General features: G+C 58.4%; 52 protein-coding genes and 1 riboswitch (1 of these 53 only partly in view). Of the genes, 36 read left to right on the plus strand and 16 right to left on the minus strand.

All coding sequences use genetic code 11. The features are described from left to right. Positions 1 to 198: 198 nt before the first annotated feature. The gene (locus OKC27_RS15145) at positions 199 to 708 is read left to right on the plus strand and encodes a VC2046/SO_2500 family protein (RefSeq protein WP_042657154.1); all 510 of its coding nucleotides are present in this window, start codon (positions 199 to 201) and stop codon (positions 706 to 708) included. A 111-nt stretch (positions 709 to 819) separates the two neighbouring features. Here the strand turns inward: OKC27_RS15145 and hpf are convergent, their stop codons facing one another. Next, positions 820 to 1158: a ribosome hibernation-promoting factor, HPF/YfiA family gene (gene hpf / locus OKC27_RS15150; protein ID WP_005334257.1), complete on the minus strand. Its 339-nt coding sequence runs from the start codon at positions 1156 to 1158 to the stop codon at positions 820 to 822. A gap of 368 nt (positions 1159 to 1526) precedes the next feature. On the opposite strand from hpf, the gene OKC27_RS15155 reads away from it, so the two are divergent. The 3 genes from OKC27_RS15155 to OKC27_RS15165 all read left to right on the plus strand — a co-directional run bounded on the left by OKC27_RS15155 (position 1527) and on the right by OKC27_RS15165 (position 7208). Next, positions 1527 to 4031 carry a putative bifunctional diguanylate cyclase/phosphodiesterase gene (locus OKC27_RS15155; RefSeq protein ID WP_270806430.1) on the plus strand — a complete coding sequence of 835 codons (2505 nt, stop codon included), beginning with the start codon at positions 1527 to 1529 and terminating at the stop codon, positions 4029 to 4031. Between the two features lie 99 nt (positions 4032 to 4130). After that, positions 4131 to 6032: a transglycosylase SLT domain-containing protein gene (locus OKC27_RS15160; RefSeq protein WP_149153221.1), complete on the plus strand. Its 1902-nt coding sequence runs from the start codon at positions 4131 to 4133 to the stop codon at positions 6030 to 6032. 177 nt (positions 6033 to 6209) lie between these two features. Next, a complete protein-coding gene (locus OKC27_RS15165; protein ID WP_042057459.1) occupies positions 6210 to 7208 on the plus strand; it encodes a LacI family DNA-binding transcriptional regulator in 999 nt (332 codons plus the stop codon). A gap of 79 nt (positions 7209 to 7287) precedes the next feature. Here OKC27_RS15165 and OKC27_RS15170 read toward each other — a convergent pair whose 3' ends face one another. Continuing rightward, positions 7288 to 9240: a TonB-dependent receptor domain-containing protein gene (locus OKC27_RS15170; protein WP_182970753.1), complete on the minus strand. Its 1953-nt coding sequence runs from the start codon at positions 9238 to 9240 to the stop codon at positions 7288 to 7290. Between the two features lie 218 nt (positions 9241 to 9458). Between OKC27_RS15170 and OKC27_RS15175 the strand changes: the two genes are divergently transcribed. From OKC27_RS15175 to OKC27_RS22890, 6 genes are all read left to right on the plus strand, one after another. After that, a complete protein-coding gene (locus tag OKC27_RS15175; RefSeq protein ID WP_244842049.1) occupies positions 9459 to 10406 on the plus strand; it encodes a hypothetical protein in 948 nt (315 codons plus the stop codon). 301 nt (positions 10407 to 10707) lie between these two features. Next, positions 10708 to 11796: a pyruvate dehydrogenase (acetyl-transferring) E1 component subunit alpha gene (gene pdhA / locus OKC27_RS15180; protein WP_182970754.1), complete on the plus strand. Its 1089-nt coding sequence runs from the start codon at positions 10708 to 10710 to the stop codon at positions 11794 to 11796. Then, positions 11789 to 12775, plus strand: coding sequence for an alpha-ketoacid dehydrogenase subunit beta (locus tag OKC27_RS15185; RefSeq protein WP_182970755.1), 987 nt, complete (start codon positions 11789 to 11791; stop codon positions 12773 to 12775). Before pdhA ends, OKC27_RS15185 begins: the two co-directional genes overlap by 8 nt. Continuing rightward, positions 12772 to 13872 (plus strand): dihydrolipoamide acetyltransferase family protein, encoded by a 1101-nt coding sequence (locus OKC27_RS15190; RefSeq protein WP_139709148.1) that lies wholly within the window; start codon positions 12772 to 12774, stop codon positions 13870 to 13872. Before OKC27_RS15185 ends, OKC27_RS15190 begins: the two co-directional genes overlap by 4 nt. A 207-nt stretch (positions 13873 to 14079) precedes the next feature. Continuing rightward, entirely contained in the window at positions 14080 to 14289 is a 210-nt protein-coding gene (locus tag OKC27_RS15195; protein WP_075112094.1) for a cold-shock protein, read from the plus strand. Between the two features lie 90 nt (positions 14290 to 14379). Next, on the plus strand, positions 14380 to 14685 hold the full coding sequence (locus OKC27_RS22890) for a hypothetical protein (RefSeq protein ID WP_320657502.1): 306 nt from the start codon (positions 14380 to 14382) through the stop codon (positions 14683 to 14685). Here OKC27_RS22890 and OKC27_RS15200 read toward each other — a convergent pair. Continuing rightward, positions 14672 to 14920 carry a TIGR02647 family protein gene (locus OKC27_RS15200; protein ID WP_033136857.1) on the minus strand — a complete coding sequence of 83 codons (249 nt, stop codon included), beginning with the start codon at positions 14918 to 14920 and terminating at the stop codon, positions 14672 to 14674. The two genes, OKC27_RS22890 and OKC27_RS15200, sit on opposite strands and share 14 nt — an antisense overlap. Positions 14921 to 15165: 245 nt before the next feature. Here OKC27_RS15200 and OKC27_RS15205 point away from each other — a divergent pair, with 245 nt between their 5' ends. Both OKC27_RS15205 and OKC27_RS15210 read left to right on the plus strand, forming a co-directional pair. Continuing rightward, complete coding sequence (locus OKC27_RS15205; RefSeq protein WP_182939302.1) at positions 15166 to 15714, plus strand: hypothetical protein; 549 nt, start codon at positions 15166 to 15168, stop codon at positions 15712 to 15714. Between the two features lie 159 nt (positions 15715 to 15873). After that, positions 15874 to 16266 (plus strand): DUF2750 domain-containing protein, encoded by a 393-nt coding sequence (locus OKC27_RS15210; protein ID WP_182939303.1) that lies wholly within the window; start codon positions 15874 to 15876, stop codon positions 16264 to 16266. A gap of 117 nt (positions 16267 to 16383) precedes the next feature. Here the strand turns inward: OKC27_RS15210 and OKC27_RS15215 are convergent, their stop codons facing one another. From OKC27_RS15215 to OKC27_RS15235, 5 genes are all read right to left on the minus strand, one after another. Continuing rightward, positions 16384 to 18234, minus strand: coding sequence for an extracellular solute-binding protein (locus OKC27_RS15215; RefSeq protein WP_182939304.1), 1851 nt, complete (start codon positions 18232 to 18234; stop codon positions 16384 to 16386). 129 nt (positions 18235 to 18363) lie between these two features. Continuing rightward, complete coding sequence (locus tag OKC27_RS15220; RefSeq protein WP_182939305.1) at positions 18364 to 19257, minus strand: EamA family transporter; 894 nt, start codon at positions 19255 to 19257, stop codon at positions 18364 to 18366. A gap of 172 nt (positions 19258 to 19429) precedes the next feature. After that, positions 19430 to 20176 carry a DeoR/GlpR family DNA-binding transcription regulator gene (locus OKC27_RS15225; RefSeq protein WP_182939306.1) on the minus strand — a complete coding sequence of 249 codons (747 nt, stop codon included), beginning with the start codon at positions 20174 to 20176 and terminating at the stop codon, positions 19430 to 19432. Positions 20177 to 20269: 93 nt separating this feature from the next. Continuing rightward, positions 20270 to 22714, minus strand: coding sequence for a formate C-acetyltransferase/glycerol dehydratase family glycyl radical enzyme (locus OKC27_RS15230; RefSeq protein WP_182939307.1), 2445 nt, complete (start codon positions 22712 to 22714; stop codon positions 20270 to 20272). A gap of 4 nt (positions 22715 to 22718) precedes the next feature. Beyond that, positions 22719 to 23615 carry a glycyl-radical enzyme activating protein gene (locus OKC27_RS15235; protein ID WP_182939308.1) on the minus strand — a complete coding sequence of 299 codons (897 nt, stop codon included), beginning with the start codon at positions 23613 to 23615 and terminating at the stop codon, positions 22719 to 22721. 128 nt (positions 23616 to 23743) lie between these two features. On the opposite strand from OKC27_RS15235, the gene fsa reads away from it, so the two are divergent. Next, positions 23744 to 24397, plus strand: a complete 654-nt coding sequence (gene fsa, locus OKC27_RS15240) for a fructose-6-phosphate aldolase (protein WP_182939309.1) — start codon at positions 23744 to 23746, stop codon at positions 24395 to 24397. Between the two features lie 128 nt (positions 24398 to 24525). Continuing rightward, positions 24526 to 24705 (plus strand): hypothetical protein, encoded by a 180-nt coding sequence (locus tag OKC27_RS15245; protein WP_042657126.1) that lies wholly within the window; start codon positions 24526 to 24528, stop codon positions 24703 to 24705. A 17-nt stretch (positions 24706 to 24722) separates the two neighbouring features. Here OKC27_RS15245 and OKC27_RS15250 read toward each other — a convergent pair whose 3' ends face one another. Continuing rightward, positions 24723 to 25922, minus strand: coding sequence for an HD-GYP domain-containing protein (locus OKC27_RS15250; protein ID WP_182939310.1), 1200 nt, complete (start codon positions 25920 to 25922; stop codon positions 24723 to 24725). A 168-nt stretch (positions 25923 to 26090) separates the two neighbouring features. Here OKC27_RS15250 and rsuA point away from each other — a divergent pair, with 168 nt between their 5' ends. After that, the gene (rsuA, locus tag OKC27_RS15255; protein ID WP_075112075.1) at positions 26091 to 26783 is read left to right on the plus strand and encodes a 16S rRNA pseudouridine(516) synthase RsuA; all 693 of its coding nucleotides are present in this window, start codon (positions 26091 to 26093) and stop codon (positions 26781 to 26783) included. 19 nt (positions 26784 to 26802) lie between these two features. On the opposite strand, the gene OKC27_RS15260 is transcribed toward rsuA, so the two are convergent. Continuing rightward, positions 26803 to 27702: a DMT family transporter gene (locus tag OKC27_RS15260; protein WP_182939311.1), complete on the minus strand. Its 900-nt coding sequence runs from the start codon at positions 27700 to 27702 to the stop codon at positions 26803 to 26805. A 156-nt stretch (positions 27703 to 27858) separates the two neighbouring features. On the opposite strand from OKC27_RS15260, the gene OKC27_RS15265 reads away from it, so the two are divergent. Together OKC27_RS15265 and yfcE are read left to right on the plus strand one after the other, a co-directional pair. Continuing rightward, entirely contained in the window at positions 27859 to 29496 is a 1638-nt protein-coding gene (locus OKC27_RS15265) for a peptide ABC transporter substrate-binding protein (RefSeq protein ID WP_270806431.1), read from the plus strand. Between the two features lie 10 nt (positions 29497 to 29506). Beyond that, a complete protein-coding gene (gene yfcE / locus OKC27_RS15270; RefSeq protein ID WP_182939313.1) occupies positions 29507 to 30049 on the plus strand; it encodes a phosphodiesterase in 543 nt (180 codons plus the stop codon). A gap of 36 nt (positions 30050 to 30085) precedes the next feature. Here yfcE and OKC27_RS15275 read toward each other — a convergent pair whose 3' ends face one another. The 3 genes from OKC27_RS15275 to flgA all read right to left on the minus strand — a co-directional run bounded on the left by OKC27_RS15275 (position 30086) and on the right by flgA (position 31594). After that, positions 30086 to 30502, minus strand: a complete 417-nt coding sequence (locus OKC27_RS15275) for a flagella synthesis protein FlgN (protein WP_042657130.1) — start codon at positions 30500 to 30502, stop codon at positions 30086 to 30088. Then, on the minus strand, positions 30499 to 30819 hold the full coding sequence (gene flgM / locus OKC27_RS15280; protein ID WP_139734022.1) for a flagellar biosynthesis anti-sigma factor FlgM: 321 nt from the start codon (positions 30817 to 30819) through the stop codon (positions 30499 to 30501). Before flgM ends, OKC27_RS15275 begins: the two co-directional genes overlap by 4 nt. Positions 30820 to 30910: 91 nt before the next feature. Further along, positions 30911 to 31594: a flagellar basal body P-ring formation chaperone FlgA gene (flgA, locus tag OKC27_RS15285; RefSeq protein WP_139709299.1), complete on the minus strand. Its 684-nt coding sequence runs from the start codon at positions 31592 to 31594 to the stop codon at positions 30911 to 30913. A gap of 144 nt (positions 31595 to 31738) precedes the next feature. Here flgA and OKC27_RS15290 point away from each other — a divergent pair, with 144 nt between their 5' ends. From OKC27_RS15290 to mgtE, 14 genes are all read left to right on the plus strand, one after another. Beyond that, positions 31739 to 32650, plus strand: a complete 912-nt coding sequence (locus OKC27_RS15290; RefSeq protein WP_058053723.1) for a chemotaxis protein CheV — start codon at positions 31739 to 31741, stop codon at positions 32648 to 32650. A gap of 17 nt (positions 32651 to 32667) precedes the next feature. After that, positions 32668 to 33492, plus strand: coding sequence for a CheR family methyltransferase (locus tag OKC27_RS15295; protein WP_042657132.1), 825 nt, complete (start codon positions 32668 to 32670; stop codon positions 33490 to 33492). 284 nt (positions 33493 to 33776) lie between these two features. After that, on the plus strand, positions 33777 to 34175 hold the full coding sequence (flgB, locus tag OKC27_RS15300; RefSeq protein ID WP_005334169.1) for a flagellar basal body rod protein FlgB: 399 nt from the start codon (positions 33777 to 33779) through the stop codon (positions 34173 to 34175). Beyond that, the gene (flgC, locus tag OKC27_RS15305) at positions 34175 to 34594 is read left to right on the plus strand and encodes a flagellar basal body rod protein FlgC (protein WP_005350658.1); all 420 of its coding nucleotides are present in this window, start codon (positions 34175 to 34177) and stop codon (positions 34592 to 34594) included. Before flgB ends, flgC begins: the two co-directional genes overlap by 1 nt. A 15-nt stretch (positions 34595 to 34609) precedes the next feature. Next, on the plus strand, positions 34610 to 35350 hold the full coding sequence (locus tag OKC27_RS15310) for a flagellar hook assembly protein FlgD (RefSeq protein ID WP_058053724.1): 741 nt from the start codon (positions 34610 to 34612) through the stop codon (positions 35348 to 35350). A 10-nt stretch (positions 35351 to 35360) separates the two neighbouring features. Then, a complete protein-coding gene (gene flgE / locus OKC27_RS15315) occupies positions 35361 to 36716 on the plus strand; it encodes a flagellar hook protein FlgE (protein WP_182939314.1) in 1356 nt (451 codons plus the stop codon). Positions 36717 to 36860: 144 nt separating this feature from the next. Continuing rightward, positions 36861 to 37607, plus strand: coding sequence for a flagellar basal-body rod protein FlgF (gene flgF / locus OKC27_RS15320; protein WP_042012589.1), 747 nt, complete (start codon positions 36861 to 36863; stop codon positions 37605 to 37607). 14 nt (positions 37608 to 37621) lie between these two features. Beyond that, positions 37622 to 38410 carry a flagellar basal-body rod protein FlgG gene (flgG, locus tag OKC27_RS15325; RefSeq protein ID WP_042657135.1) on the plus strand — a complete coding sequence of 263 codons (789 nt, stop codon included), beginning with the start codon at positions 37622 to 37624 and terminating at the stop codon, positions 38408 to 38410. 14 nt (positions 38411 to 38424) lie between these two features. Then, entirely contained in the window at positions 38425 to 39096 is a 672-nt protein-coding gene (gene flgH / locus OKC27_RS15330; protein ID WP_270806434.1) for a flagellar basal body L-ring protein FlgH, read from the plus strand. A gap of 8 nt (positions 39097 to 39104) precedes the next feature. Next, on the plus strand, positions 39105 to 40202 hold the full coding sequence (locus OKC27_RS15335; RefSeq protein ID WP_111806608.1) for a flagellar basal body P-ring protein FlgI: 1098 nt from the start codon (positions 39105 to 39107) through the stop codon (positions 40200 to 40202). 43 nt (positions 40203 to 40245) lie between these two features. Continuing rightward, a complete protein-coding gene (flgJ, locus tag OKC27_RS15340; protein ID WP_182939315.1) occupies positions 40246 to 41319 on the plus strand; it encodes a flagellar assembly peptidoglycan hydrolase FlgJ in 1074 nt (357 codons plus the stop codon). A gap of 3 nt (positions 41320 to 41322) precedes the next feature. Continuing rightward, the gene (locus tag OKC27_RS15345; RefSeq protein WP_182939316.1) at positions 41323 to 43323 is read left to right on the plus strand and encodes a FlgK family flagellar hook-associated protein; all 2001 of its coding nucleotides are present in this window, start codon (positions 41323 to 41325) and stop codon (positions 43321 to 43323) included. Positions 43324 to 43327: 4 nt separating this feature from the next. Next, positions 43328 to 44536 carry a flagellar hook-associated protein FlgL gene (flgL, locus tag OKC27_RS15350; protein ID WP_182939317.1) on the plus strand — a complete coding sequence of 403 codons (1209 nt, stop codon included), beginning with the start codon at positions 43328 to 43330 and terminating at the stop codon, positions 44534 to 44536. A gap of 179 nt (positions 44537 to 44715) precedes the next feature. Then, positions 44716 to 44885: riboswitch (M-box (ykoK) riboswitch) on the plus strand. A gap of 122 nt (positions 44886 to 45007) precedes the next feature. After that, on the plus strand, positions 45008 to 46351 hold the full coding sequence (gene mgtE, locus OKC27_RS15355; RefSeq protein WP_058053728.1) for a magnesium transporter: 1344 nt from the start codon (positions 45008 to 45010) through the stop codon (positions 46349 to 46351). Positions 46352 to 46411: 60 nt separating this feature from the next. On the opposite strand, the gene ppx is transcribed toward mgtE, so the two are convergent. From ppx to OKC27_RS15370, 3 genes are all read right to left on the minus strand, one after another. Then, on the minus strand, positions 46412 to 47902 hold the full coding sequence (gene ppx / locus OKC27_RS15360) for an exopolyphosphatase (RefSeq protein ID WP_042057403.1): 1491 nt from the start codon (positions 47900 to 47902) through the stop codon (positions 46412 to 46414). After that, complete coding sequence (ppk1, locus tag OKC27_RS15365) at positions 47892 to 49961, minus strand: polyphosphate kinase 1 (protein WP_111806616.1); 2070 nt, start codon at positions 49959 to 49961, stop codon at positions 47892 to 47894. Before ppk1 ends, ppx begins: the two co-directional genes overlap by 11 nt. A gap of 74 nt (positions 49962 to 50035) precedes the next feature. After that, a complete protein-coding gene (locus OKC27_RS15370; RefSeq protein ID WP_033138700.1) occupies positions 50036 to 50551 on the minus strand; it encodes a glycine cleavage system protein R in 516 nt (171 codons plus the stop codon). 197 nt (positions 50552 to 50748) lie between these two features. Between OKC27_RS15370 and OKC27_RS15375 the strand changes: the two genes are divergently transcribed. The 5 genes from OKC27_RS15375 to OKC27_RS15395 all read left to right on the plus strand — a co-directional run. Next, a complete protein-coding gene (locus OKC27_RS15375; RefSeq protein ID WP_182939319.1) occupies positions 50749 to 51627 on the plus strand; it encodes a DUF2726 domain-containing protein in 879 nt (292 codons plus the stop codon). A 267-nt stretch (positions 51628 to 51894) separates the two neighbouring features. Continuing rightward, positions 51895 to 53316, plus strand: coding sequence for a sigma-54 dependent transcriptional regulator (locus OKC27_RS15380; protein WP_182939320.1), 1422 nt, complete (start codon positions 51895 to 51897; stop codon positions 53314 to 53316). Positions 53317 to 53422: 106 nt separating this feature from the next. Then, positions 53423 to 54457, plus strand: a complete 1035-nt coding sequence (locus OKC27_RS15385; protein WP_182939321.1) for a sensor histidine kinase — start codon at positions 53423 to 53425, stop codon at positions 54455 to 54457. 91 nt (positions 54458 to 54548) lie between these two features. Then, entirely contained in the window at positions 54549 to 55892 is a 1344-nt protein-coding gene (locus OKC27_RS15390) for a sigma-54-dependent transcriptional regulator (protein WP_270806433.1), read from the plus strand. A 141-nt stretch (positions 55893 to 56033) separates the two neighbouring features. Continuing rightward, positions 56034 to 56748, plus strand: partial view of a Nif3-like dinuclear metal center hexameric protein gene (locus OKC27_RS15395; RefSeq protein ID WP_058053734.1) — the 5' portion only. Its footprint extends 47 nt past the window's final position; 715 of the gene's 762 nt are visible here — the first part of the coding sequence; its start codon is at positions 56034 to 56036; its stop codon lies off the right edge, out of view.

A 56748-nucleotide genomic window follows, 5' to 3' on the forward strand; every position in this document is an offset into this window, starting at 1 on the left:
GAAGGATTCGAACCTTCGAAGGCAGAGCCGTCAGATTTACAGTCTGATCCCTTTGGCCGCTCGGGAACCCCTCCACAAGTGCGAGGCGCATACTAACAGATCTTCTGGTTTTGTGAACCCCCAAGCAGGATTTTTCCATTAAAAGAATTGGATTTGTGGCCGATAACCAGTGAAATCGCCATTTTCGAGAGTTATCTCATGCTGCCCAGTTCAATCCGTAATCACCTGCTCGTTGATGAGGGCCAGTTGGGGCAGCGCCTCAACCGTGACCTGCAGCATGGCGATCGGGCGGATTTCCGGTTGCATCTGGCCTTGCTCACCGACGCGGTGGAAGAGCAGCCCTGGTTTGATGCCAAACCGGCGGTCAGTTCCCAGAGCCGTGACTGGCGTCCGCACTTTGACTTGAGACCGGCAGAGGTGCTGGTGGCTGAAGGGGCTGGGAGTGACTGCAGTGCCATCAATGAGCGGTTGCAACAGGGGGGAAGCATGGTGGATGTGCGGCTCTGGCTGGCGCTGCAAACGCCGCCGCTGGCGGTCAAGCAACCGCTGCTGGATGAGGCTGTCTACGACAACCTGTCGCCGCTGGCGCGGGAGCGGTTGCAAGGAAAGCTGGCCGATATGCCACGCCAGGAGGATCCGTTGGTACTGTTGCCGATCCTCGACCGTTTGCAACAGGGGGTGGATACCCGGTTGCACTGGCTCAGTTGATGGCGCCTGCTCACTGGTGTAACGCGGTGCTTATCGGGCAAATCACAGGCAACAAAAAGGCGGGTAACCCCGCCTTTATGCTCGCTGAATTTTTAGCCTTGCGGCATGCTATCAAGCGTCGGCTTCATCCGGTTGCGGCTGCTCTTTGAGGGCGGCGTTGGCGCGACGGGCAATCGGCTTCTCGGTGTGACGATTGAGTTGGCGCTCCAGCTTTTGACCCAGTTCGTTGATGGCGGCGTAGAGATCCTCATGCTCTGCCTGGGCAAACAGTTTGCCGTTGGGGATGCCAGCACTGGCTTCGACAGTGAACATCAGACGCTCTTTGGAAACAATCACATGGGGTGTGATGAGAGGCACCTGAAGACGTTCGAGCTTTTCAAAACGGGATTCGATGCGCTCGCGGATAGCCGGGGTGATGTCGATGATTTTGCTGGTAATTTCGATTTTCATATTGGCCCCCTTCGGGTCGTCTTGCTTGTGTCTTCACCTTCAGATTACTCATTGGTAAAGATTGAAATGTGATCCATGTCACATAACCTTCCCTTGGCTATTCAGCAACTTATAAATTGTGATCTTTTCCGGTTTCGTGCCAAAAACAGCTTGAGCTCCATGAAACTGGCAGGCAGTATGACGGGAATAGGATCGTTTCTGTCCCTTCTTGGCAGCACTTCGTGTCGACCTCATGTCCGGTTTCCACTGCTTGATATCGCATGTTTGTACTCTTCCCTCGCAACCGCTGATCTGATGAGTGGATGCAGGGGGCGTTGCTGTGCCCGATGGGACATCAAACGTGGTTGGTTGTTGTGTTGGAGTGGTAAATGAAGCAGCAAGCCACGCAAGTTATGTGGTTTTTCGATCGGCAACATGATCAGTGGAGTCTCTCTGATCAGGGGGCCTACCAGCAGTGGCAAGGGGAGGGCAATCATCCCTGGGCCGCTCGCCTGTTACCGGAAGATGAGGCAGGCTTTGCCGACTTTCTCGTCCGGCTTCATGAATCACATCTGCCAGAGCAATTCATCGGTCATCTGAAAGATGATCAGGGTCAGCTTAACCATGTGCTCTGGAGCGGCCAATTTGTGCCCACCCAGCAGATCTGCTGTGGCTGGCTGGCCCCGCTCGATACCGCCAACAGCGCGGTCTCCTCCCTCAACCTCTCTTTGCCGTTGCTGCAAACCACTCTGCTCACCCAGTTGGCGCAGGCGCTCTCTGCCCGCACCGGGCTCGACTTCTTCAATACCCTGGTCAGCCAGCTGGCTCACATCCTCAAGGTGGATGCGGTCTGGGTGGGGGAGCTGTGCGGTGCCGACCGGGTCAGGGTGCTGGCCGCCGACGGGCTGGCGCAGAAGGATTACCCGCTGGCGGGCTCACCCTGTCAGGAGCTCTACAAGCAAGGTGCCATCTGTTTCGAGGTGATCGACGAGTCGCAGGAGTATCAACCCTGGCTGGCGGCCGGGCAGACTTACTATGGTCAGCCGCTGTTTGATGCCAGAGGTCAACTTCTGGGTCACCTGGCGCTGCTCTATTCGGCCCCGGCAGATACCCGCAACCTCACGTCGGTGCTCAATACCTTCTCGGTACGGATGGTGGCCGAGCTGGAGCGGCTGCAATCCGATGCCCAGATGCGCCTCTCTGCCGTTGCATTCGAGACCCACGAAGGGATCATCATCACGGATCCGGGGTTCAAGATCCTGCGGGTCAACAACGCCTTCAGCCAGATCACCGGCTTTGACAGCCAGTCGGTACTGGGCCTGCATCTGGAAGAGGATCTCTGGCCAAATCTGGGGGGATTGGGCTACGAGCTCAACACCCTCAGCCGCTGGCAGGGAGAGACCCAGCGTCGCCACGTCGATGGTCACACCTATCCCCAGTGGGAGATAGTGACGCCGGTGCAGGATGAGAAAGGGGTGATCAGCCACTTTGTCATCTGCTTCGAGGATATCTCAGAGCGCAAGGCGGCCGAGCGGCGCATTCAGGATCTCGCCTATTACGACGAGCTGACCGGATTGCCCAACCGCCGTCAGCTGCACGAAACCTTGGTGCAGACCTTCAACGAGTCGGTCCGCGACGGCCTGATTGGTGCGCTGCTCTTTATCGATCTCGATCACTTCAAGACCATCAACGACTCCCTCGGCCACGCCACCGGTGACTGGCTGCTCAAGGAGGTCGCCGCTCGCCTCAAACGGCTGGTGCGACAGGGGGATTGTCTGGCACGTCTCGGCGGTGACGAGTTTGTACTGTTGCTGCCGTCGCTCTCGGCTAGCCCGCCCCAGGCGGAGATGCAAGCCGATATCATTGCCGAGCGCCTCATCACCGAGATTGCCGCCCCTTATACCTATGTGGGACAGGTGTTGCACATCGGCGCCAGCGTCGGCATAACTTTGTTTCCGGATCGGGAGCAGGGGGTCGATGATCTGCTCAAGCAGGCAGATACCGCCATGTATCAGGCCAAGTCCGCTGGCCGCAAGACCCGTCGCTTCTTCGATGCCTCGATGCAGCAGCAGGCGGATCGCCGTCTGCTCATTCACAACGAACTGCGCAATGCCCTCAGCCAGCAAGAGCTGACCCTCTACTATCAGCCCCAGCATATGGTCGATGGCGGCGATATCATCGGTGTCGAGGCGCTCATTCGCTGGCAGCCGGCCGGTCGCTCGCTGGTCTCGCCGGCCGAATTTATCCCCATCGCCGAGGAGACGGACCTGATTGTCGATATCGGTAACTGGGTGCTGCACGAGGCGTGTGCCCAGTATGTGCTGTGGGAGGAGAACGGCATCCACATTCCGCAGATCTCGGTCAACGTCAGTGCCAAGCAGTTCCATGCCGCCGATTTTGTCGAGCGGATCCATGATGTGCTGGCGCAAACCGGCATGGATCCGGCCTGCCTCAATCTGGAGATCACCGAATCCGTGGTGCTGGGCCACGCCGAGGACACCATCAGCAAGATGACCGAGCTCAAGGAGCTCGGCATCAGCTTTGCCATCGACGATTTTGGCGCCGGTTACTCCTCCTTGAGCTATCTCAAGCGACTGCCTGCCGATGAGCTCAAGATCGACCGCTCCTTCATTCAGGACATCCCGAAAGATGGCGACAACATGGCCATCGTCGAGGCGGTGATCGCCATGTCGCGCCATATGGGGTTCAACGTCACGGCGGAAGGGGTGGAATCCCGTCAGCAACTGGAGTTTCTCAAGGCGCAGGGGTGCAGTTTCTATCAAGGCTATCTTGCCTCCAAGCCGCTGCCGGTGCCCTATCTGGAGAAATATGTACAGCGGCTGACCAGACCGGAGCCGCTACGCGAAATGCAGTTGAGCAGTGCAGAAAAATAGTCCCTGCTCCCCGCTGTAGCGCTGCCCGGCAACGGGTAGAATGAGAGGCAGTAGACCCACCGCCACCGGGCGGTGTATTGCCCTCAATGGAGATGTTCAGTGAAAGCTGTATGGGGAATTGTTTTGTCGGCGCTGTTTGTGCCGACTCTGATGGCGAAGACTGCCGACCAGACGCTCTACCGTCAGGCGTATGACGCCGTACGGGCCAATGATCAGGCCCGTTTCCAGCAAATTCGTGCCCGGTTGACCCATTATCCGCTGCTGCCCTATCTCGATTACTATCAGCTCGCCTTTCGTCCGGGGGCGGCCGATTACAACGATGTGACCCGCTTTATCCGCCAGCATGGGGATACCCCCCAGTCCAACCGGCTGGAGCGCAGCTATCTGACCTATCTGGCCCAGAGCCAGCAGTGGTCGCAGTTCCTGCGCTTCTATCCGGCCAAGCCGAGCTCCACCGATCTGCTCTGCATGCACTATCAGGCGCTCTATTACACCGGCAAGCCGAAAGAGGCGCTACAGGGGGCGGGCAAGATCTGGATGAGCGGTCAATCACGCCCCGATGCCTGCTCCCCGCTGTTCCTGCTGTGGCAGGCATCCGGTCAGCGTACCCAGGAGAAGATCTGGCAGCGGATGACGCTGGCGTTCGAGGCGGAAAACCCCAACCTGATCCGCCACCTTGGCGCGACCCTGGGTAGCGGCTTGCAGAGCTATGGCGATCAGATGGTGACCCTGTTCGAGCAACCCGCCAAGGCGATGAACCCGGCCTATTTCAGCAACAACCCCTATTCACGCAAGCTGCTCTCCCTCGGCTTGACTCGCTATGCCAATCAGGAGCCGGAGTCGGTGCTGCGCCAGCTGGCGCTGTTTCGCAGCCGTTTCGGCCTGACCCAGGCCGAGGTGAAACCGGTAGAGCGTGCCATTGCCCGTCGTCTGCTGCTTGATCGCGCCATTGCCCAGCGCAGCTGGGTCGACAGCACGGTGAAAAAGCTGGCGGATCCCGATATCACCGAGTTGCGTGCGCGACTGGCCATCTGGGAGCAAGATTGGCGTGGCCTCTCCGGCTGGGTGAAGATGATGCCGATGGCCCGTCAGAAAGAGGATCGCTGGCGCTACTGGATGGCGCGCTCCCTTGAGGTGCAAGGGCAGCAAAAACCGGCGCGAGATCTCTATCTGGAGACGGCCAATTTGCGCGGTTTCTACGGTTTTATGGCAGCCCAGCGCACTGGCGTGCCTTATCGCATCAAGAACCAGAGCGTCAAGCATGTGCCGGACTGGCGCACGGCCAGCCAGCGCTGGCCCTTCCTGTTACGGGTGCGCGAGCTGTTGTCGATGAACGAGATTGCGGCGGCCCGCTCGGAGTGGATCCACAACATGGATCGCAACCCGGTGGCCCAGCGTATCGAGTTTGGCCATATCGCCCTCAATCAGGGCTGGCACGAGCTGGCCATTCTCGCCAGCATTCGCGCCGAAGCATGGGATGCCCTCGATTTGCGCTTCCCGCTGCCGCTCAAACGCACCTTCTCCCAGATGGCGCAAGAGCGCACCATGAACACCAGTCTGCTCTATGCCATCTCCCGTCAGGAGAGTGCCCTCTATCCGCAGGCCCAGTCGCCGGTGGGCGCGCGCGGCCTGATGCAGCTGATGCCAGCCACCGCCAAAGAGACCGCAGGCAAGCTGGGGGTGCCTTATCGCAACGAGCAGCAACTGTTTGATCCTGCGATGAATATTCGCCTCGGTAGCGCCTATCTCAAGCGCTTGCTGGATGTCTATGATGGCAACCGGATCCTGGCGGCGGCCGCCTACAACGCCGGGCCGGGCCGGGTAAAACGCTGGCGTGATCAGAGTGACAACAAGCCGATGGATGTGTGGGTCGAGAGCATTCCGTACAAGGAGACCCGCAACTACGTACAGAATGTGTTGTCGTTCGATCTCATCTATCAGCACAAGTTGCAGCAGCCGCTGCGCTTCATGTCGGAGCGGGAGCTCAATCACGCCTATTGAGTAGAGGGCCGCCCGTCGGCCCCTGTTTTCAAATTTCCCTGCCGCCGGGTATCATCGGGTAAGGTTTTGTTACCAAAGGAAACATGCCCGGTGACCTGGCTCCGGGAATTACATCAGGCCGCAGGGTATACTCAGGCGTCGGCACCGACAGGTTCCCCCACAATAAAGGAATGGATAGTGGCAACGATTAAAGATGTTTCTCAGCTGGCAAATGTGTCTATCTCCACCGTGTCGCGCGTTATCAACAACACGGCACAGGTAGCACCGGAAAAGCGTGAGGCCGTATTGGCGGCCATGAAGGAACTGAATTTTCGACCCAACAGTTTTGCCCAGGCTCTGGTCAGCAAGCGTTCCAACTGCATTGGCGTGCTGGTCGGCGACCTCTGCGGTGGCCCCTTCTTTGCCCAGATGATGCGTGGCATCGAAACCATGGTCGATCAGGCCAACAAGTTCACCATCGTCATGTCTGGCAACCACGATATCGCTCGCGAGCGTCACGCCATTCAGGCGCTGCTGCAGCGCCAGTGCGATGCGCTGATCCTCCACAGCAAGGCGCTGCCGGACGAGGAGCTGAGCGAGCTGGCGGCAGGCTCTACCCCCATTGTCTTTATCAACCGTCAGGTACCCGGGGCCGAAGATCGCTGCGTCTGGCTGGACAATAAGGCCGGGATCACCACCGCGTGCCAGCACTTGCTGGATGCCGGCCATCGCAAAATCGCCTTTATCACCTCCGATGATGAAGAGTTTGTCGATGGCTTGCAGCGGATGGCGGGCTATACCCAGACCCTGGCCAGAGCCGGAATTCCTCTGGAACCCGCATTGATTGGCCGTGGCTTTGCCGACGAGAACGGCGGTTATGTGGCGATGTGCGAACTGATTGCGCGCGGAGTGGAGTTCACTGCCGTGCTCGGATTCAACGATGCCATGGTGGCGGGGGCTATCTCCTGCCTGCTGGAGCGTGGCTACAAGATCCCGCAGCAGGTGTCGGTGGTGGGGTTTGACGATATTCCCTACGCCCGCTACATCTATCCCAAGCTCACTACGGTACGTTACCCCATCGAAGAGATGGGCAGCCGCGCTGCCGAGCTGGCGCTGCGCCTGCTCGATCACAAACCGGTGGACGGCCTGGCGCTCAAGTTTGAAGCCCAGCTGGTGGAGCGTGAGTCAGTCGCCTGACGTGCGTCAAACAGCGAATAACAACGTGGCCCCATCGGGGCCACGTTTGTTTTTGCTTGTTGTCTGCTTGTCGGCCCGTTTAGAAGCGGGCTGAGCCGCTGACGTAGTAGCTGCGACCCGGTTCGACGTTCTGGAAGACGGTGTCTTTCTCTTGCAGGCGCACGTCGGTCAGGTTGTTGATCCCCAGTCGCAGGTCAAAGTTCTCGGTGACCTTGAAGCCGGTGCCGAGATCGAAGGTCTGATAGCTGGGCAGCTTGTGCAGTACGACAACCTTGTTGACGGTCTGCTCGGCAAACTGGGTGCCGGTGTAGGTGGTGCCGACAAAGGCATTGACCCGCTCGGTGGCCTGCCAGGTGATCTTGGCGTTGGCCTTGTGCTCAGGCCGCTCGGGCAGAGCCTGGCCCTGATCGCCTTCAGCCTTGAGGTAGGTGTAGTTGGCGCCGAGGTTGATATCGTCGGTCAGATCGAGCTTGCCGGTCAGTTCCAGCCCCTTGGTAGTGGCTTTCTCCAGGTTGTACCAGGTGCGGTCAGTGGAGTTCGGCAACGGCTTGAAGGTGAGCATGTCGTCGATGTCGGAGTAGAACAGGGTGGCGCTGGTCTCCCAGATCCCTTCTCCTGCGATGACTCCCAGCTCGTAGTTGGTGCTGGTTTCCGGCTTGACCTTGTCGCTGCCATAGATGCGGCAGCTGCCGCCGCAGCTCTCGATGCTGTAGCCGTTGGAGTACTGGTGCGGCGCCGGTGCCTTGAAGGCCTGGCTGACACCGCCTTTCACTGTCACTACATCGTTCATCTCATAGACCAGATAGCCGCGCGGGGTGAAGTGGCTGCCGTAGATCTCGTGGTGATCGTAACGACCGCCCAGAGTCAGGGCCAGGCTGTCGGTCAGGCCGATCTCGTCCTGAGCAAACAGTGCCTCCTGGGAGTGACTCTCCTTGCCGCCGATATCCTTGTAGCTCACCACATCCACCAGCTCCCGATCTAGATATTCACCCCCCAGGGTCAGGTAGTGGTTGGTCAGTGCCAGGTTGGTATAGCCCTTGAGGGTCAAGGTGTTCTCTTCCAGCTCCCGCTGCTGCGGGGCTGAGTAGCTGGTGTTGAAGTCGTCGATTTGGGAACTTTCGTAGTTGGCCATGACGGTGGTGTCACCCCAGCTCCAGTTCCCCTTGTGGGTCAGACCAAACAGGTTGCGATCGTTCTGCTGCTGGCGGCTGTGCACCTTGTTGCCTGTTTTGCGGAAGATATCGAGGGGCCGCTCATCCTGGTTGTAGAGGTAATCCAGCTCGAAGCGTTGCTGCTCATCCACCAGCCAGCTCAGGGTAGAGGCAAAGTTGCGGGTCTGCTTGGCTTCGATAAGGGGGATGCCGTCAGCAGCTTCGGTGGGGGTCCAGGCTTGACGGTCATACACCTCGCCGTTCATCCGGATCAGCAGGTTGTCGGTCAGCGGGCCGGTAAAGCCCAGGTTGGTTCTGTGCTGATCGCCGCCATCCTTGCCCTCGATGGCCTTGAAGTCAGCATCGGCTGCCCCTTGCCAGGTTTTGCCCGGCTGTTTGGTGATGATGTTGATGACACCCCCGATGGCATCAGAGCCGTAAAGTGCCGACATGGGGCCACGGATCACCTCGACCCGCTGGATCATGCCAAGGGGCACGGGAGTGTTGTCGAAGTTGCCGCCGCGCCACAGGGCATTGGAGGAGGAGAGGCGTTTGCCATCCACCAGCACCAGCGTGTATTTGCCCGACATGCCGCGAATGCCGATATCGCTGCGGCCATTGGTGTCAGCTTCTGCCTGAATGCCCACTTCGTGGCGCAGCAGGTCGGCAAGGTCATTGACCGGTGCGGTTGCGATCTGTTCTGCGGTGATGACAGAGATAGAGGCCGGTGCCGAGCGGGTATTGTGCGCCGTGGTGGTGACGGTGATCACCTCATCGGCTTGAGGGGCATTGCTGGCGGCGATCGCTTGCTGGGTCAGCAGGGTGACTATGGTGGTGGCCAGCAGGCTGGGAGCGATAAAACGAGAGGCTGAGAATTTCATTATTTACATCTTCCATAACATTCAAATGATAAGCATTATCATTATCTAGGCTATCTTGTTCCGTTCGCAACACATTTTTACTGACGAGCTGACGAGCTGACGGGGCGGGTGCGGTGCAATGGCAACCACCACCCGTGATCGATGGCAGAGACTATCAGGGGGGAATGGATCTGGCCGCGATGATTGATGTCATCAATAAACGCGAGAGGCGGGTTGTCATGGTGAGTGGTAGCGAGGAGATAAACCTGATGTCGGGGATAGCGCAGGAAAATGAAAACGTGGTCAGAGTGGTCGCCATGACTCTGATAGACGCCATCCGGGAGGCCTTGCTGGCGGGCAAGCTGGTGGGGCTGGGGGAGCCGCACTGGCACCCGGATTTTATCCGGCGCCAGCACGCCTGGCTCTGCGATCCGGCGCTCTGGGGAGTCATGACCGATCTGGTGCTGGAGTGCGGCAACCGCCGCCATCAGGGCTTGCTCGATGCCTGGCTGACGGGGGAGGAGAGCTGGCAGGGGGAGCCGCTGACGCTGGCGCGGCTCTATCCAGTCTGGCTTGACTCCTGCGCCTTTCCTGCCTGGATGGCCCCCGAGTTTCCGGCTCTCTTTGCCGCCCTGCGCCAGAGCAATCTGGCTCGCCCCGAACATGTGCGGCTGCGGGTGCATCTCTGCGAACCCTTATTCGAGTGGCAGGAGATGAGCCCGGAGAGCTGGCAGCAGCACAACAGGGGGCGGGATCAGGCGCTGGCCGACGATCTTCTTGCACTTCCCGCCCGCGGTATGGTGGTGCTGGCGGGGGCGCGTCATCTGCTCAAAGCCGCAGGGGATCCCCATTTTGCGCAGCCGACGCTGGGCCAGTTGCTGGAGGTGGCACGGCCGGGCTGGCTGCATGTCCTTCACCCTTGGCCAATGGTTGCTGAGAAGGGAGATGAGGAAGAGGTGCGGGTGTGTGATCTGGCCGGGATCGCGACTGCCGATCTCTATCCCCACTGGCCGGCGTATCCGCCGCTGGAGACTCTTATCGACAGGCTGGTGCGCGTGGCTGACAGGGGGCGGGAGATGCGAATTTGCCCTACCTTGCTGGCTGAGCCCTGGCGCAGCCGCTTGCTAAGCCGCGCTCACCTGCTGTCAGTTGGTATGGCCCGCCAGCTGCAACACTGGCTGGCGTAACTGCTGGTTGGAGTAACGGCTGACCGAAGTAACAGCTAACTGAAGTAACAGCTAACTGAAGTAACTCAATGGGGGAGCAAGGCTCCCCTTTTTCACATTTGGCATCCTGCATTCAGCGCCGCAAAGTTGCACCATTTACGGCATACCGTGCCTCTCATCGCCGAAAATTCAGCTCCTTCATTACTTTAAAGAAGTTTCTACTGGTCTTACCTGAGTAAATCTCTTTGCTTTTTATTTAACAAGGTATTTACATCTAGGTGTCGCCAGCATCGGTGACGCTCACAACGGCAAGGAGCCAGTTATGACCCATGTCGACATCCCTTTCCTTCGTTATCTTGATGCGGAAGGGTGCCCGGTCGCCACCTTACCGACCTGGCTGGACAAGGCGATACTGCACACCTTCTACCGCAACATGGTGATGGTGCGCAGTTATGACAAAAAAGCGATTGCGCTGCAACGAACCGGCAAGCTCGGTACTTTTCCCTCCCATCTCGGCGCAGAAGCCGTGGGGATTGGCATTGGTCTGGCCATGCAGCCGCAGGATGTCTACGTCCCCTACTATCGGGACATGCCCACCCTCTATGCGCGGGGCGTGCCGATGGAGAAGAACCTGCAATATTGGGGCGGTGACGAGCGGGGCAGTTATTTTCTCAAACCCGATGGAACACCCTCTGAAGATCTCCCCATCTGCGTTCCCATCGCCACCCAGATCACCCACGCCTGTGGCATCGCGTCAGCGTTCAAACTGCGTAATCAACCGCGCGTCGCCGTGGTCACCATCGGCGACGGTGGCACCTCCAAGGGGGATTTTCTGGAGGGGCTCAACTGCGCAGGTGTCTGGCACCTGCCGATGGTCATCATCGTCAACAACAACCAGTGGGCTATCTCGGTGCCACGCAAGCTGCAATCGAGCGCCCCAACACTGGCCCAGAAGGGGATTGGCGCCGGTGTGCGCAGCCTGCAGGTGGATGGCAACGATGTGGTGGCGGTCTACGATGCCGCCCGCAGTGCTGTCGGGCGTGCTCGCAGCGGCAAGGGGCCGACCCTGATCGAGGCGATCAGTTATCGCCTTGGCGATCACACCACGGCTGACGATGCCACTCGCTATCGCGACGGGGCCGAGGTCGAGGCCGCCTGGGCGAAAGAGCCGGTCAAGCGGCTGCGCCAGTTTATGCACAGCCAGGGGTGGTGGGATGAGGAGCAGGAGCAGAGCCTGCTGGCGGAAGCCACCCGAGAGGTGGAGCAGGCGGTCGCCCGTTATGAGGCAATTGTGCCCCAGCCGCCGGAGGCGATGCTCGATTATCACTATGCCAGCCTGCCCGCTGAACTCTTACCCCAGCGCGAGCGAGTGATAGCCAAGGGGATGAAGCAGGAGGTTGGCCATGAGTGAAATCAGTTTGCTGGAAGCGGTCAACATGGCCCTTCACTACGAGATGGAGCACGACCCGGATGTGGTGGTACTGGGCGAGGATGTGGGGGTCAACGGCGGGGTGTTTCGTGCCACGGTTGGCCTGCGCGACAAGTTCGGTTTCAAGCGGGTGATCGACACGCCGCTGGCCGAGGGATTGATCGCCGGGGTGGCGGTCGGCATGGCGACCCAGGGGCTCAAGCCGGTGGCGGAGTTCCAGTTTCAGGGCTTCATCTTCCCCGGGATGGAGCAGATCATCTGTCAGGCGGCGCGGATGCGAAACCGCACCCGAGGTCGCCTCTCCTGCCCCCTTGTCTATCGCTCTCCCTATGGCGCAGGCATCCATTCGCCTGAACATCACAGCGAGAGCGTCGAGGCACTGTTTGCCCATATTCCGGGGCTGCGGGTGGTGATCCCCTCCAGCCCGAGACGCGCTTATGGCCTGCTGCTTTCGGCCATCCGCGATCCGGATCCCGTGATGTTTTTCGAACCCGACCGCATTTATCGCTCGATGAAATCCGAGGTGGTGGATGACGGTGTCGGCTTGCCGCTGGATGTCTGTTTCACCCTGCGCCCGGGCCGGGATATCACGGTAGTGGCCTGGGGGGCCTGCATTCAGGAGGTGATGCGGGCGGCGAATCTGCTGGCCGAGCAGGATATCCAGTGCGAGGTGCTGGATCTGGCCACCATCAAGCCACTGGATATGGAGACCATCCTCACCTCGGTGCGCAAGACCGGTCGGTTGCTGGTGGTACACGAGGCGTGTGGCAGCTTCGGGGTCGGGGCCGAAATTGTGGCACGGGTGACCGAGCAGGCACTTCCCTGCCTCAAAGCGCCGCCCAGGCGGCTGACCGGCGTGGATGCCGCCGTCCCTTACTATCGCAACGAGGCGTACTACCTCATCACCGAGCAGGATATCGCCGATGCCGCTCACCAGCTGATGGAGAACCAGTGGCTATGAAATTTTTCAAATTACCGGATCTGGGTGAAGGGTTGGCCGAAGCCGAGATCGTCGAGTGGAAGGTAAGTGCCGGTGATAGCGTTGCGGTCGATCAGGTGCTGTTGTCGGTGGAAACCGCCAAGGCGCTGGTGGATGTGCCCTCTCCGGTGGCCGGGGTGATTGCCCGTCTCTGCGGCGCCGAGGGAGATATCCTCCATATCGGTGCGCCGCTGGTGGAGTTCGAGGGGGGCGAGGATGATGGCACAGTGGTGGGCAAGGTAAGCGCCCATCAGCAGCGTATCGAGGATCACTTCGTGGTGGGGACCATTGCCCCGGTTGGCATGCTGGTACAAGCCATGCCTGCCGTGCGCCTGCTGGCACAAAAACTGGGTCTGGATATCGAGCGGATCAGGGGAAATGGCAGCGGCGGTATGGTGACCGAGCTGGATGTGCAGCAGGCATTCGAGGCTCAGCTAAGCAGTGGCAACGAATTCCTCAAAGGGTCACGGCGGGCAATGGCCAAGGCGATGGAGCTCTCTCATCAGACGGTAGTGCCGGTCAGCATCACCGACGAGGTGGATTTGCGTCACTGGCGGCCTGATGAGGATGTGACGGTGCGCCTTATCAAGGCCATTGGCGTGGCGTGCCGTGCCGAGCCCTCGATGAATGCCTGGTTTGATGGCGAAACCCTGTCACGACGGCTGTTCAACGAGGTCAATGTGGCCATTGCGGTGGATTCCAAACATGGTCTCTATGTGCCGGTGATGGAGAACGTAGCCGAGCGCGAGGGGACTGATATCCGACAGGGGCTGGATCGGATGATCGCCGATGTGAAGGCGCGCGCCGTGCCTCGCGAAATGTTGCAGGGGGCGACCATTACGCTCACCAACTTCGGCGCCATCGCAGGCCGCTACGCCAGCCCCATCGTCACACCGCCGCAGGTGGCCATCATAGGGGCAGGTAAATTGTTCGAGAAAGTGGTGTTCATTCATGGTGAAGCTCGCCCCGTCAGGGCATTGCCACTGTCGATGACATTTGACCACAGGGCATGCACGGGCGGGGAGGCGGCTCGTTTTCTAAGAGCGTTGGTCGATGCGTTGGAAGCGGCCACCTTATAACGGTTTGCGCCCTGTCATTGGCAGGGCACAAATTTGTTTGCGTAATCTACAAAGCCACGTATAATCCAAATCAGCTTGAAAGGGCGATAGTTATGTCAATGAATACGATGTTCTGCATCTTGTCCTGTTGTTCATAAGTTAATCCCGTTTTTTGAGCTTTACCCGCTGAAAAGCATAAGTAATTATTTTGAATACAGGTTTAAAGATATGTCTAACATGATCACCGGTACCGTTAAGTTTTTCAACGAAACCAAAGGTTTTGGCTTCATCCAGCAAGAAAACGGCCCGGACGTTTTCGTTCACTTCAGCGCTATTCAAGGTGCCGGTTTCCGCACCCTGGCTGAAGGTCAGCGCGTACAGTTCTCTGTGACCCAAGGTCAGAAAGGCCCGCAGGCTGAGAACGTAACTGCTCTGTAATTCTTACAGAATTTAAGAAAGCCGTGGTACCTCTGGTGCCACGGCTTTTTGTTTATCTGGCTCCCGCTACTGACTCACATGTGCTGAATCATGCTGCTATCGCTTCTGCTTGTTGCCACCCTTACTCCGATCTCTGACGCGCCGGTACCGGTTCAATCCGCGATGGAAGTGCAGGCTATCTGCCAGCAATTTGTCCAGGTCAGGATGGGGGCTGCTCTACAGCCCTATGAGGTCCATGCACGACTGGTGCCTGAAAGGGAAGGGGAGTGGCTGGTGGATGGCAAAGTAAAAGGACCCGAAGGTCCTTTGCTGTTTGCCTGTCATCTTCGCCAGGGGCCACATTGGGAGCTACTTAATTTTTCACTCTGGGCTCCACAGCCCATCAAAGCGGTTTGAGTGCGACCAGCAGGTGCTGCAGGTGTTCAACCATGGTCATGCCAAACGGGGTGAGATAGCCGCCATCTTCTGCGCTGATCAGTCCCTGCTGATGCAGACGAACCGCAGCTTGGCACAATTCATCAGACATATCGCTGCGTAATTTAATCCCTAGGCTCATGTTGGCCGGATCAAAGCATGCCAGTATTTTCAAATCGTTTACAAAGTCGTTAGAAACCTGGTCGATCCCAATCATGGATTTACTCCTTACGCTAAAGATGTATGCAAACTAGCATCCCCGGATCCACTTTAGTGGGCGCTGGCTCAAATTATTGATCTTTGGCTGGATGCTGCGTTTCAAATGCTGTTTTTTTCGGCGTAATCAGATGGTTGGCTAACAGCTTCGTCAAGGGCCGAGCCGGACCAAACGTGATAGGATAGGGCACTTATTTATATCGGACGGTCTATTGGTGGCTGTTCGCCCTGTTCAAGGTATCGCTCATGGTCAAGATCACTCTGGTATCCCTGCTGCATTCACTTTGTGCCCGCTTTCCTGTTTACCCCGCAGCTTCGTTGACGTCCCTGCTGGATGCCCATCAGGGCGAGGTGTGGTTGCCTGCCCGCAAGGGGGCCGACATTGCGCTGTTGCGCAAGCATGCCAAGGGGACTCATGAGCTGGCGTCACTTGATGCGGGCTGGTGTGATTTTGCCGCCAGCGACAGTGGCGAGACGCCCGAGCTGGATGCGCTTGCCAACTACGACAGCGAGATGATGGATAATCTACTGATGTACTGGCACAGCGCCGCCAAGATCAACAGCCCGATCACCGATAACCTGTTCGAGCTGCGCCGCGAAGTGGTGGATGAGGCCCATGGGGCCAAACTCGCTGCCGCCTGGGAGCAGCAACAACAGCTGCGTTTTGAACAGCTGATGGCGATGGCGGCCAAGGGCCGGGATCTGCTCTGCTTTGTCGAAGTGGAGTCTGCCTATTGGCTGCGGCAAAAGCTCAGCGAGCAGCCTGATGTGGAGCTGATCACACCTGCGTTGTAAACAGGGCAATATGACGGCTGGCGGTCTCGCTATCGAGGAGGCTGCTCTATCCTTATGGGCGTCATTGTCTGCCCCATCCGGTGCCAAGGGGCTACAAGCTGGACAAGCTGCCGACAAGATGTGAACATGGCGCCCTTTATCGAGAGAGAGACTTGGCCAATGAGCTATGAACTGAGCGACACCGAGCGCAATGCCGCGCTGCAACTGAACGCTGATTACCGTTACGAACACTTCATCAGCAAGCTGGTCGAGCATGAAGAGCTGTTTGTGCTGACTGACGAGCATGGCGTCATGATGCTGACCACCGACGATGAAGATTGCATCCCGGTATGGCCGCACCCGGAGTACGCCAAGGCGTGGGCCGAAGGCGAGTGGGCCGATTGCAAGCCACAGTCCATCACCCTGAAGGTATGGCTGGAGCGCTGGGTTGACGGTATGGAGCAGGACGAGCTGTGTGTTGCCGTGTTCCCGACCCCGGATCAGGAAGGCATCGTACTGGAGCCGGCCGACGTGGCTGACGCCATTGCCGAGAAGCAGGCCAAGCGCAGCTAATTGCCTCGTTTGCTTGCAAGCAACCCGGTTGCAAAACAAGACCCCGCCATTGTGCGGGGTCTGTCGTTTTTGGGGCAACCATCCTGTGCTCGCTGGAGCAGAGGAGGGCGGCCAAAATTACGGTTGCCGATAAGTGGTGTCAGTCAGGAGCACGACCGGGAACGTTTTGTCGGCCTTGATGGCCGCTTTGGTCTGTGTCTTTGCCTCTTCATCAATCCACAGCAGTCCACCGTAGCTGTAACCGCTGTTGTCGCCACCGAGGGGCCAGTAGAGCTGCTCGCTCTTGGGGGTTGCGGGCACCTTGGGCAGTTTTATCCAGCGCCATGCCCCTTCCCGGGTGTAGGGCACCTGATAGGCAGGGACGAAGCTGGCCAGCTCGTAGAGCCGCTGCTGGATCTGCCGTGACAGGGCCGCCTTTTTGGCAAAGTCGAACTCCTTGTCGTACTGCTCCACCAGCGCCGTGATGGCGTCATCATCGATGTTCATGATGTTGTTGGTCTGGGGTTTGTTGGCGTTGACCTTGTGGAAGAACTCCCAATAGGCGGGGTAGCGGCCGCCGCTCCAGGCCATCCAGGCGCTCTGATGCTTTTTCTCCAGCATGGATTTGAACCCGGCCGAGGCATCCATCAGGTTGAGCTCCAGATTAAGCCCCGCCTTCTTGGCCTCTTCCCGCAGCAGCGTGAGCCGCTGGGCGTGTTCTGCGGTGGTGTAGGTGATGGCGAGGGTCAGTGACTGCCCCTTGTCGTTTTGCAAAATCCCCTGCGGCCCCACCTTGTTGAAACCGGCCTTGGCAAAGTATTCCCGTGCCAGTTTGGGATCGAACGGACGGGCCTTGATGTCGCTGTTGGTAAACTCCCCCTGACCGGCGCCATAGCTGTTGAGGCGCTGGTAATCCCCCCGCAGCAGGGTGGTGAGCATCTTGTCGAGGTTGAGGGCGTGCTGGATCCCGAGCCGCACATCGAGATTGCTCAGCAGCGGATCGGCGGTGTTGAGATAGAGCCCCATCGGCGATTGCGGGGTCTGGTTGTAGAACCAGATACGCGAGATATAACCCTTTTCGAACTCCGACGTTTTGGTCTTGTCGTGCCACCAGTTGGGCATCACCAGCGGGAAGGTGTCGAGATCGCCGCGCAGGAAGTGCTGCCAGGCGATGTTCAGATCCCTGAGCACCTTGATCTCGATCCGCGCGGGATTGAAGCGATGCTGGAAGTAACGCTCGTCATCCCCCCACCAGTTTTCAATCCGCTTGAAGGTGACCGACTTGCCCTTTTTCACCTGATCGAGCTGATAGGGGCCGGTGACCGGCAACACCTTCCAGTTGTACTCCTTGACCCAGTTGGCGGTGAGCGTGATGGCGTGGCTCGGCTCCGGGCTGATGGGCAGTGATTCGAGCAGATCCTGCCGGCTCTTTTCGGTGCCGCTGGTGATGGCCAGGGTGTGATCATCAAACTTGGTGATGTCGGCTATCTGGGTGCTGTAGTAGTTGTTGTACCAGGGGTCGTTGATCTCCTTGCTGCGCATCATCTTGAGGGTAAAGAGCCAGTCATCGGCGGTGACCGGTTGGCCATCTGACCAGCGCGCCTTGGGATTGATGCGAAAATAGAGGGTCTTGTGGTCGGCGCCGAAGGCCCACTCGTTTGCCAGCATCGGCATGGGATTGCCGGTGACGGGATGAGTACTCAGCAGTGGCAGGTTGGTTTCCCGCACGTAACCGGCAAACCCGCCGTTGGAGTCGGGGCCATATTTGCGCAGGGTCAGGGGGAAGCTGGTCATAAAGGTGCGAAAGGTGCCGCCGCGCTTGGCAGCCGGATCGGCATAGAGAGGGTCCGTGTTGTTGCTCTCCCACTTCAAGCCAGCGGGCAGCGTGGCACTCCAGCCAAACGGGCTCCAGCACAGGGTCAGGGTGATGGCGGTGGCGCGAATGATAGGAGGGAGGCTGCGCCCCCCGGCAGTGATGGTCGATGGCATGTCCTTGCTCTCCTGAAAGTCTGCTTCCTGCAGATCACGCTCTGATGACGTCAGTCCCGATGGGACTGGCTCATCATGAAAATTTTATCCTGTCAGGTCAATGAAATAGCGCAAATTGGCAGGCGCTCATCATGTCGCGCTCTGTGGTTTCAACCCGCGCAGTCGGCCACCGAGCAGATGCACCACAAAGCCGAGCAGCACCAGACCTGAGCCCAGCCACTGCATGGCGGTCGGATGTTCATCGAGCAGCAGGGCGGCCGCCACCATGCCGACACAGGGGATCAGCAGGGAGAGCGGCGCCACCTGCGCGACCGGATAGCGCATCAGCAGTCGCCCCCACAGGCCGTAACCCAGCCAGGTCGCGACATACGAGAGGTAGAGCACGCACAATAATCCCTGCCAGCTGAAGTTGAGCAGGCTGCTGACCATCAGCGCCGGCCCCTCGAACAGCCAGGAGAGGGCGAAAAACGGCAGAATAGGCACCAGACCACCCCAGGCGATCAGGCTGGGCAGCGTGGTTTGGTAGCGCAGACCAATCTGGCGGTTGATGACGTTGCCAAGGCCCCAGCAGGCGGCGGCGCACAGCGTCAGCACGAAGCCGATCAGGGTCAGGTTGCCCTCACCGTGGGTGGCGATGAGATAGAGGCCGAGCCCCGCCAAAGGCAGCGCCACCCAGTGGTGGGGTTGCCAGCGCTCCCCCAGCCAGATCATCGCAAACAGCAGGGTGAACACCACCTGAGATTGCAGCACCAAGGAGGCCATGCCCGCCGGCATGCCGAACTTCATGGCACTGAACAGAAAGGCGAATTGACCGAGGCTGATGGCGCCGCCGTAGGCCAGCAGCCAGCGCCAGGGCATGGCGGGCCTGGGCACCAGCAAGATGGCGGGAAAGACCACGCCGATAAAGCGCAGTGCCCCCAGCAGTAGCGGTGGTATCCCCTCCAGTCCCCACTTGATGGCGATGAAGTTGAGCCCCCAGCAGAGGATGACCAGAGCGGCCAGACACTTGTCCTTGGTTTGCATGGTTGAAATCCCTGTCATCAGCAGTGCGGCGCGCGGGTTTACACTGCCCGGCGCGGTCGGCAAGGGTGGGAGCATACCCTTGAGCCGGTGGTGAGTGTCAAGGACAAAGGCCCGTTTGGATATTTCTGGTTGAGAGGCCCGTAGCTGCTTTTTGTTGCAAGGTCAGGGCAGATCAGGCCGTGACGCAGTGCAGCGCAATACCACGGTCGGTGATAGCCGCACGCATGGGGGCGGGCAGGGCATCGTCGGTGACCAGCACGCTGATCTGGCCCGGTGCGCCAAGCTGGCTCGGGTGAATGGCGCCAAATTTGCTGCTGTCGGTGATCACCACATTGGTCATCCCTTTGGCCAGCACGCTGTTGACCACATCGGCCCGCATCATGTCGCGACCGGTAAAGCCCACCTCGGGGTGAAAACCGTCGACCCCGATAAAGGCCTTGGAGAAGTGCACCTGCTCGATACAGAGGCGCGTCAGCGGCCCCACCACGCTTTCGCTCTGATGCTGGAACAGCCCGCCGAGCAGCACTACCTGAGCCGGGGTGTCTTTGAGCAGATGGGCGATATAGCTGCTGATGGTGATGATGGTGACCCGTTTGTGCAGGGCCAGATGGCGCGCCAGCATGGCGTTGGCGCTGCCCCCTTCGATAAAGACCGTCTCGCCATCTTCCACCAGCTGGGCGGCCCGCTCGGCGAGGCGCTCCTTGAGCAGGTAGTTGATGTTCATCCGGGCATCCGGGTCATCGGTCTCCAGCGCCATGGCCGAGCCGTGTACCCGTCTGAGCAGCCCCTGTTTCTCCAGCGCGGTGAGGTCGTTGCGCACCGTCACCTCCGACACGCCGGTGTGTTGGGCGAGCTCACTCACGCTCATCTTGCGAGCCTGATGGACCAGAGTGAGGATCAGTTGGTGGCGTGGATTCATGGTGCGCTCGCATGCAAGGTGGTGGATAGCGGCAAGCCACCCGAGGGTGGCTTGCCAATCATATGACGTCACAGGCGCCATGGGCGCGCCCCGTCAGAGACTGTGCTCGGTGCGGGCGATGATATCATCTTGCGCATCCGGGGATAAGGCGGTGAAGAAGGCCGAATAGCCCGCCACCCGTACCACCAGATCCCGGTACTGATCCGGATTGGCCTTGGCCGCCAGCAAGGTCTCCCGCGAGACGATGTTGTACTGCACGTGCCACCCCTTGTGCACCTCGAAGAAGGTGCGCAGCAGGCTCATCAGCTTGGTCTTGTCCCGCTCGTTCTCAAGGCTCGCCGGGCTCAGCTTCTGGTTGAGCAGTACCCCGCCGAGGATCGCCGCCGTGGGCAGCTTGCCGATGGAGTTGAACACCGCCGTCGGGCCGAGACGATCCGACCCCGAAGAGGGGCTGGCTCCTTCCGCCAGCGGGGTGCGGGCGTGACGGCCATCCGGGGTGGCCATAGTGGCCGCACCAAACGGCACGTTGGCGGAGATGGAGGAGGTGCCGGCATAGTAGGTGCCGCCAATGGGGCCACGGCCGAAGCGGGTGTTGTGCAGCCCCTTGAGCTCGTCGATGTAGCTCTGGTAAGCCTGCACCAGCAGCAGATCGACCTCGTCCAGATCGTTGCCATATTTGGGGGCGGCGTTGGTGAGGCGCTGACGCAACTGCTCCCCTGCCAGCCCGGCAAAGTCTTGCTCCAGCGCGGCAGCCAGCTCGTGCTGATCCACCACCCCCTGCTCGAACACCAGTTTCTTCAGGGCCGCCAGACTGTTGCCGAGGTTGGCGATCCCCACCTGCAGACCAGAGACCCAGTCATAGACGGCCCCCCCCTCCTTGATGGTCTTGCCGCGCTCGATGCAGTCATCCACCAGGGTGCTGCAGAGGATGTCGTGCGCTTGCGCCTCCAGCACGCTGTCGACCACGCAGTCGATCTCGATGGATTTGCGGGTGAAGTAGCGCACCTGCTCATCCCAGCGGGCCATTACCTCGTCAAAATTGCCAAAGGTTCCTTCCCGCAGTGACTGGGGCTGGGGCAGGAATACCTTGCCGGTGGTGGCATCGCGACCGCCATCGAGGGAGGCCAGCAGGATGCGGGCGAAGTTGATAAAGCTCATGCCGGTGCAGCGGTAGCCCCACTTGCCGGGCACCGCGGTCTCGATGCAGCCGATGGCGGCGTAGTGGTGGGCATCTTCCACGCTCACCCCGAGCTTGATGAACTCGGGGATCACCACCTCGTCGTTGTTGAAGGCGGGCATGCCAAAGCCGCAGCGGATCACCTGAATGCAGGCGTCGAGGAAATCCTCGCTCATCCCGGCGTGGTAGCGCACCGACAGGTTCGGCTGGGTGGATCTCAGCTGGCCGCAGGACTCCAGAATCGCGTAGGAGAGGCCGTTGACCGCGTCATGGGCCGCGCCATCCCGCCAGTTCTGGCCACCGATGGTGACGTTTTGATAGAGCGGGCTGCCGGCGGAGGCCTTGGAGTGGGTGCCGGAGCGGATCTTGTTCACCTCCAGCAATTTCAGCCAGCACCCTTGCAGCAGTTCGATGGCGCGGGAGCGTGACAGGGATTCTGACAGTTCCACCTCGCGGCGATACCAGGGGTAGAGATATTGGTCCATCCGGCCAAACGACACCGAGTGGCCGTTGGATTCGATCTGCAAAATGAGCTGGATAAAGTAGCAGAGCTGCAGCGCCTGCCAGAAGGTCTCGGGGGGCTGGTGGGCGATGTGGGCGCAGTTGAGCGAAATGGTCTCAAGTTCGCTTCGGCGTTCGGGGCACGACTCCTGCGCGGCCATGTCACGGGCCATATTGCTGGCGAGAGTGGCGTAGCGCCCGATATGATCGCTGACCGCCTCCAGGGTGATGGCGACGGCGTGCAGGAACTGCTCGCGCTGCAGATCGGCCCAATCCGCCAGATCCAGCCGACTGCGCCGCTCGGCCACCTTGGCCTTGAAGCCATCGAGACCCAGCGTGAGCAGCTCCTCATAGTTGACCGCGAGGTGAGCATCCCCCGAGGTCATGTTGCCCTCGGCCTTGATGATGCCGCTCTCCAGCAGCGCTTTCTGTTCGTCGGTAAAGAGGCCGAAGCAGCGATCCTGCACCGTCTGGCCGCGCCAGAAGGGGGTGAGGGCGTGGATGATCGCCTTGTCGGTTTCGCTGACTGCAAAACCGGCACCGGGTCTGTCCGCCAGCTCGTCGATCTCCTTCTCAATCCAGCTCACCGTGTATTCGGGAAACAGCGGCGCCGCCCGCACCTGACTGGCCTGATTGCCGACGATCAGCTCGTCGTGCTTGATCCAGATGGTGCGCTGCTTGAGGTGATGAGCCAGTGCCAGCGCGCGGCGCACCGGCAGCGGCCGGGCGAGGTGAGCCTGATAGGCCTCGGTGTAGTGGCGGGCCCGCTCGGTGCAGACCGGTGGCTGAACGATGTGGATCAGGCTCTCTTTGTGGGCGCGGATCCGCGGGCTGAGGGTATTGAGGTCGAGCTGGGTCATGATCTTATCCTCTGGTCACAGGGGTCAGCCCCTGACGTTGGGCGTATGCGTGGGCAAAGCGGAGTAAATCGGGATCGTCGAGCGGCGTGTCCGGTGCCTGATAGGGCAGATCCAGCAGGGCATATTTGCCCATCCCCAGCGTGTGGTAGGGGAGGAAGTGGATCTCCTGCACCGTGCCGAGGCTGGCGGCGGTGTCGGTGATGGCTTCGATCGATGCGCGGTCGGCATTGAAGCCGGGAATGAGCGGCACCCGGATCTGCATCGGCACGCCGTGTTCGGCGAGGCGTTTGAGGTTCGCGATGGGCAGCTCCACCTTGCCGCGGGTCCAGTGGAAGAAACGTTCTTTATCCACGTGTTTGAGATCCGCCAGCACCAGATCCAGTGAGGGGAGGCTTGGCTCAATCTGGTGCCAGGGCACATGCAGGCAGCTCTCGACCGCTGTGTGCAGCCCTTCTGCCTTGCAGCGGGCCAGCAGGGCAGCGGCAAAGCTGGGCTGCATAAAAGGCTCGCCACCGGAGAGGGTGACGCCACCGCCGCTGCGCTCGAAGAAGGGGCGATCCCGCAGTATGGTGTCTATCAGGGTGTCCAGGGTGTCATCCCGACCGCACACCTGCAGCGCTTCGCTGGGGCAGAGGCCGCGCAGCCGTTCCATATCGTCGGCCTTGAGGGCAGAACGGCTGAGCTGGATCCCCTCGCTGTCACGCAAGATTGCCGGACAAGCCTGGCTGCAGAGCTGGCATCCCTCGATGCACTGGCGCCGGTCGAGTAGTATGTCCGGCTTGGGAGAGCGGCTCTCCGGGTTTTGACACCACAGGCAAGCCAGCGAGCACCCCTTGAGAAACACCAGGGTGCGAATGCCGGGGCCATCGTGAGTTGAATATCGTTGCAGGTCGAAAATCATACCGCCTCCTTTTGTTTTTTCATTCTATTTGCTTTCATTCGAAAGTTGATTTGATTTCGATCAAGCAATTTGCAGATGTTTTATCGCTAGAATGGCGACATATTGAACATCCCGTTAAGGAGTTAGAGATGGAGCTGTATCTCGATACCGCCGATGTGGCGGCAGTGCGTCGCTGGTCACGGATCCTGCCGTTGGCCGGTGTCACCACCAATCCTTCCATTACTGCCGCCGGGGGCATGCCGCTCTCCGAGCTGCTGCCCGCCCTGCGCGACGTACTGGGGCCCAAGGCGCGCCTGTTTGCTCAGGTGATGGCTAAAACCGACACCGAGATGGTGCGCGAGGCGTTCGCCCTGCGTGAGCTGGACCCGGATCTGGTGATCAAGATCCCGGTATGCGCGGAGGGGCTGGCTGCCATCAAGAGCCTGACCGCTAACGGGGTGCCGACCTTGGGCACGGCGGTCTATACCCCGCTGCAAGGCTGGTTGGCGGCGGTGGCGGGAGCGGAATATGTCGCTCCCTACGTTAACCGGCTGGATGCTCAGGGGGGCGATGGCATCGCCACCGTGCAGGAGCTGCAACAGCTGCTTGAGCTGCACGCCCCGAACAGCAAGGTGCTGGCGGCGTCATTCCGCACTCCCCGTCAGGCGCTCGACTGCCTGCTGGCCGGTTGCCAGTCCATCACCTTGCCGCTCGATGTGGCGGAGCAGCTGCTAAACGTGCCTGCGGTGGATGCGGCGCTGGTGAAGTTTGATCAGGATTGGCAGTGCGCCTTCGGTCGCTGATTGCAGTGACAAGCGGATTGCTGTGATAAAGGGGGGAGGGTGAAGCGCAGGTTGTGGGGATTGACCGACTAGACTTGAAAGAGGGGGCCACGTTCGCTGGCCGCCCTGCAGTTTACCGGAGGTATCCCATGAGCGACCATTTGCTACTCCCCCATGGTGAAGATTTGCGTCGTGCGGTGCTTTGGCTCAGCGAGCATCACTTGCACGATATCTCTGCCATTGAAGAGGCCAGCCTGCGTTTTGATCTCTCGCCACTGGATGAGGAGTTTCTGATCCAGCACTGGCTCGACAGCCAGCGCCAATCATGAATATCTGAGGTGAGGGATTAGAAGAAGTTGGCGAGTTTGATGCCAAACTCTTTGGGATCGACCGTATTTTCAATGCTCTCCTGCACACCCGATTTGGCCAGATCCAGCCACTGCACCTCGAGGTAGTGACGCTGGGTGGCGTGATAGATCACCTTGACCACCGGCTTGAGCGGTTGCTGCTCGTTGCGCTGCATCACGATGGCCAAGCGCTGGTTCGAGAGTTGCACCAGCGTTCCCACCGGATAGACCCCCATGCACTTGATGAACTTGGTCACCAGTTCGGCATCGAAGTGCTGATTGATCCCCTTGAGCAGGATGCGAAACGCCTGGGTCGGCTGCATGCCCGCTTTGTAGACCCGATCCGCGGTGATGGCATCATAGACATCGACGATGCCGCTCATCCGGGTATAGAGCGAGAGCTGATCGCCTTTGAGCCGTTGCGGGTAGCCGGTGCCATCGAGTCGCTCGTGGTGGTTGGCGGCCACTTCCAGCATGGTGGGGGTGATGCCCGGGGTATTGCTGAGGATCTCGTAACTGTGCACCACATGCTGGCGCATGATGGCGAACTCCTCGTCGGTCAGCTTGCCCGGTTTGTTGAGCACCTCGTCCGGAGTCATGATCTTGCCTACGTCGTGCAGCAGGCCACCCAGGGTCAGCTCCTTTAACACGCTGCGTTCCAGTCCCAGATAGCGACCGAAGTTGGCGAGCAGAATGGCCACGTTCATGGAGTGCTCCATCAGGTAGGCATCCTTGGCGCGAATACGGGCCAGACAGAGCATCGCATCGCCGTGGCTGAACATGGTGTCTACCATCTCTTCGGCGACTTCGGCCAGCGGGGTGATGTCGATGGGTTCACCCGCCTTGAGCTGGCGAATGAACTTGCCTTGCAGCTCGCGGGCCTCTTGGTAAAGGCGGCGGATCTTCAGCTCCCGCCCTTCACCGTTGGCACTGGCCCGGCGTCCCGCCTGGGCGCTGTTGGCATTGAGGTCGGGGGAGATAACGGCGTCACTCTCGGCGCTGCCCAGCTTGCTGCGGGCCAGATCGATGCGCACCGTGAGCACCCCCTGGCGTACCAGATTGGCAATTTGTGCCACGCTGGTCACCATGCCCATCTGGGCGATCTCCATCCCACCTGTCTGGCTGGCGATAGCAATCACATACATGCCGGGTTTCAGCTGGTTGACGGGAATGACGGGATAGGATGCTTGAGACTTCATGAGGGCTTCCTGACTTTTATTATTATGAGTATCGTTCGGATGGGTCACACCGGAGAAGTGTAACATTGGATGACCACTTCGTCATAATTGGCAACCCCTTAACAGTGGCGTTGTCGCCCTCGCCCGATATAATGACGCCCCTTTACTTGTTGGACTCCGAGGTTGTGAATGCGGCTTGATAAATTTCTGTGCGATTGTTCCGATTTGACCCGCTCGCTGGCAGGCAAACTGATCCGTCAGGGTGAGGTCATGGTGGATGGCATTGTGGTCAAGCAGCCCGCCTTTCATATCAATGAGCAGAGCCAGATCGAGTTTGACGGCGTGGTGCTGACGCTGGAGCAGCGCAACCGCTATTTCATGCTGCACAAGCCGGAAGGGTATGTCTGCTCCAACGAGGATCCGGATCACCCGACCGTCTTCTTCCTGATGGATGAGCCGGCGATGGGCAAGCTGCACGTGGTGGGTCGCCTCGACCTCGATACCACGGGTCTGGTGCTGGTGACCGACGACGGCCAATGGTCCCACCGCATCACCTCACCGCGCCACGAATGTGCCAAGACCTATCACGTCTGGCTGGCCGATCCGGTGAGCCCGGATGCGATCGAGTTGTTCGCCGAAGGGGTCTACCTGCGTAACGAGACCGATAAAACCCGTCCTGCCCAGCTGGAGATCCTCGGTGAGTGCGAGGCCCGCCTGACCATCCATGAAGGCAAGTACCACCAGGTCAAGCGGATGTTTGCCTCCATCGGCAACAAGGTCGTTGGCTTGCATCGCGAGCGGGTGGGCGGCCTGACGCTGGATGAAGAGCTGGCCCCCGGTGAATACCGCGAGCTGACCGCTGAGGAAATCGCTCTGTTCTGATCAGGGATGGTGCCGGGTGTCAGTGAGTGCTGAAACCCAGCACCAGCGCCGTGCCCAAGGTGGCAATCAGTGCCCCAGCCCAGGCGGCAACGGATGGCCGCTCCCCCGAGTGCCACCACAACAGCGGCAGCAGCAATACCGGCGTGGTGGAGGAGAGAATCGCTACCATGCCCACCTCACCCTGCCGCAGTGCCATCAGGATCAGCGTCATGCCCAGCCCCATCGCCAGAAAACCGTTGGTGGCAATCATGGCGAGGATCTGGCGATTGACCGGTTTGAGCGGCATCGCCAGTGGCAAGCGTCCCAGCCGCAGGACGCAGTGGGCCAGCAGGGCACTGCCCATCCGGATACCCGATGCACTCACCGCATCCACCTCACCACTCATCATCACCGGCTTGGCGATGATGGCACCCACGCTCTGACACAGTGCCGCCGTCAGGCCAAGGCCAATCCCCAGCGCCAGATTGCCACGGATCTGCTCCCACTCGTTGCTGCTACTGCGTCTGCCAAACAGGATCGCCAGCATCACGCCGGCAAAGACCAGCATGGCCCCCAGCAGTCGCCAGCCCGTCAGCTGTTCATTAAAGAGCCAGAGCCCAAGCAGGGCGGAAAACAGCGCATGGCAGGAGAAGAGCAGGGCACTGCGTCTTGGCCCCAGCCGGTTCATGCAGGCAAACAGCGCCGTGTCGCCGATGAAGATGCCGACCAGCCCCGAGATGGCGAGCAGGGGCAGGGCGCTTGCGGTGAGGGTTTGCCAGCCGCCAGTGAGCAGACTCATGGTGCCGAGCATCAGGCTGACCAGAAACATGCGCCAGCGACTGTAGGCAAATGCGCCGAGATGACGGGCCGGTTTGACCGAAATTAGCGCTGCAACTGCCCATAAACTGGCCGATGCGAGGGCCAGCCACTCATAACCCATAAAAACTCCTGAAAAAATTAACCCGAAAGACTCCATCTCCCGGGCAAGCCCGATACAATACGGGGCGTTTTCGGGGATAACAAGAGCGGCATCAGGCATTCATCAGGCGCGCCGTCGGCCTTCCCCTCCTGCAGTGGTTTTATTCGAGGTTTTGTCATGAGGTATGGTTTCTTCCCCAAGCTGGCGCAACGCTGGCTCTCCCCGCTATTGCTTGCCGTGCTGACAGGGCCCCTGGCCCATGCCACCACCGTTGAGCAGCAGCCTCTGCTGGCCGATCGGCAAACCCTGGTCAAGGGCAACGGTGCCGAGCCGGAGTCGCTGGATCCGGCGCTAGTGCGATCCGGTTTTCCGGGGGAGGCGGTACTGGTCGATCTGTTTGAAGGGCTGGTCAGCGATGACGGGCAGGGGCATATCGTACCTGCTCAGGCACTGCGCTGGGAGGTGAGTGACGATGGGCTGGAGTGGCGATTTTTCCTGCGCCCCCAACTGAAGTGGTCCAATGGCGAGCCGCTGGTGGCCGCTGATTTCGTCTATGCCTGGCGCCGTCTGCTCGATCCGGCCATCAATTCCCCTTCTGCCGGGTTGCTGCTGGCGACGGGGATCAACAATGCGCAATCCATCTATGCCGGTGCGCTGGATCTCGACAATCTGGGCATTGAGGCGCAAAGCGACCAGATCCTAAAAATCACTCTGGAGCGGCCCGCCCCCTATTTTTTGCAGCTCATCAGTCAGCGCCCCTTTGTGCCAGTCAATCAGAAGGCGATAGCCCAGTTTGGCAAGCAGTGGACCGAGCCCGGCAAGCTGGTCAGCAATGGTGCTTATCGGTTGGCAAGCTGGACGCCGAACGAGCGGATCGAAGCCGAGCGCAATATCCACTACTGGGACGACCTGCACACCCGTATCGGGCGGGTCACCTACCTGCCGATCACCTCGCAACATGCGGAGCGGCTGCGTTATGAGGCCGGTGAAATCCAGCTCACCAACAAGGTCTCCCTCGGCTATTACCAGAAGATGAAGCGTGAATCCCCGCAGCGGCTGTGGGGCTTGCCGCTGTTTGGCACCTATCTCTACGCCTTCAATTTGAAGCGCCCGGAACTTCAGGATGTGCGGGTGCGTCAGGCGCTCTCCATGGCGGTTGATCGACAGCAGCTTATTGGGGCAGTGAGCGGGCAGGATGAGCAGGCGGCATGGTCGCTGTTGCCGGAGATGCCGGGTTATCCCCGGGTGGTATTGCCTGTGGCGCTCGAAGATATGCCGACTCGGCAGGCCAAAGCGGCAGCCCTGCTATCTGCGGCCGGGTATAACAGTGCGAATCCACTCAAGCTGAGCATTACCTACAACACTGCCGACACCCACAAGCAGATGGCGATGGCCATTGCCGCCATGTGGCAGAAGCTGGGGGTGCAGGTCACCCTCAACAGTCTGGAGTGGGGAGCCTATCAGGTGGCCAAGGATAGCGGTGATTTTCAGGTGGCAAGAAGCTTCCTGTTTGGCGATTACGTCGAGCCGTCAGCCATGCTGGGCAGCTTCCGTTGTCAGGATCTGCGCAACGAGAGCGGCTACTGCAATCCCGATTTTGATTTGCTGCTGGAGCAGGCGGCCAACACGCTGGACAGTGCGAGCCGGGGTGAACTGTACCGCCATGCCGAACAGTTGCTGCTCGAAGAGGCGCCGATCATCCCCGTATATCATTACAATCAGATGAGACTGGTCGATCCCGCGCTGCGAGGGCTGCCCAGCCAGAATTTGAAAGGGACGATTGCCACCAAGGATCTCTATTTCAGCCCGCAGTGAGGAGCATTTCATGAAACTTGCCATCATTTCCGACATCCACGGCAGCATCATTGCGCTGGAGCGGGTGCTGACCCAACTTGAGCCCTGGCAGCCGGATCACTATCTGCTGCTCGGCGATCTGCTCAACCATGGCCCGCGCAATCCTCTACCGGAGGGGTATAACCCGGCTGCGGTGGCCGATCGGCTCAACGAGCTGGCACCGCAGATCATCGCGGTGCGAGGCAATTGTGATTCCGAAGTGGATCAGATGCTGTTGCGCTTTCCCATTACCGCCCCCTACAACCAGCTGCTGGTCGATGAGCGGCGCTGGTTTGTCAGCCACGGTCATCTTTACCGTCCGGACGAGGTACAGCTTCCGGCGGGCAGTCTGTTCCTGAGTGGCCACACTCATGTGCCGGTGCTGGAGTGGCAGGGGGATCGGGTATTGATGAACCCGGGATCGATCTGTTTCCCGCGCGGCGAGCTGCCTGCCAGTTACGGGTGCTATGAAGACGGGGTGCTACGCGTAAATGCGTGTGAGGATGGGCGAGAGTTGCTGCGACTGGTGTTTTAAAACGGACAGCAAAAATGCAAGGCCTGATAAGAGATGTCAGGCCTTGATACCGTAGGAGCGGGTGCCAGAGCGAGTGTTGCCCTTGGCGTCATAGGTCAGGCTGTTGCGATCTCGCAACTGACTCAGAAAGGTTGCCAGACGACGGTTGGAAACCATGCTCAATTCAAGCAATCGACCGTTGATATCATTTTGTGCCTGGCAGGCATCCAGTTTTGCACGAAGCTGCGCTATCTCGTCGGGATAGGCTGCCAGCTGCAGTGCCAGTTCCGGCATCTCTGCCAGCGTCTTGTCCAGGGTTTCTATCGCAGCAAGCAACTGCTGTTTGCGCTCGGTCAGTGCAGGCAGGGCCAGTGCCTGATGCTGCTCGAGCAAGCTGAACTCCTCTTCCAGAATGCCTTGCATCTGGCTGAGGTAATCATCTTGGGTGTGCAGTAACGAAGGTAAGTCCATCATCCCAGAACTTTGTCCAGATTGGCCTCGAAACTGAACATCTTCTTGGCAACAGCGTTGCTGTTGACCTGATATTCGCCACTCGCGACGGCTTTTTTCAGCCGTTCGACCTTGCTCTCATTGCCGGTCGAGGCGGTATTGAGGTTTTGTTGCATTTTTTGCAATTGTTGCGCCTCACTGGTCAAGGAGACGGAGTCCAGCTTGACAGTAGCCGCTTTGTTTTCGGGCGATGAGGTGACTGACTTGCTGCCTGTTCCCTGGCTATTAGCGGTATTTTGCAACCGATTGTTCGCCAAGTTGTTGATATTGTTGATGGCCATTTTAGTTACCTTCGTCTGCTTTAAGGTTTGCTTACCTGTTTATCGGTGCTGCAGGTCAAAACTTTAGAAAAAAGTTGTCAAGGATCCGAATTTAAAACGTGACCGATACGGCACCCACAGCACTGACTTTACCCTCAACGGTTTTGCCGGAGCGAATATTGACGAGTTTGATGATCTCTCCGAAGCTGCCATCTTGCAAGGCTCGGGCCATGGTTTTGATCTGGAAGTTGCTGTTTTCTGCCGTCAAAGTGACCTGATCCCCTTTACACACTACACAAACCTGGCTCAAACGGATGGGCTGCCCCGGTTTTAGCTCCCGCTTGCTGCGCACCCCGATAAGAGGAGCCGTGTCAGTCAGGTAGTCGCCGCGGATCAGGGTTTGATCCTGATAGGCCAGGACCAGCTGGCTTTCACTCAGCAGATCCCCCTTGGCAATGGGGTTGGCCACCGTGACATAGGGTTTTTGAATGCTGACCCGCACCGGGAGATAGACGTCCCAGGGTTTGTCTTCCTCACATTTAAGGTAAACTGTTGTATTGCGGCGAATTTCCATTTTTGCTGGTAAGCTGATAGTGAGCAGATCTTCGCAGCGGGTCAGTGGGAGCCGTTCATCCAGCGTGGCAGGGGTAACCTCGGCTCTGGCATCCAACGGAACATCCAGCTGGCTGTAAACGAACTCTTGTGCCCTTTCTTGCAGATAAGTAGTGACGTCCGAGGCGTAGCTGGAAGATATGCTGCCAAAAAAGAGGCTGATGAGTAAAAGTCGGTTAATCATTTTCGCTCGTTGGTCGATAAGTTGTTCACGCATATCACCATATTTAACTATGATTGCTTCAGAATCTGTTCGTTGTCACATCGATAGTCTGACGCAATCCATCACGCATGCATGATTAATGCCAAGCGTTTTTAGGGAGTGTTTATGGCCAGTATTCTGGACTCGGTCAACCAGCGTACCCAGCTCGTGGGACAAAACCGGCTGGAGTTGTTGTTGTTTCGTCTCAACGGACGTCAAAGATTTGGCATCAACGTATTCAAAGTGCGTGAAGTGTTGCAGTGCCCCCCCTTGACCGTGATGCCCAAACTGAACTCCTGCATTCGCGGGGTCGCCCACATTCGTGGCCAGACGATTTCGGTCATCGATCTCAGCATGGCGGTTGGCAAGCGTCCGATTGAAGATTTGAGCAAGTGCTTCATTATTATCTCCGAGTACAACCGCTCCATTCAGGGTTTTCTGGTGCATTCGGTCGAGCGCATCATCAATATGAACTGGGAGTCGATCCTGCCGCCGCCCAAAGGGGCGGGGCGCATCAACTATATGACGGCGGTCACCGAGGTGGACGGCGAGTTGGTAGAGATCCTCGATGTTGAACGTATTCTCAACGAGATCTCCCCGGTCTCTACCGAAGTGAGCAAAGAGCTGGTGGAGTCTAGTGTCGACCACCCGACCCTAGGACGTCCTGTGCTGGTTGCCGATGACTCATCTGTTGCGCGCAAACAGGTGCAGCGTGCGCTCGAAGCCATCGGGGTCGAGTGCGTGCTGGCAAAAGATGGTCGTGAAGCACTGAATATGCTGCTGGAAATGGCCAAAAATGGCCCCATCAAGGATCAGATTGCGCTGGTGATTTCGGATATCGAAATGCCGGAAATGGATGGTTACACCTTCACTGCAGAAATCCGGAATAATCCCAATCTCAAGGATTTGCATGTTATTCTGCATACCTCCCTCAGTGGGGTATTCAACCAGGCCATGGTGCAGAAAGTGGGGGCCAACAATTTCATCGCCAAGTTCCAACCGGATGAATTGGCCAAGGCCGTACAAAACGCACTCTAATAAAGAAGAACAGCTGCATGAAGACACTTTCGGACGACTTATACAAACAGTTCAGCAACTTTCTGGCGGTTCAGAGCGGGATCGTGCTGGGTGATAACAAACAGTATCTGGTGAAGAGCCGTCTTTCACCGTTGATGGCTCAGTTTGGCATCGAGAGTCTGTCTGATCTGGTTACCCGTGCAATGAGTGTGCGAGAGCGTGACCTGAAAATGGCCGTGGTGGATGCCATGACAACCAACGAGACCCTCTGGTTTCGTGATACCTATCCGTTTCAACTGCTTACCGACAAGATTTTCCCGGAATTGGGGAAAAGCGGCCGCCCCATCAAGATCTGGTCTGCGGCATCGTCGTCAGGTCAGGAGCCCTACTCCATCGCCATGACGGCGCTGGAGCAACAGATGAAAAAGCCGGGCACCTTGCCCGGTGGCGTCCAGATTGTCGGAACGGATATTTCGACGACTATGCTAAACCAGTGCAAGGAAGGCATTTATGACAGTCTTGCACTGGCTCGCGGGTTGTCACCCGAGCGCAAGAAGATGTTTTTTGAGCCTTACGGCGACAACAAGATGCGGGTAGTGGAGCGAGTCAGAAAATTGACCACCTTCCGGCCGATCAATTTGCTGGAAAGTTACAGCCTGCTCGGCAAGTTTGACATCATTTTTTGCCGTAACGTGCTCATCTATTTTGCGCCGGAAGTGAAATCGAAGATCCTCAACCAGTTTGCTGCCAGCCTCAATCCTGGTGGATATTTGATGTTGGGGGCGTCGGAATCACTGGCCGGATTGACCGACCGGTTCGAGATGATCCGCTGTAATCCGGGGATAGTCTACAAGGTCAAATAGGCCTGATAGCCTTGATATTCTGGGTTCTTGCCAGTTCATGTAAAGAGGGAAGCGATTAGCTTCCCTCTTTCTTTCTCTACAGCTCAATGTCTCTATTTGCCAGCCATTTCCAACCACTGCCAAGATGGTTAACAACCTGAGGTAGCCAGACGTTAGCTGGCTGCGGGAACGAGATACTCCCGTGGTTTCTGGTCTGCAATGTACTCATCCCCAGATCATCGAGTTGAGTGATTCGCTTATGGCACACCTCTTGCAAACAAAATATACCAAGCAGGAGGTGTGCTATGGCTCTTTCATTTGACAAGGCATTCGGTGTTCATCAACACACGATAAGCGTTCGCGCCAAGCGTGCTGAAGTGCTGTCCAGCAATATTGCCAACGCGGATACCCCGGGTTTCAAAGCCAGAGATATCAACTTCGCGCAGGCGTTGCAGGAGGCCCAGTCGCATCAGGGTTTTGGTCTGGCAACGACCAGCGAAAAGCATTTTGCCTTGAATATGGACGCTCCGGGTACCGTGCAATATCGCAACCCGCTGCAACCGGATACCGGTGACGGCAATACGGTCGATGTGCAGCAGGAGCGCAGCGAGTTTCTGCGCAATAGCCTCGAGTATCAAACCTCCCTTGAATTTATGAATAGCAAGATCAGTGGCCTGCTGAAGGCCCTGAAAGGAGAGCAGTGATGAGTTTGTTCAAGGTCTTCGACATAGCAGGCTCGGCTATGAGCGCACAGTCGGTGCGGCTCAACACGGTTGCCAGCAATATGGCCAACGCGGACAGCGTCAGCTCCAGTGTGGAAAATACTTACCACGCCAGGCGGCCAGTCTTTGCCGCCCAGCTCGATCAGGCGATGTCTGACAAGCAGGGCTCGGTCGGGGTTGAGGTGAAGGGGATTGTCGAGAGCAAGGCGCCACTGCTTAAAGAGTACAACCCCAACCACCCGATGGCGGACAAAGACGGCTTCATCTTCAAGCCGAACGTCAACATGGTTGAAGAGATGGCCGACATGATCAACGCCTCGCGCAGTTACCAGACCAATGTCCAAGTTGCAGATTCGGCCAAGAAGATGCTGCAGCAGACGCTCCAGCTTGGCAAGTCCTGATAGGAGGGATGCAGCATGGTCGATACAACCAATAATGTGAACGGTATCAGCCGTACCACGACCCAGACGACAGGCACCACAACGGCGCCGAAGAAAGAGCTGGATCAGGCTTCATTTATGAAACTGCTGACCATGCAGCTGTCATATCAGGATCCCTTCAAGCCGGTCGACAATGCCCAGATGCTTTCCCAGATGGCCTCCATGTCTACGTCGGAGGGGATCAGTAGTCTGTCTACCCAGATGGGCAAGCTTAATGACCAGATGATATCCAGCCAGGCTCTGCAAGCATCCTCCTTGGTTGGTCAAAATGTATTGCTGAACAGCAATATGAGTTATTTAGACAAGGAGGGGGGATTTTCCGGTGTAGTAGCTGTTGGCACTACCAATAAATACGCGAATATCAAAGTTACCATCGAAGATGAAAAGGGCCAAGTTATCAAAGAGTTTCCTCTGGAAGGAGACCAAAAAGGTAACGTTGAAGTGGCTTGGGATGGTACAGACAAGGCTGGTAAACGGGTTGCCGCAGGAAAATATGTCATCAAAGCCAGCGGCACTCTCGATGGCAAGTCTGAAAGTATTGGTGCATATGCCTATGCCAAGGTGGACAGTGTTGCCTTGGGTAATGCTGCTAATCCTACTCGCCTCAATTTGAGAGGCCTTGGTAGCGCGTTTTTGCAAGATATTCTGCAGATTTCAGGAAGCAATTCAAATCCGACGGTTACACCGTCAAAAACCACGTCGACAGCATCGATCTAAGGAGCTGGATATGTCATTTAACAATGCCTTGAGCGGTGTCAACGCGGCACAAAAAGACTTGAACGTCACCGCCAACAACATTGCCAACGTTAACACCATGGGCTTTAAAGAGTCCCGTGCCGAGTTTGCGGATGTCTACGCCAACTCCATCTTTGTCAATGCCAAGACCCAGGTCGGTAACGGTGTGGCAACCGGCGCGGTTGCCCAGCAGTTCCATCAGGGGGCGCTGCAATTCACCAATAACGCACTGGACCTGGCGATTCAGGGTAATGGCTTCTTTGTGACCTCTGACGGTCTGACCAACCTGGATCGCACCTACACCCGTGCCGGTGCCTTCAAGCTCAATGAAAACAGCTATATGGTCAACAATCAGGGGCATTATCTGCAAGGTTATGAAATTAATACTGATGGTAGCCCGAAAGCAGTTAGTATCAATGCAACCAAGCCGATCCAGATTCCGGATCGTGCAGGTGAACCGGTGAAGACGACTAAAATAGAAGCAAGTTTCAACTTACCTTCAACTTCAACAACCAAACCGCAATCATTCAATCCTTCAACATTTGATCCAAAAGATTCAAAAACGTATTCGTCATCCACCTCTGTGGTTATTTATGATTCTTTGGGAGAACCTCATACTATTACTCAATATTTTGTCAGGGATGCGGATACCGTTGATCCGACCAAACCAGCAGACCCACCTGCTTGGCGCATGTATCTTTATCAGGGTGACAAGCCTATTGATATCGACAATGGAACCGCCCCGACGATGGCTGCTGGCCTGAACCCAGCACCCAAAGCAGCCCAAATTACCTTTGGGTCTGATGGTAAAATGACGGGAATGATCCCTACTACGCTCAAAACTGAACCACTTGGGACTGTCGGTGCAACTGGTGCGGGCATTATTACTAATGGTGCCGACCCGACTCAGCAGATTGATATCAGTCTTGATTCGGTGACTCAATATGCTTCACCTTTTGAGGTCAGCAAATTGACACAGGATGGTTCTACTGTCGGCCGTTTGACCAAGGTGGAGATCACCCCGGATGGCATTGTGTCTGCAACTTACAGTAACGCTACCACCATCAAGGTGGCGATGGTTGCCATGGCCAAGTTTGCCAACTCGCAAGGGCTGACTCAGGTTGGCGATACCTCCTGGCGACAATCTCTGCTCTCTGGCGATGCTTTGCCGGGGACACCCAACTCGGGCACGTTTGGCACCATCAAGTCATCGGCGCTAGAGCAGTCCAACGTGGATTTGACTTCCGAACTGGTTGATCTGATCACTGCCCAGCGTAACTTCCAGGCCAACTCCCGTTCGCTGGAGGTCAACAGTTCGCTGCAGCAGACCATCCTGCAGATCCGTTAATCGCGCAATCCATGATCATGAGAGGGGGCTTTGCCCCTCTCTGTTTCTGTCGTATTCCCATCCTCCTTATCCCCCCCATATTTCTGCTGTTGGCACTCTAATTGCATTTCTCCTGTCAGAGTCATCTGTTTGACGGAGAATTCCATGGATCACCTGCTTTACATCGCCATGTCCGGGGCCAAAGAGACCATGAACAGCCTGGCTGTTCGGGGCAACAACCTCGCCAATGCCAATACCACCGGCTTCAAGTCCGATTTCGAGCAGGCCAGGAGCATGCAGGCGTTCGGTGAAGGCTTGCCAAGCCGGGTGTTTGCCATGGCAGAGCGTCCGGGTCAGAACCTGCAGCATGGCATGCTGATGACCACCGGACGGGATCTGGACGTGGCGGTGGATGGTCCGGGCTGGATTGCCGTGCAGGATCCCAAGGGCGGTGAAGCCTATACCCGCATGGGGAATTTGCAGGTCAATGCGACTGGCAACTTGCAAACCTCGACCGGCCTGAATGTGGTGGACGACGGGGGTCAGCCTATCGTGCTGCCGATGCCGATGGAGAAACTCGAGATCAATCGGGATGGCACCATCAGTGGTCGACCGGAAGGGGCTGCCGCCAACTTGCCGGAAGATTTCCAGCGGATCAAGCTGGTCAACCCGGCCGCCGATGCGGTGGAGAAGGGGCAAGATGGTCTGTTTCGCCGCAAGGATGGCCAGAATGAAGCCGCCTCGGCCAATGTCGGCCTGATTGCCGGCTCCCTTGAGGGGAGCAACGTCAATGTGGTGGATGAGATGACCAACCTGATCCGGCTGCAACGTCAGTTCGAAACCCAGGTCAAAATAATGAAGACGGCCGAAGAAAATGATGAAGCTCAAACCCAACTGCTGCGAATCAGCTAATCAAGGAGTTACCTATGAATCCCGCACTCTGGATCAGCAAGACCGGGTTGGATGCACAGCAGACCAATATTTCGGTCACCTCGAACAACTTGGCGAACGCCAGCACCGTGGGCTTCAAAAAGTCACGGGCCATCTTTGAAGATCTGCTTTATCAAAACATCAACCAGCCCGGTGGCCGCTCCTCTGCCGATACCGAGCTCCCCTCCGGCTTGATGCTGGGTGCGGGTGCCAAGGTGGTCGCGACCCAGAAAAACCACAGCCAGGGCAACGTGCAAACCACCGACAACTCGCTGGATTTGATGATCAGTGGCCGTGGTTACTTTGAAATTCAGCTGCCGGATGGCAGTGCAGCCTATACCCGTAACGGTCAGTTCACCCTCAACGATGAAGGGACCATAGTGACGCCGGGCAACGGTTACACCCTGCAACCGGAAATCCAGATCCCGGAAAACGCCCAGAGCGTCACGGTGGGCGAAGATGGCCAGGTCTCGGTGCAGCTCAAGGGCGATGGCGCATCTCAGGTGGTCGGGCAGATCACCTTGTCAGACTTTGTCAACGCCAGCGGCTTGCAGCCGATGGGAGAGAACATGTTCGTCGAGACCCAGTCCAGCGGTGCCGCCATTCAGGGCAACGCCGGTGCCGATGGTCTGGGGGTGGTCAAGCAGGGGATGCTGGAGACCTCCAACGTTAACGTGACCGAAGAGTTGGTGAACCTCATTCAGGCTCAACGGGTCTACGAGATGAATTCCAAGGTGCTCTCCGCTGTGGACGGCATGATGTCCTTCCTGATCCAGCGTACCTAATTAGGAGGCGCATGATGAAAGCCGTATGGATGCTGGGATTGCTGGTGCTGGGAGGGTGTAGCAGTACTCCCAATACACCCAAGCCTGATGATCCCGAGTTTTCCCCCGTTTATGGGGAGTCGGAGCCGGTCTCGGTGCGGCCGACAGGGGCGATTTTCCAACCGGATCAGGTCAATGGCATCTATTCGGATATCAAGGCGCACAAGGTGGGTGACATCATCACCATCGAGTTGGCGGAATCGACCTCGGCCTCGAAAAAAGCCAATACCCAGAGTGGCAAGGATAACAAGTTCAATCTGGACCCGGTCAAGTTGGGTGGCGTGCCCGTGACCGCCAGCCCCTATGATCTCTCGGCTTCCATTGCTCAAGACAGCGCGTTCAAGGGCCAGGCTAAGGCGGATCAGAGCAACAGCCTGCAGGGCAATATTTCGGTCAGCGTGGCCAAGGTTCTGCCCAACGGCAATCTGGTGGTGCGCGGCGAGAAGTGGATCATGCTCAACAATGGCAATGAATATATCCGGATCACCGGCCTTATTCGCCCGGGGGATGTGACGTCTGACAACAGCGTCTCGTCCCAGAAGGTGGCCAATGCCCGCATTTACTACGGTGGTACCGGCGATCTGGCCAATAGCCAGGAGCAAGGGTGGCTGACCAGCTTTTTCAATGGCCCCTGGTGGCCGCTCTAGGAGATGTTATGAAGTCACTCCGTCTTGTCACTCTGCTTTGCTGTTTGCTCCCTCTGGGCATGGCTAACGCTGCCCGGATCAAGGACATCAGCTCGGTTGAAGGGGTGCGCAACAACCAGCTGATTGGTTACGGCCTGGTGGTGGGGCTGCCCGGTACTGGCGAGAAGAACAACGCCTTCACCGAGCAGACTTTCCGCACCATGCTCAACAACTTTGGCATCAAGGTGCCGGATAACATCAAGCCCAAGATAAAGGATGTGGCGCCGGTGGCGATCCATGCCGACTTGCCACCCTTCTCCAAACCGGGCCAGACCATTGATGTCACGGTTTCTGCCATCGGCGAGGCCAAGAGCCTGCGCGGCGGTACCCTGCTGCAAAGCTTCCTGAAAGGGTTGGATGGTCGGGTTTATGCAGTCGCGCAGGGCAGTCTGGTGGTCGGTGGTCTGGGGGCCGAGGGGGCTGATGGCTCCAAGGTGGTGGTCAATACCCCGACCGTCGGGCGGATTGCCAACGGTGCCACCGTGGAGCGGGAGGTGCCCAACTCCTTCAGTCAGGGGGACACCATCACTTTCAACCTTAACCGGCCCGACTTTACCACTGCGCGCCGGCTGGCCGATGTGGTCAACGATCTGGTGGGGCCCAATACCGCTCAGGCGCTCGATGCCACATCGGTCAAGGTCTATGCTCCGCGGGATCCGGGTCAGCGCGTCTCCTATCTCGCCACCATCGAGAATCTGGAGGTGGATCCGGCCAATGAGGCGGCCAAAATTATCGTCAACTCCCGTACCGGCACCATCGTTATCGGCAGTCAGGTCAAGCTCAAACCGGCGGCCATCAGCCACGGCGGGCTGACGGTGACCATCGCCGAGAATAAGCAGGTCTCCCAGCCCAACCCGCTATCGGGGGGAGAGACGGTGGTGACCAACAACTCGACCATCAATGTCCAGCAAGAACCGGGGCGGATGTTCAAGTTTGATACCGGTGCGACCCTGGACGATCTGGTCCGCGCGGTCAATCAGGTCGGGGTCGCCCCCGGTGATTTGATGGCCATCCTCGAGGCGCTGCAGCAGGCAGGCGCCATCGAGGGGCAACTGGTCATATTGTAACAAGCGGCAAGTGGTTGCCACGGGTGGCAATGAGGTAAGCAAAATGGCGGAGTTTGACACCAACAGCGGCATGAATCTTGGGATGGTACAGGACATCAAGAACCTGGACCGTCTGCGCCAGATGAGCCAAAGCAAAGAAGGGCAGGCCGAAGCGCTCAAGAGTGCATCGCGCCAGTTCGAGTCAATCTTTACCCAGATGCTGTTTCAGAGCATGCGTCAGGCCAACGGGGTGTTGACTCAGGACAACCCGATGAACAGCAGCTATACCCAGTTCTATGAAGGGATGCTGGATGAGCAGCGGGTTGCCGACATGTCGAGCAAGGGGGGGCTGGGACTGGCTGACATGGTGGTCAAGCAGCTCTCTCCCGAGACCTTTACCCATCAGGATGGGCGGGTGCTCAAGATGCCGCAGCGTACCGAACGGACCTACAAACCCTATCAGCCACCCACGGCGGCGGCCGACGATTTGATCGCTGTATCAAAAGTTGGCAAAGATTTTGCTGAGAAAGAGATGGCGGAGGGGGCCAAGGAGAGCCACGGGCTCACGATGCCCCATCGACCACACCGCAGCATACCGCCCATGGGGCAGGTTGTCAGCGAAGAGGGCAGTGCCAGCGGGAGTGGGGGCAAGGAGTTCGATACGCCGGAAGAGTTCGTCAATCGCCTGATGCCGCTGGCCAAAAAAGCGGCCGACAAGCTGGGGCTAAGCCCGGCGGTACTGGTCGCTCAGGCGGCACTGGAGAGCGGTTGGGGCAAGCGGGTGATCAAGGATGGCGAGGGGCAGGTGACCCATAACCTGTTTGGCATCAAGGCAGATCCGCGCTGGGAAGGGCCCAAGGCGGTGGTCAGCACGCTGGAGTATGAGCAAGGCGTTGCCTCCCGTCAGAAAGCGGCATTTCGCTCCTATGAGTCGTTTGAAGAGAGCTTCAATGACTACGTGGACTTCCTCACCTCCGGCTCTCGCTACAAGGGGGCCCTGGCGAAGGTGGATAGCCCGGACCGCTACTTCGAGGCGCTGCAACAGGCGGGTTATGCCACCGACCCGCACTACGCCAGAAAACTGAAACAGGTATTGCGCAGTGATGCCATTGCCCAATACAACGAGATGGAGCTGTAACATATGGCAAGCGACCTGCTTGGGATTGGTTCATTGGGCGTGCTGGCGCAGCAACGCCTGCTGCAGACCACCAGTAACAACATAGTGAACGTCAATAGCCAGGGCTATGTGCGTGAGCGTACGCTGGTGTTTACCAATTCCATCGGGCTTGGTACCGGTGATATCAAGACCCAGCGGGTGATCAACGACTATATGCAGGGGGAGGTGCGCCGGGATACCTCCGCCTATCACGCCTCTGTGACCCATTACGAACAACTTGCGGGTGTTGACAGCTTGCTGGGGGATACCAGCAACAGTGTGGGGGCGGCCATTACCTCCTATTTCAAATCATTTCACTCTGCCAATGAATCGCCCGCCGAGATCGGTGGTCGCAAGGTGGCGATGACGGAGTTGAGCGGTATGGTCAACCGCTTCCATACCCTCTCGGCGCAGCTCGACAAGCAGAGCGATACTCTCAACACACGCATCGAAGATGAAACCAAGCAGGTCAACAGCCTGCTCACCAGCATCAATGATCTCAACCAGGCCATTATCCGCACCCAGGGCTCACCCGAAGAGAACCTGATGCTGTTTGATCAGCGGGATGAGGCGATCCGCCAACTGTCTGAGAAGATGGACATTCGCACCGTTGCCCAATCCAACGGCAGCATGCTGGTCAATATGAGCACTGGCCATTCGTTGATCCTCGATGGGGGCGTCGCCCAGTTCAAGCTGATTGCCGGGGATCCTGACTCCCGGGATCAGGAGCTGCAACTGACTCTGGGGGATAATCAGGCAACCATCGATCACGATACATTTGGTGGGGCCATGGGCGGGCTGTTCAAGGCTCGTACCGACCTCGAGCCCACCAAGCGCGAGCTGGGGCAGTTGGCCGTGGCGATGACTGATGCCTTGAACCAGCAGAACCGCCTAGGGATGGATCTGGATAACGAGATTGGCGGCGATATCTTCACCCTGCCGACCAGCAAGGGATTGCCATACGGCAGTAATACCGGGACGGTCGGGGCAAATGTCAGCTTCGTGCCGGGCAAGGGGACGTCAGTCACGCCATTTGATTACGAAGTGCGCTTTAGCAGCGCAACCGGTTATGAGGTGTTCTCGCTGGACAAGTCGGGCAATCGCACCTCTGTAGCGACTGGCACCACCCCTCCTGTAACGTTTGAACTCACCGGTCACGGTATTTCAATCGACCTCACCGGTACTCCGGCTGCGGGTGACAAATTGTTGTTGCAACCTACCAAGAGTGCTGCGGCGGGCCTTGGCCAGCTGATCACCCGGCCGGAAGATCTTGCTCTGGCTTCTCCGCTGAAAGCCGAGAAGACGACCAATAACATCGGCAGTGCTGATATCAAGCTGGGGGGGGTGTTCAATACAGGGGCGGGATCTGGCTTTGGCACCAATACGCTTGATCCCGCGGCACCTCAGGTGGTCAAAATAAACAACAGCGGCGACTACGAGGTCTATGACCAAGTGGGTACGTTGATGGGAGTAGCACCAGCAGCCAGCAAGGGCCAAAATTTGATGGCCGCCTTGCAACTCCCTCCACCTGCCATTGGGCCTGTCTACTCTAATCCCCAAAAGATCCCTGGCTACGAGTTCAGTATCACCGGAACGGTGAATGCTAACGATAGCTTCAAGCTCAGTTACAACAGCAATGGCTTTGCCGATAACAGCAATGGTCTGGCATTGGCCGAATTGCAAAACAAGGATCTGGTGCGCAAGAGCACCAATGGTGGGACTACCAACGACAAGATGACCTTTAATCAGGCCTATTCCGGGTTGGTGATGGAAGTCGGTAACAATACCAGTCAGGCAAAAACCTTGCTCAAGGCCAATGAGTCCAAGCTTATCCAGAGTACCGGTATCTTTGAAAGCGTGTCAGGGGTCAATCTGGAGGAGGAGGCAGCCAATCTGATCCGCTTTCAGCAATCCTATGCTGCTTCTGCTCAGGTGGTCAGCACGGCCAAAACCATTTTTGATACTCTGCTCTCGTCCGTGAGGTAACGTCATGCGCATCACCACCAACATGATCTATGACCGGAATATCTATTCCCTCAACAGTGCCAATGAGCGGTTAGACAAGGCGTATCAGCAGCTGCAAACCGGTAATAAATTTCAGACTGCCGGCGAAGATCCTGCGGGGATGAGCCAGAAGATGGCGTTGACCAAGGAGATCGACCTGTTCAAGCAGTATGGGGTCAATGGCAGCTTGCTGGAAAACAGCCTGGGACATGAAGAGACGGTATTGGATTCTCTCAATACGGCGATGCTCAGTGCCCAGACCCTGATTCAGAAATCCAATAATGGCGCGGTCAGTGACGATGATCGCAAGGCTATTGCCAGCGAATTGGAAGGGTTGCAGCAGCAGATGTTCGACCTGATGAATAGCAAGAATTCCTCGGGTGAATTCATCTTTGGCGGCAATCAGAGCAAGACCCAGCCTTATATCAAAGACGCCAACGGAAAATATATTTATCAGGGCGATCCTGGCCAGCGAAATATTCAGGTATCACCCACAGTGCAAATTGCTGCCAATGATTCGGGACAGGATCTGTTTGAAATTGTGGCGACCCGAAGAACCGCCAGTGCCACCACCGCGAATATCAAGGTCGGGATCGGCGATCAGGGTAATTTTGATAATTTTTTCAAATCCAATTACAACTCGGCACTGCCCAGCAACACCTATACCGTATCAACGACAATCGGTCCACCGGATACCTATGATATCAAGGATAGCGGTGGCAATACCCTGCAAACGGGTAACTATACTGCCGGTACCAAGATCCCTTTCAATGGTCTGGAGTTGACCATTGATCTGCCAGCCGGTGGCGCGGCTCAGCAGTTTGACCTCAATCCACCGAAAAATGACAATATATTGAACGGTATGTCGGATTTTATTACGGCTCTGCGCGATCCCACTATCTCTGCCGAGACGTTCGAGCAGAAAATAGCCGATGCCACCGTCCATATGAAAAATGCCCGCCTGAATATCGATCATGGATTGGGTGAGCTGGGTGGCCGGATGAACAGTCTGGAGCAGGTTATGGGCTCCAATGAAGGGCTCAGCACCCTCAACTCAGAGGCGAGAGCCAAGGTGTCGGAAGCGGATCTCTATGAGGTTATTTCGACGCTCTCCAAAGAGGATGCGGCATTGAGTGCTTCGCAACTCTCTTTCAGCAAGATAAGTCGTCTGACGCTATTTGACTATATCCGCTAATGAAGGGGCCCTTTGGGGCCTTTTCTGTTATCGCTGCTCTGCAAACCGGTTTCGCGTTATTTCCTGCCAATTGTAACAAGCTGTTGCCATCCCCCATTTAATGGTTGCTGCGGGGTTGACCTCCCTGCGGTATTGGATAATCATGCCGCCCGCACAACAGAGGGTTGTGCGTATTATTTGCAGCATCTCGTTAGGCGAGGCTCCTGTATAAACACAGGCCACTGATCTCACGACGTCCAGAGACGCCCAAGATCAGGACAGTTTTCATCGGATTAAGGTGTAAACCCAAGTGGCTTCCGGCATGCCGGATACGTTATACAGTGCTAAAGCTGGTACGTGGGGATGATGACACGCCGAACGGCGTCATTTCCTGCCTATTACTCGTCAATCAAATTGCTGTTTTCTTATCGTTGCATCCGGCCATTTCCGGAGGCGTTCAGGCTTGCCTGAAATCACATGAGGACATCTGTGATGAAGAAAACACATACCATTCTTAACCGTCACCAACTGCTCGATCTGGCTGCCCTGCAGGGCTGGCTGGAGTCCAATCTGGATCCGGTTCAGCGCGCCGATCAACTGCTGACCCTGCGGCCAGAAGAGCTCAACTGTGTCTTTGATACGCTACCTGCCCCGCAAGGTGCAGAGCTGCTTGGCTCACTCTCTGCCGAGAGTGCCGGTCGCCTGTTGCAGCGGCTGCATGGCAGCATTGTCAGCGTGTTGCAGGAGGCCATTCCCCGTCGCGAGATGGTGGCCATCCTGCGCAAATTGAGTCGTCAGGATCGCACCATGTTGCTGGCCCGTTTCCCGACCCAGGCTCAGGCCATGTACTACTCCCTGCTGGATTGGCCCACCGAGTCGGTGGGAGCCAACATGCGCCACGAATATCTGGCGGTGCGGGAGGAGGACACGGTCGGTCACGCCAAACAGCTGATCCACGATGCCTGGGACAATGCCCAGCTGTTTCGCCATATCTATGTGGTCAACGGGGATGGCCGCCTGCAAGGGAGCCTCTCTCTCAAGACCCTGCTGATCGCCGATCCGCTGGCCAGCGTGGCAAGTCTGATGGATCGGGAGACGGTGCGGATCAACGCCCGGGCGGATCAGGAGTTGGCAGCTCGCCTGCTAATCGACCGCGATCTGTCGGTCCTGCCGGTCGAGGATCAGGGGCGACTGGTCGGTATTTTCCATGTCGACGATGCAGCGGATATTCTGGAGCTCGAATCCACCGAGGATGCCGAGATGCAGGGTGGCTCATCGCCGCTCGATACCCCTTACCTGCAGGCGACGCCCTGGCAGCTGTGGCGCAAGCGGGTGGGCTGGCTGCTGATCCTGTTTGTAGCGGAAGCCTACACCGGCACCGTGCTGCGGGCATTCGAGGAGCAGCTGGAGGCTGCCATCGCGCTGGCGTTCTTTATCCCCTTGCTGATCGGTACCGGTGGTAATAGTGGCACCCAGATCACCACCACCATAGTTCGTGCCATGGCGGTCGGAGAGGTGAGTCTGCGCAATCTCGGCACCGTGCTGAAAAAGGAGCTCTCTACCGGTCTGCTTATCTCTGCGGCCATTGCGGTTGCGGCCTGGATCCGGGCATGGAGCCTCGGCGTCGGCCCCCAGATCGGTATGGTGGTGACCTTTACCATCATCGCCATCGTGCTCTGGAGTGCCACGGTCGCGTCCATTATTCCCATGGTGCTGCGCCGTTTCCGCATCGATCCGGCGGTGGTCTCTGCGCCGTTCATCGCGACGCTGGTGGATGGTACCGGCCTTATCATCTACTTCGAGATGGCCAAGTGGTTGTTGCCCGAGTTGCAGTAACGGGCAGATTGATATGCAAAAGGCAGCCAGTGGGCTGCCTTTTGCATTTATCTTTCCGGTTTAGCCGAGCTGGAACAACAGTGGCCAGCCCTGCTCCTGGCAATAACGATGCTCCTTCTCCAGATTCTGCATCAAGAGACGGTTATCCTCGCACCAGTCGATCGGCAGGGTCACGACCAGCTGATCGCCTTGCACTGCGACTTTCCACTCCGGCAGCAGGTTGTCCTGGCGCTTGTGGTGGGCGGCCACCGCGAGGCGCAGAATGCGGATGCAGCGCAGCACCGTTTGCAGGTCGTGGTTGGGCAGGGGCGGCAGCTCGGAGAGCTTGAGCCCCTTGCGCTGAAAGCGCACCAGCGCGGCCAGCAGGGCCTGATCGTCCTGGTTGAAGCCGGGCAGGTCGGTGTGTTGCAGGATATAGGCGGAGTGGCGATGGATGCCGCTGTAGTTGATGGCAAGGCCAATTTCGTGCAGCCGCGCTGCCCAGCCGAGGATGGCGCGATAGGGCTCTATTTCCATCTGCCACGGCTCTTGCAAGGCATCGAACAGGGTCAACACGCTCTGCTCCACCCGGGCGGCTTGTTTGCGATCCATCCGGTAGTGGGTGCCCAGCGCCTGTGCGGTACGCTCGCGGATATCGTGGTGCTGCAAGCGCTCCTCGAACTCGTAAAGGAGCCCTTCGCGCAGTGCACCGTCAGAGTAGTCCAGTCGCTCGATGGGCAGCGAGGTAAACAGTCCGAGCAGGATGGCGACCGCGGCGGCAAACACCTCCAGGCGCTCTTCGGTGAGCCCCGCCAGCTTGAGGTTATCGACCCGCTTGCGCTCAATCATGACGGCCTTGAGATGTTCCAAGCCCGCGAGGGTGATGCTGCCATCGGTCCAGCCCTCGCCCTGCAATACATCGCGCACGGTACGAATGGAACCGGAGCTGCCAAGGCAGCTCTGCCAGCCCAGCTTGCGATACTGGTTGATGATGGGGGCGAGCTGGTGCTGGGCCTCCAGCACCGCATTGCTGAAGTTTTTCTCGCTCAGCTTGCCGCTGGCAAAGAAGCTCTGGGTAAAGCTGACACACCCCATCTTGCGGCTGGTGAGGGCCTTGTGATCAAACCCTTCGCCGATGATGAGTTCTGTGCTGCCGCCGCCGATATCCACTACCAGCACCTGACCCTCGATATGCTGGGTATGGGCGACCCCCTGATAGATAAGGCGCGCCTCCTCCTGCCCGCTGATGATCTCGATGGGGTGGTTGAGCACCTTGGCCGCTTCACTGACGAATTCGCGGGCATTGCTGGCACGGCGCAATGTGTAGGTGCCGGCGATGCGGATCTGGTCCGGCTTGATATTGGTGAGTCGCTCGGCAAACAGTGACAGGCAGGCGAGGCCGCGTTCCATCGCCTCCGGGCTCATTCGTTTCTGCTCATCCATCCCTTCGGCCAGACGCACCCGCTCCTTGATGCGATCGACGATGCGAAAACGTCCTTCGCTCAGGTGGGCGATCACCATGTGAAAACTGTTGGAGCCGAGATCCACGGCAGCATAGAGACTATTGTCCATTGTTTGACTCGATACGTTTGAGATAGTCGTAAATCGCGACCTGAGAGCGGATCTTGCGGCGGTTTCCCCGCTTCACATATTCGTTCTTCTGGTCGGCATCGATCACCCGTGCCTTGCAGGTATCACTCAGTTGTAGCTCGAGAATATCCATGATGCGCTGCTTGAGCCGCTCATCATAAATGGGCGTACCCACCTCGATCCGGCCGTCGATATTGCGGCTCATCCAGTCGGCGCTGGAGATATAGAGCTGGGGGTTGCCCTTGTTGTGGAACACCATCACCCGCGGATGTTCAAGGAAGCGGTCGATGATGCTGATCACCTTGATGTTGTCACTGAGGCCTGGTACGCCCGGACGCAGGGCGCACATGCCACGGATGATCATCTGGATTGGCACCCCCGCCTGACCGGCGGCATAGAGGCGGTTGATGAGATCCTTGTCCACCAGATTGTTGATCTTGAGGATGATGCCGCTCGGCTGGCCCGCCTTGGCGTTGGATAGCTCGTTATCGATGAGACGATAGAGCTGACGGCGGCTGTTGATGGGGGAGACCAGCAGGTGGTTGAACTTGTAGCGCCGATACGGATATTCGATGTATTCGAACACTCCCTCTACTTCGGCGGTGATATCCGGATTGCGGGTCAACAGCGAGAAGTCGGTGTAGATCTTGGCGGTTTTTTCGTTGAAGTTGCCTGTCCCGATATGGGCGTAGCGTACCGGCTCGCCATTTTCGTGGCGGGTGATGAGGCAGAGCTTGGAGTGGATCTTGAGGCTCGGCACCCCGAACACCACCTTGACTCCGGCATCGGTGAGGATGTTGGCCCAGTCGATGTTGGCCGCTTCATCGAAACGGGCGCGCAGTTCGACCACCACGGTCACCTTCTTGCCGTTGTTAGCGGCATCGATGAGGGAGTGGATGATCCGCGACTTCTTGGCGACCCGGTAGATGTTGATGCGAATGGCGCTGACCGCCGGATCGAACGCCGCCTGGCGCACCAGCTCGGTGAAGTGGTGGAACTTGTGGTACGGGTAGTAGAGCAGAATATCCTGCTTGGTGATGGCATCGAAGGCGTTGACGAAGCCGTCAAAATCGCGGCAATCCAGCGCCGGCAGCTTGGGGTTTTCCAGATAGTCACGGCCCACGTTGGGGAAGCCGATGAAATCCTTGAAGTTGTGGTAGCGCCCGCCCGGCATGATGGCGTCGTAGCTGCTGATCTGCAGCTTGAGTTTCAGGAAGCTTATCATGGCGGCGGGCATCTCCCGCTCGTAGACGAAGCGCACCGGCATGGCGGTGAGACGCTGCTTCAAGCCGTCACTCATCTTGTCCAGCAGACTCAAGTCCAGCTGGTCGGAGAGTCCGTATTCGGCATCCCGGGTCAGCTTCACCGCATAGGCGGCAATCTCGTCGTAGTCGAAGAAGCCCTTGAAAATCTCGTCGAGACAGAAGCGGATAACGTTATCCAGAATGATGATCTGCTTCTTGCGGCGGGTGCCTTCCGGCGGTAACTGGAAGAAGCGGGGCAGGTCATCGGTCGGCACTTCCACCAGGGCGTACTGGATCACCTGACCGTTCTTCTTCATCTCGACGGCCAGATAGGTGTACTCATCCTTGAGGAACTTGACCGGATTGACCTCCTTGTTGAGCAGGATCGGGATGATGTGGCGCAGCACCTTCTCCTTGAAGAAGACCCGCAACCACTTCTGGATCGCCTCGGAAAGCTGGTTCTCGTTGACCAGGAAGATGTTGTGGCGGGCCAGCGCAATCAACAACTCCTTGTAGGTGTTGTCGAACGCCTCACCAAGCGCCATCACCTTCTGCTGGATGGCGCGTAGCAGCACCTTGGCTTCATCGTCGCCGCCATGTACTTCGTTGATCAGAATGCGGCGCTTGACGTCCGACACCCGCACCTTGAAAAACTCATCCTGGTTGGAAGAGAAGATCCCCAGAAAACGGACCCGCTCGATGAGGGGCACCGTCTTGTCCATTGCCTCTTGCAACACCCGTTCATTGAATGAGAGCCAGCTCAGCTCTTTCTCTTCATACAGCTTGTCGGTGCTCATGTTGTGCCTCTGTTTCAGGTCGCGTCTGCGCGGCAGTTATGGCGTTAATATATGACAAATAAATGACAAGATGGTTACTGCTCGCTGAACGCCTCGTCGATGTCGACCACCAGATCGTCGGAGAGGGACTCCAGCGCGGTGATCAGGTCATCCATGGCGAGCCCGTCGGGCAGGGCAACCAGCGCGTGGGCATAGAAGAGCGGGGCGCCGGAGTGGGGGGCCGGTTCACAGCCGGTGGTGAGATCGGCCACGTTGATCTCGAGCTGGCGCAGGATGCTGGCCACTTCGTGGACGATACCGGGACGGTCGTTGCCGGTCACCGTCATCATTACCTGATGGGCCGGTTCGGCGGTGGGGGTGCCTTCGGCAAAACTGATGGTCAGACCCGGCAGCAGGGCCAGCGCTTCACACAGGCTGCGATAGTGCTCATCGGGCACGGAGACATGGAGGATACCGGCAAACTGGCCCGCCAGTTCGCTCATGGCACTGCCCAGCCAGTTGCCCTGCTCGCGGCTGATGACGGCCGCCAGACTCTCGACGATCCCGGGTTTGTCTGCACCGATCACGGTGACCACCAATTGCTTTTGCATCCTGCTCTCCTTGAAATTGGAACTCTGGCTCGATCCCCATTGTGCCTGCTGTGGCTGGTCATATGAACCCCCGCCTGCGGGCAAATAGATAAAAAGACGGGACTTTTACACTTTCCATACGCTTGTCTGCTGCCTTGCGCCGTGGCGGCTGTGGTAAAGTGGTTCCCCTTTCGTGTTGTGAACTGGATCGTGCTCTCATGAATACCCTTGTCGTATCGGGATTGCTGTTGCTGGCGCTGCTTGTGCTGGCGATCTTCTGGAGCAGAGGCAGACAGCAAAAGCGCCTGCCCTATGATGTGCAGGAGACCCTGTTCAGTCCCGCCGAGCGATCGTTCCTCGGGGTGCTGGATCTGGCGGTGGGTGACAAGGCCCGGGTCTTTGCCAAAGTGCGGGTGGCCGATGTGCTGACGCCGCAGGCCGGGATCGGCAAAAGCAAATGGCAGCAGCACTTCAACAAGATCAGCGCCAAGCATTTCGACTATCTGCTTTGCCACCCCGCGGATCTCTCCTTTATCTGTGCCATCGAGCTTGATGACAGCTCTCACCGTCACCAGAAGCGCAAGGCGCGGGATCTCTTTCTGAAAACCGCCTGCGACAGCGCCTGTCTGCCGTTGCTGCAGATCCCGGCAAGTGCCAGCTATCTGGTGGAAGAGCTGCGCGAACAGATCCTGCCGCTGCTGGTCAAAACCAGCGAACCGCTGGCAGAGGATCTGCCGCACGGGGCGCGTCGCGAGCCGACGTTCAACCCTCTGCTGCTGGACGGCGTGGATGTCGGTGCCGGGATGCGTGGCCGTACTGCCCATGCCGAGGCCATCTCGCCCGCGTCGTTCCACGAGCCTGCCATCCACTCCAGGGGGATGGTGGAGATGCCACAGAGTGAGGGTGAGCTGGTCGATGGCCTGTTCGCCGACGTGGAGGATGACGAGGAGCGCGAGGTACACCACTGTCCCCGCTGCGATGCGCCGCTGGTGGAGCGGGAGGCGAAAAAAGGCCCCCACGCCGGTCGACTCTTTCTGGCCTGCAGCCGTTTTCCCGAGTGTCGTTACGCGGCGCCGCACCACCATAACCACCACTGAGTGCCCCTCACCGTGTCGCATGCTGCCCTCTGACGAGGGCAGTTTTCTTTGTGCGATGGGCGGCGTTTATGGGCGGCGCTGCATGCAGAAAATTCCTCGGCAAAATTTATCTAATCTCCCGTTTCTGTCGATACACTTAGCCTGAATACGACAATTTTTGACAATGTGTCGGAATTTTGGCACTTTGTGCCGGTCATGACGTCGCCCAACCGCGTTTTATGACCAAATAAAACAATAAGTTAGATCAGGACATCGCGAGGAATGGATATGGTGGAGATGGGCGTGTTGATTGTTGATGCCGATGCGCAGCGGCGCCAACAGTTGGGAACCGTGCTCTCGTTTATGGGGATCCCGTGGCAAGAGGTGGCGCAAGGCGATCTGGATGTGGCTATCGAATCCTCCGGTCCGCTGCAAGGGGTGCTGGTGGGTGAACTGATCGACCGTCCCTTGTCAGAGCTGCTGGCTGCCTTCCCTCGCACCCCATTCCTCTCGCTGGTTGAGGCCGATCTGCCCAACAGCAACTTCATCGGGGTCGTGCTCTCGCCCTTTACCTATGAATCCCTCACCCGTCATCTGCACTTCTGTCAGGCGTTTGTCTCCTTGCATCCCCGTCAGCAGACCCATGACAAGGGTCAGGCCCTGCTGCGCTTGCTGGTGGGCAAGGGGAAGGGGATCCAGGAGGTGCGCCGCCTCATCAGCCAGGTGGCCGAGACCGACGCCAACGTGCTGATCCTCGGCGAGTCCGGCACCGGTAAAGAGGTGGTGGCTCGCGCTATCCACGAACTCTCTTCCCGCAGCAGTGGCCCCTTCGTGCCCATCAACTGCGGCGCCATTCCGGCCGAATTGCTGGAGAGCGAACTGTTTGGTCACGAGAAGGGGGCGTTTACCGGCGCCATCGCGGCCCGTCGCGGTCGCTTCGAGCTGGCGCAGGGGGGCACCCTGTTCCTCGACGAGATCGGCGACATGCCAATGCCGATGCAGGTCAAACTGCTGCGGGTATTGCAGGAGCGGTTGTTCGACCGGGTCGGTGGCGGCAAGCCCATTCAGGCCGATGTGCGCATCATTGCGGCTACCCACCGGGATCTGGAGGCGATGATCCGCACTCAGGGTTTCCGTGAAGATCTCTACTACCGCCTCAACGTCTTCCCCATTGAGACGCCGCCGCTGCGAGATCGCATCGACGACATTCCGCTGCTGCTGCAGGAGCTGCTCAACCGCCATGCCGAGCAGCACCACGGCTTTATCCGGCTGACCCAGCGGGCGCTGGAGTCGCTGATGCAGTACCCCTGGCCCGGCAACGTGCGCGAGCTCTCCAACCTGCTGGAGCGGCTGCTGATCCTCTACCCGCACCAGATCGTCGATGTGGCCGATCTGCCGAGCCGTTATCGCCTGTTGCCGAGCGAGCCGCGGGATGAGCGGTTGACCGAGATGGATGAGCGCGATGCGCTGGCAGCGGTGTTTCAGGACCCGCCCGAGCTGGATCACTCCCTCGCTTCGGCCCGCACCATGCAGTTGCCGGAGGAGGGGGTCAACCTCAAAGAGATGCTGGCCGACCTTGAAGTGGAGCTGATCCGTCAGGCGCTGGAGTCTCAGGACGGGGTGGTGGCCCGTGCCGCCGATCTGCTCGGCATGCGCCGTACCACTTTGGTGGAGAAGATGAAAAAGTACGGGATGAGCAAGGACGTCTAAGGGTCAAAGCCTTGACGCCAGCACACAATTCATTGTTTTAATTCACATAATTTAGTGGCATGGAAATTGAATAACCTGACCCAATAGCCAGTTTGAGGTCAGGTTTATGACAATCCAGCAGCAGGACATGCCACTCCAGTCCCACGAAGTGAGCCAGCTCTATGCCATCTTCAAGGCGCTCCCCACCGGGGTGTTGCTGCTTGATGGGGCTGGGGTGGTCACCCGCGCGAATCCGGCGGCCATCTCCCTGCTGGGGGAGCCGCTGGAAGGGGAGCTCTGGCGCCACATCATTGCCCGCTGCTTCGAGCCGCGCGAGGATGATGGCCACGAGATCTCCCTGCGCGACGGGCGCAGGGTGCAGCTCTCGACCCAGCCGCTGCCGGATCAGCCCGGCCAGCTGGTCTTTATCAACGACCTGACCGAAACCCGCAAGCTGCAAGACCGCATCAACCATATGAAGCGGCTGTCGGCGCTGGGCAATATGGCGGCCTCGCTCGCCCACCAGATCCGCACGCCGCTCTCCGCCGCCATGCTCTATGCCGCCAATTTGGCCAACCGCACCCTCAAGCCGGAATCCCGCACTCAGTTTCAGCAAAAACTGATGGCCCGGTTGCAGGATCTGGAGAAGCAGATCAACGACATCCTGCTGTTCGCCCGCAATGGCGACAATCAGGTGGTCACCCCCATCTCGGTACAAGGGTTGCTGGCCGAAGTGCAGGCTGGTGCCGAGGCTTTCTGCCAGCAGCAGGGCTGCGAGCTGCACATGGAGGCGCCGGAGCCCGATCTCTGTCTGCTGGCCAACAGCAGTGCGCTGGCGGGGGCCATCAACAACCTGATTGCCAATGCCCAGCAGGCAGGGGCCACCTCGCTGCTGGTCAGCGCGGTGCGCTGCGGTGCCCGGGTGGAGATGCGAGTCATCGATAATGGCAAGGGGATCCCTTCCCATCAGCTCGGTCAGGTATTCGAACCCTTCTTTACCACTCGCTCCCAGGGCACTGGCCTGGGGCTGGCGGTGGTGCAATCTGTAGTGCGTGCCCATCAGGGGGAGGTCGGTGTGGCCTCGGTTCCCGGTGAAGGCACCTGCTTTACTCTGTCGTTCCCCCTGCATCAGCAACCGGTGCAGCTTGGAGGTGTAGCATGACCCATATCGGATCCAGGTTGTTAGCCGGGGCCAGCTGGCCGTTGGCGATTAATGTCGATGAGCTAGAGCTGTTGGCTGTGGGAGGTGTAGCATGACACAGGCCAGGATTCTGGTAGTTGAAGATGACAATGGCCTGCGCGAAGCGCTGGTGGATACCCTGTTACTGGGGGGCTATGAGTGCCGTGAAGCGGACAGCGGCGAGCGGGCTCTGCTGGCCCTCTCCCGTCAGCCATTTGACATGGTGATCTCCGATATCCAGATGGGGGGGATGGACGGTCTTACCTTGCTGGCCACCATCCGCCAGCAATATCCGCAGATCCCTGTGCTGCTGATGACCGCCTACGCCAACATCGATGGCGCGGTGCGTGCCATGCGCGAAGGGGCCATCGACTATCTGGCCAAGCCATTTTCGCCGGAGGTGCTGCTCAATCAGGTCAGCCGCTACGTGCCCGCCCAGAAGGTGGAGAAGCGAGCCGTGGTCTACGGGGATCCCAAAACCGCCGAGCTGTTCCAGCTGGCGACCCGGGTGGCCAGAAGCGAAGCGACCGTGATGGTGACCGGCCCGAGCGGAACCGGTAAAGAGGTGCTGGCCCGTTACATTCACGACAACTCTAGCCGCGCCGAGCAGCCTTTCGTCGCCATCAACTGCGCCGCCATTCCGGAGAACATGCTGGAGGCGACCCTGTTTGGCTACGAGAAGGGGGCTTTCACCGGTGCAGTGCAGGGTTGCCCCGGCAAGTTCGAGCAGGCGCAGGGGGGCACCCTGCTGCTTGACGAGATCACCGAGATGGATCAGGGGCTGCAAGCCAAGTTGCTGCGGGTGTTGCAGGAGAAAGAGATGGAGCGGCTCGGCAGTCGCAAGATGATCCCGCTGGATGTGCGGGTCATCGCCACCAGTAACCGGGATTTGAAAAAAGCGGTGCAGGATGGCCTATTTCGCGAGGATCTCTACTATCGCCTCAACGTCTTCCCGCTGCGCTGGTCTGCCCTGTGCGAGCGGCCCGGCGACATTCTGCCGCTGGCGGAACACCTGCTGGCGCTTCATGCCAGTCAGCAGGGGTTGCCGACACCACAGTTGACGGACGCCTCGCGGGAGCGGCTGCTGGCCCATCCTTGGCCCGGCAACGTGCGGGAGCTGGACAACGTGGTACAGCGTGCGCTGATCCTCAGCCCTGATGGCGTGATCGATTGCAGCCACCTCATTCTGGAAGAGGTAGACGAGCAGGAGATGGAGTTTGCCGTCGCAGAGCGCGCTTATGGCGGTGATCGCCTCGGTAGCGAACTCAAGCAGCAGGAGCACCAGATCATTCTCGACACCCTGCAAGAGTGCAACGGCAGTCGCAAGGATGTGGCCGACCGGCTCGGGATCAGCCCGCGTACTCTGCGCTACAAGCTGGCCCAGATGCGGGAGGCGGGGATCGACCTGCCAGCCTGAGGCCGGGAGGGAAACCGCACTGTGTGGGGGCTGTCATGGTCTTGACGGCTCGGCTCGATTATCATGGGGCCCTTGGCGCTTTGAGCCTGGGCCCTGTTTTTATTGGTAAAGCAGGGGACCGAGCCTTAATAAGGGACCCTTATGATCTCTCATCGAAAACTCGAAACCGTATTGAACCATCTGCTCGAACCTCACGCCATCAAGGATTACTGCCCCAACGGCTTGCAAGTGGAGGGGCGCGAGCGCATTCGCAAGGTGGTGACCGGTGTCACCGCCAGTCAGGCGCTGATCGACGCGGCGGTGGCTGCCGAAGCCGATGCCATTCTGGTCCATCACGGCTACTTCTGGAGCGGTGAACCGGCCCAGATCACCGGTATGAAGCAGCGTCGGCTCAAGACCCTGCTGACCCATGATATCAACCTGTTTGCCTACCATTTGCCGCTGGACGTCCATCCCGAGGTGGGCAACAACGCCCAGCTTGCCAAGCTGCTGGATATCAAGGTACGTCGGGGTCTGGAGCCGTGGAACAGCAAGAGTGTCGCCATGGTGGGCAAGCTGGAGCAGCCGATGAGCGGAGCCGACTTTGCCAAGCTGATTGCCGAGCGCCTTGGCCGCGAACCACTCTATTGCGGCGATACCGGCCCCGAGCTTATCCGTTCCGTGGCCTGGTGTACCGGCGGTGGCCAGAGCTACATCAATTTGGCGGCAGAGCAGGGTATCGATGCCTTTATCTCCGGCGAAGCTTCCGAGCAGACCATCCACACCGCCCGCGAGATGGGGATGCACTTCTACGCCGCTGGCCATCACGCCACAGAGCGTTACGGCGTCAAGGCGCTGGGGGAGTGGCTGGCGACCG

The sequence above is a fragment of the Aeromonas sp. QDB62 genome, assembly GCF_027705695.1.
Lineage (GTDB): Bacteria > Pseudomonadota > Gammaproteobacteria > Enterobacterales > Aeromonadaceae > Aeromonas > Aeromonas allosaccharophila.

Bases quoted from the DNA above. Each gene is read 5' to 3' on its own strand.
- OKC27_RS15235 (WP_182939308.1), bottom strand. From the start codon at position 23,615: ATGATTTTCGACCTGCAACGATATTCAACTCACGATGGCCCCGGCATT.
- OKC27_RS15335 (WP_111806608.1), top strand. From the start codon at position 39,105: ATGAAGTCACTCCGTCTTGTCACTCTGCTTTGCTGTTTGCTCCCTCTG.
- flgA (WP_139709299.1), bottom strand. From the start codon at position 31,594: ATGATTAACCGACTTTTACTCATCAGCCTCTTTTTTGGCAGCATATCT.
- ppk1 (WP_111806616.1), bottom strand. From the start codon at position 49,961: ATGAGCACCGACAAGCTGTATGAAGAGAAAGAGCTGAGCTGGCTCTCA.
- OKC27_RS15155 (WP_270806430.1), top strand. From the start codon at position 1,527: ATGAAGCAGCAAGCCACGCAAGTTATGTGGTTTTTCGATCGGCAACAT.
- OKC27_RS22890 (WP_320657502.1), top strand. From the start codon at position 14,380: ATGCTGCTATCGCTTCTGCTTGTTGCCACCCTTACTCCGATCTCTGAC.
- OKC27_RS15170 (WP_182970753.1), bottom strand. From the start codon at position 9,240: ATGAAATTCTCAGCCTCTCGTTTTATCGCTCCCAGCCTGCTGGCCACC.
- OKC27_RS15185 (WP_182970755.1), top strand. From the start codon at position 11,789: ATGAGTGAAATCAGTTTGCTGGAAGCGGTCAACATGGCCCTTCACTAC.
- flgM (WP_139734022.1), bottom strand. From the start codon at position 30,819: ATGGCCATCAACAATATCAACAACTTGGCGAACAATCGGTTGCAAAAT.
- OKC27_RS15375 (WP_182939319.1), top strand. From the start codon at position 50,749: ATGAATACCCTTGTCGTATCGGGATTGCTGTTGCTGGCGCTGCTTGTG.
- OKC27_RS15260 (WP_182939311.1), bottom strand. From the start codon at position 27,702: ATGGGTTATGAGTGGCTGGCCCTCGCATCGGCCAGTTTATGGGCAGTT.
- OKC27_RS15370 (WP_033138700.1), bottom strand. From the start codon at position 50,551: ATGCAAAAGCAATTGGTGGTCACCGTGATCGGTGCAGACAAACCCGGG.
- OKC27_RS15385 (WP_182939321.1), top strand. From the start codon at position 53,423: ATGACAATCCAGCAGCAGGACATGCCACTCCAGTCCCACGAAGTGAGC.
- OKC27_RS15295 (WP_042657132.1), top strand. From the start codon at position 32,668: ATGAAGACACTTTCGGACGACTTATACAAACAGTTCAGCAACTTTCTG.
- OKC27_RS15250 (WP_182939310.1), bottom strand. From the start codon at position 25,922: ATGAAGTCTCAAGCATCCTATCCCGTCATTCCCGTCAACCAGCTGAAA.
- flgC (WP_005350658.1), top strand. From the start codon at position 34,175: ATGAGTTTGTTCAAGGTCTTCGACATAGCAGGCTCGGCTATGAGCGCA.
- OKC27_RS15200 (WP_033136857.1), bottom strand. From the start codon at position 14,920: ATGATTGGGATCGACCAGGTTTCTAACGACTTTGTAAACGATTTGAAA.
- OKC27_RS15215 (WP_182939304.1), bottom strand. From the start codon at position 18,234: ATGCCATCGACCATCACTGCCGGGGGGCGCAGCCTCCCTCCTATCATT.
- OKC27_RS15195 (WP_075112094.1), top strand. From the start codon at position 14,080: ATGTCTAACATGATCACCGGTACCGTTAAGTTTTTCAACGAAACCAAA.
- OKC27_RS15220 (WP_182939305.1), bottom strand. From the start codon at position 19,257: ATGCAAACCAAGGACAAGTGTCTGGCCGCTCTGGTCATCCTCTGCTGG.
- OKC27_RS15345 (WP_182939316.1), top strand. From the start codon at position 41,323: ATGGCAAGCGACCTGCTTGGGATTGGTTCATTGGGCGTGCTGGCGCAG.
- OKC27_RS15310 (WP_058053724.1), top strand. From the start codon at position 34,610: ATGGTCGATACAACCAATAATGTGAACGGTATCAGCCGTACCACGACC.
- fsa (WP_182939309.1), top strand. From the start codon at position 23,744: ATGGAGCTGTATCTCGATACCGCCGATGTGGCGGCAGTGCGTCGCTGG.
- OKC27_RS15390 (WP_270806433.1), top strand. From the start codon at position 54,549: ATGACACAGGCCAGGATTCTGGTAGTTGAAGATGACAATGGCCTGCGC.
- flgH (WP_270806434.1), top strand. From the start codon at position 38,425: ATGAAAGCCGTATGGATGCTGGGATTGCTGGTGCTGGGAGGGTGTAGC.
- OKC27_RS15245 (WP_042657126.1), top strand. From the start codon at position 24,526: ATGAGCGACCATTTGCTACTCCCCCATGGTGAAGATTTGCGTCGTGCG.
- flgL (WP_182939317.1), top strand. From the start codon at position 43,328: ATGCGCATCACCACCAACATGATCTATGACCGGAATATCTATTCCCTC.
- OKC27_RS15190 (WP_139709148.1), top strand. From the start codon at position 12,772: ATGAAATTTTTCAAATTACCGGATCTGGGTGAAGGGTTGGCCGAAGCC.
- flgE (WP_182939314.1), top strand. From the start codon at position 35,361: ATGTCATTTAACAATGCCTTGAGCGGTGTCAACGCGGCACAAAAAGAC.
- OKC27_RS15205 (WP_182939302.1), top strand. From the start codon at position 15,166: ATGGTCAAGATCACTCTGGTATCCCTGCTGCATTCACTTTGTGCCCGC.
- ppx (WP_042057403.1), bottom strand. From the start codon at position 47,902: ATGGACAATAGTCTCTATGCTGCCGTGGATCTCGGCTCCAACAGTTTT.
- flgG (WP_042657135.1), top strand. From the start codon at position 37,622: ATGAATCCCGCACTCTGGATCAGCAAGACCGGGTTGGATGCACAGCAG.
- OKC27_RS15230 (WP_182939307.1), bottom strand. From the start codon at position 22,714: ATGACCCAGCTCGACCTCAATACCCTCAGCCCGCGGATCCGCGCCCAC.
- hpf (WP_005334257.1), bottom strand. From the start codon at position 1,158: ATGAAAATCGAAATTACCAGCAAAATCATCGACATCACCCCGGCTATC.
- OKC27_RS15265 (WP_270806431.1), top strand. From the start codon at position 27,859: ATGAGGTATGGTTTCTTCCCCAAGCTGGCGCAACGCTGGCTCTCCCCG.
- OKC27_RS15275 (WP_042657130.1), bottom strand. From the start codon at position 30,502: ATGATGGACTTACCTTCGTTACTGCACACCCAAGATGATTACCTCAGC.
- pdhA (WP_182970754.1), top strand. From the start codon at position 10,708: ATGACCCATGTCGACATCCCTTTCCTTCGTTATCTTGATGCGGAAGGG.
- OKC27_RS15380 (WP_182939320.1), top strand. From the start codon at position 51,895: ATGGTGGAGATGGGCGTGTTGATTGTTGATGCCGATGCGCAGCGGCGC.
- OKC27_RS15225 (WP_182939306.1), bottom strand. From the start codon at position 20,176: ATGAATCCACGCCACCAACTGATCCTCACTCTGGTCCATCAGGCTCGC.
- OKC27_RS15290 (WP_058053723.1), top strand. From the start codon at position 31,739: ATGGCCAGTATTCTGGACTCGGTCAACCAGCGTACCCAGCTCGTGGGA.
- OKC27_RS15175 (WP_244842049.1), top strand. From the start codon at position 9,459: ATGGTGAGTGGTAGCGAGGAGATAAACCTGATGTCGGGGATAGCGCAG.
- yfcE (WP_182939313.1), top strand. From the start codon at position 29,507: ATGAAACTTGCCATCATTTCCGACATCCACGGCAGCATCATTGCGCTG.
- flgF (WP_042012589.1), top strand. From the start codon at position 36,861: ATGGATCACCTGCTTTACATCGCCATGTCCGGGGCCAAAGAGACCATG.
- mgtE (WP_058053728.1), top strand. From the start codon at position 45,008: ATGAAGAAAACACATACCATTCTTAACCGTCACCAACTGCTCGATCTG.
- flgB (WP_005334169.1), top strand. From the start codon at position 33,777: ATGGCTCTTTCATTTGACAAGGCATTCGGTGTTCATCAACACACGATA.
- flgJ (WP_182939315.1), top strand. From the start codon at position 40,246: ATGGCGGAGTTTGACACCAACAGCGGCATGAATCTTGGGATGGTACAG.
- rsuA (WP_075112075.1), top strand. From the start codon at position 26,091: ATGCGGCTTGATAAATTTCTGTGCGATTGTTCCGATTTGACCCGCTCG.
- OKC27_RS15210 (WP_182939303.1), top strand. From the start codon at position 15,874: ATGAGCTATGAACTGAGCGACACCGAGCGCAATGCCGCGCTGCAACTG.
- OKC27_RS15145 (WP_042657154.1), top strand. From the start codon at position 199: ATGCTGCCCAGTTCAATCCGTAATCACCTGCTCGTTGATGAGGGCCAG.